This window comes from Kurthia huakuii LAM0618 (genome assembly GCF_000505545.1).
GTDB lineage: Bacteria > Bacillota > Bacilli > Bacillales_A > Planococcaceae > Kurthia > Kurthia huakuii.
Genome location: NZ_AYTB01000012.1, coordinates 1 through 57,194, shown reverse-complemented (window position 1 = coordinate 57,194; position 57,194 = coordinate 1). Strand labels below are relative to the sequence as shown.

At 40.7% G+C, this 57,194-nt stretch carries 64 protein-coding genes and 1 riboswitch (1 of these 65 running past the window's edge); of the genes, 40 read left to right on the top strand and 24 right to left on the bottom strand.

Annotated elements, in window-relative coordinates; translation table 11 throughout:
• Positions 1-2,420 carry the 5' portion of a right-handed parallel beta-helix repeat-containing protein gene (locus tag V514_RS19710; protein ID WP_029499668.1) on the bottom strand. The gene continues 1,162 nt to the left of window position 1, outside the view, so the window shows 2,420 of its 3,582 coding nt (coding positions 1-2,420); its start codon is at positions 2,418-2,420; its stop codon lies beyond the left edge, outside the window.
• Between the two features lie 137 nt (positions 2,421-2,557).
• On the opposite strand from V514_RS19710, the gene aac(6') reads away from it, so the two are divergent.
• A complete protein-coding gene (gene aac(6') / locus V514_RS0109215; protein ID WP_029499667.1) occupies positions 2,558-2,995 on the top strand; it encodes an aminoglycoside 6'-N-acetyltransferase in 438 nt (145 codons plus the stop codon).
• A 149-nt stretch (positions 2,996-3,144) separates the two neighbouring features.
• Here aac(6') and V514_RS0109210 read toward each other — a convergent pair whose 3' ends face one another.
• Together V514_RS0109210 and V514_RS0109205 are read right to left on the bottom strand one after the other, a co-directional pair.
• Positions 3,145-4,317 (bottom strand): aminotransferase, encoded by a 1,173-nt coding sequence (locus tag V514_RS0109210; protein ID WP_035944575.1) that lies wholly within the window; start codon positions 4,315-4,317, stop codon positions 3,145-3,147.
• Complete coding sequence (locus V514_RS0109205) at positions 4,317-4,817, bottom strand: Lrp/AsnC family transcriptional regulator (RefSeq protein ID WP_029499665.1); 501 nt, start codon at positions 4,815-4,817, stop codon at positions 4,317-4,319. The genes V514_RS0109210 and V514_RS0109205 overlap by 1 nt, the downstream gene beginning before the upstream one ends.
• 257 nt (positions 4,818-5,074) lie before the next feature.
• On the opposite strand from V514_RS0109205, the gene V514_RS20375 reads away from it, so the two are divergent.
• The 8 genes from V514_RS20375 (at position 5,075) to V514_RS0109165 (ending at position 12,987) form a co-directional block, all read left to right on the top strand.
• Positions 5,075-5,233: a hypothetical protein gene (locus V514_RS20375; RefSeq protein ID WP_161630183.1), complete on the top strand. Its 159-nt coding sequence runs from the start codon at positions 5,075-5,077 to the stop codon at positions 5,231-5,233.
• Positions 5,234-5,385: 152 nt separating this feature from the next.
• Positions 5,386-6,108, top strand: coding sequence for a hypothetical protein (locus V514_RS0109195; protein ID WP_029499664.1), 723 nt, complete (start codon positions 5,386-5,388; stop codon positions 6,106-6,108).
• Between the two features lie 74 nt (positions 6,109-6,182).
• Positions 6,183-6,962: a TatD family hydrolase gene (locus V514_RS0109190; RefSeq protein WP_029499663.1), complete on the top strand. Its 780-nt coding sequence runs from the start codon at positions 6,183-6,185 to the stop codon at positions 6,960-6,962.
• 156 nt (positions 6,963-7,118) lie between these two features.
• Entirely contained in the window at positions 7,119-7,733 is a 615-nt protein-coding gene (locus V514_RS0109185) for a hypothetical protein (RefSeq protein WP_029499662.1), read from the top strand.
• A 93-nt stretch (positions 7,734-7,826) separates the two neighbouring features.
• Positions 7,827-9,521, top strand: a complete 1,695-nt coding sequence (locus V514_RS0109180; RefSeq protein ID WP_029499661.1) for an FAD-dependent oxidoreductase — start codon at positions 7,827-7,829, stop codon at positions 9,519-9,521.
• Positions 9,522-9,719: 198 nt separating this feature from the next.
• Positions 9,720-10,697 (top strand): proline dehydrogenase family protein, encoded by a 978-nt coding sequence (locus tag V514_RS0109175; RefSeq protein WP_029499660.1) that lies wholly within the window; start codon positions 9,720-9,722, stop codon positions 10,695-10,697.
• A gap of 180 nt (positions 10,698-10,877) precedes the next feature.
• Complete coding sequence (gene pruA / locus V514_RS0109170; RefSeq protein WP_029499659.1) at positions 10,878-12,443, top strand: L-glutamate gamma-semialdehyde dehydrogenase; 1,566 nt, start codon at positions 10,878-10,880, stop codon at positions 12,441-12,443.
• A 232-nt stretch (positions 12,444-12,675) separates the two neighbouring features.
• Positions 12,676-12,987 (top strand): hypothetical protein, encoded by a 312-nt coding sequence (locus tag V514_RS0109165; RefSeq protein ID WP_029499658.1) that lies wholly within the window; start codon positions 12,676-12,678, stop codon positions 12,985-12,987.
• A 68-nt stretch (positions 12,988-13,055) separates the two neighbouring features.
• Here the strand turns inward: V514_RS0109165 and V514_RS0109160 are convergent, their stop codons facing one another.
• The gene (locus tag V514_RS0109160; protein WP_029499657.1) at positions 13,056-13,343 is read right to left on the bottom strand and encodes a hypothetical protein; all 288 of its coding nucleotides are present in this window, start codon (positions 13,341-13,343) and stop codon (positions 13,056-13,058) included.
• Between the two features lie 170 nt (positions 13,344-13,513).
• Between V514_RS0109160 and V514_RS0109155 the strand changes: the two genes are divergently transcribed.
• Positions 13,514-14,680 carry a YbfB/YjiJ family MFS transporter gene (locus V514_RS0109155; protein ID WP_029499656.1) on the top strand — a complete coding sequence of 389 codons (1,167 nt, stop codon included), beginning with the start codon at positions 13,514-13,516 and terminating at the stop codon, positions 14,678-14,680.
• 44 nt (positions 14,681-14,724) lie between these two features.
• On the opposite strand, the gene V514_RS0109150 is transcribed toward V514_RS0109155, so the two are convergent.
• Both V514_RS0109150 and ade read right to left on the bottom strand, forming a co-directional pair.
• Positions 14,725-15,201: a DinB family protein gene (locus V514_RS0109150; protein ID WP_029499655.1), complete on the bottom strand. Its 477-nt coding sequence runs from the start codon at positions 15,199-15,201 to the stop codon at positions 14,725-14,727.
• A 23-nt stretch (positions 15,202-15,224) separates the two neighbouring features.
• The gene (ade, locus tag V514_RS0109145; protein ID WP_235073235.1) at positions 15,225-16,970 is read right to left on the bottom strand and encodes an adenine deaminase; all 1,746 of its coding nucleotides are present in this window, start codon (positions 16,968-16,970) and stop codon (positions 15,225-15,227) included.
• A gap of 176 nt (positions 16,971-17,146) precedes the next feature.
• Between ade and grpE the strand changes: the two genes are divergently transcribed.
• From grpE to V514_RS0109130, 3 genes are all read left to right on the top strand, one after another.
• Positions 17,147-17,902: a nucleotide exchange factor GrpE gene (grpE, locus tag V514_RS0109140; protein WP_029499653.1), complete on the top strand. Its 756-nt coding sequence runs from the start codon at positions 17,147-17,149 to the stop codon at positions 17,900-17,902.
• A 14-nt stretch (positions 17,903-17,916) separates the two neighbouring features.
• On the top strand, positions 17,917-19,665 hold the full coding sequence (locus V514_RS0109135) for an Hsp70 family protein (protein WP_029499652.1): 1,749 nt from the start codon (positions 17,917-17,919) through the stop codon (positions 19,663-19,665).
• A 108-nt stretch (positions 19,666-19,773) separates the two neighbouring features.
• Positions 19,774-20,637, top strand: a complete 864-nt coding sequence (locus V514_RS0109130; RefSeq protein WP_029499651.1) for a carbohydrate kinase family protein — start codon at positions 19,774-19,776, stop codon at positions 20,635-20,637.
• 55 nt (positions 20,638-20,692) lie between these two features.
• Here V514_RS0109130 and V514_RS0109125 read toward each other — a convergent pair whose 3' ends face one another.
• Positions 20,693-21,457, bottom strand: coding sequence for an ABC transporter substrate-binding protein (locus V514_RS0109125; RefSeq protein ID WP_029499650.1), 765 nt, complete (start codon positions 21,455-21,457; stop codon positions 20,693-20,695).
• A gap of 118 nt (positions 21,458-21,575) precedes the next feature.
• Between V514_RS0109125 and V514_RS0109120 the strand changes: the two genes are divergently transcribed.
• The 8 genes from V514_RS0109120 (at position 21,576) to V514_RS0109085 (ending at position 28,298) form a co-directional block, all read left to right on the top strand.
• Positions 21,576-22,697: a thiolase family protein gene (locus V514_RS0109120; RefSeq protein WP_029499649.1), complete on the top strand. Its 1,122-nt coding sequence runs from the start codon at positions 21,576-21,578 to the stop codon at positions 22,695-22,697.
• 20 nt (positions 22,698-22,717) lie between these two features.
• Positions 22,718-24,340, top strand: coding sequence for a long-chain fatty acid--CoA ligase (locus V514_RS0109115; protein ID WP_081715021.1), 1,623 nt, complete (start codon positions 22,718-22,720; stop codon positions 24,338-24,340).
• A gap of 134 nt (positions 24,341-24,474) precedes the next feature.
• Complete coding sequence (locus tag V514_RS0109110) at positions 24,475-24,852, top strand: GntR family transcriptional regulator (RefSeq protein ID WP_029499647.1); 378 nt, start codon at positions 24,475-24,477, stop codon at positions 24,850-24,852.
• Positions 24,849-25,715: an ATP-binding cassette domain-containing protein gene (locus V514_RS18955; protein WP_029499646.1), complete on the top strand. Its 867-nt coding sequence runs from the start codon at positions 24,849-24,851 to the stop codon at positions 25,713-25,715. The genes V514_RS0109110 and V514_RS18955 overlap by 4 nt, the downstream gene beginning before the upstream one ends.
• Entirely contained in the window at positions 25,708-26,358 is a 651-nt protein-coding gene (locus V514_RS0109100; protein WP_161630182.1) for a hypothetical protein, read from the top strand. The genes V514_RS18955 and V514_RS0109100 overlap by 8 nt, the downstream gene beginning before the upstream one ends.
• Entirely contained in the window at positions 26,346-27,023 is a 678-nt protein-coding gene (locus V514_RS0109095) for a hypothetical protein (RefSeq protein ID WP_029499644.1), read from the top strand. The genes V514_RS0109100 and V514_RS0109095 overlap by 13 nt, the downstream gene beginning before the upstream one ends.
• A complete protein-coding gene (locus tag V514_RS0109090; RefSeq protein WP_029499643.1) occupies positions 27,013-27,669 on the top strand; it encodes a hypothetical protein in 657 nt (218 codons plus the stop codon). The genes V514_RS0109095 and V514_RS0109090 overlap by 11 nt, the downstream gene beginning before the upstream one ends.
• Positions 27,666-28,298 carry a hypothetical protein gene (locus V514_RS0109085; protein WP_029499642.1) on the top strand — a complete coding sequence of 211 codons (633 nt, stop codon included), beginning with the start codon at positions 27,666-27,668 and terminating at the stop codon, positions 28,296-28,298. The genes V514_RS0109090 and V514_RS0109085 overlap by 4 nt, the downstream gene beginning before the upstream one ends.
• A gap of 136 nt (positions 28,299-28,434) precedes the next feature.
• Here the strand turns inward: V514_RS0109085 and V514_RS0109080 are convergent, their stop codons facing one another.
• Positions 28,435-28,887 carry a VanZ family protein gene (locus V514_RS0109080; RefSeq protein WP_029499641.1) on the bottom strand — a complete coding sequence of 151 codons (453 nt, stop codon included), beginning with the start codon at positions 28,885-28,887 and terminating at the stop codon, positions 28,435-28,437.
• 166 nt (positions 28,888-29,053) lie between these two features.
• Between V514_RS0109080 and V514_RS0109075 the strand changes: the two genes are divergently transcribed.
• From V514_RS0109075 to V514_RS0109060, 4 genes are all read left to right on the top strand, one after another.
• The gene (locus V514_RS0109075; protein WP_081715020.1) at positions 29,054-29,893 is read left to right on the top strand and encodes a methyl-accepting chemotaxis protein; all 840 of its coding nucleotides are present in this window, start codon (positions 29,054-29,056) and stop codon (positions 29,891-29,893) included.
• 92 nt (positions 29,894-29,985) lie between these two features.
• Positions 29,986-30,636 carry an FAD-binding oxidoreductase gene (locus tag V514_RS0109070; RefSeq protein ID WP_029499639.1) on the top strand — a complete coding sequence of 217 codons (651 nt, stop codon included), beginning with the start codon at positions 29,986-29,988 and terminating at the stop codon, positions 30,634-30,636.
• A 105-nt stretch (positions 30,637-30,741) separates the two neighbouring features.
• Positions 30,742-31,884, top strand: a complete 1,143-nt coding sequence (tnpB, locus tag V514_RS0109065) for an IS200/IS605 family element RNA-guided endonuclease TnpB (RefSeq protein WP_029497740.1) — start codon at positions 30,742-30,744, stop codon at positions 31,882-31,884.
• Positions 31,885-32,026: 142 nt separating this feature from the next.
• Entirely contained in the window at positions 32,027-32,632 is a 606-nt protein-coding gene (locus V514_RS0109060) for an endonuclease/exonuclease/phosphatase family protein (protein WP_029499638.1), read from the top strand.
• A gap of 181 nt (positions 32,633-32,813) precedes the next feature.
• On the opposite strand, the gene V514_RS0109055 is transcribed toward V514_RS0109060, so the two are convergent.
• Positions 32,814-33,215 (bottom strand): PaaI family thioesterase, encoded by a 402-nt coding sequence (locus V514_RS0109055; RefSeq protein ID WP_029499637.1) that lies wholly within the window; start codon positions 33,213-33,215, stop codon positions 32,814-32,816.
• Between the two features lie 173 nt (positions 33,216-33,388).
• Between V514_RS0109055 and V514_RS0109050 the strand changes: the two genes are divergently transcribed.
• Positions 33,389-34,033, top strand: a complete 645-nt coding sequence (locus V514_RS0109050; protein WP_029499636.1) for a VC0807 family protein — start codon at positions 33,389-33,391, stop codon at positions 34,031-34,033.
• Positions 34,034-34,097: 64 nt separating this feature from the next.
• Here V514_RS0109050 and V514_RS0109045 read toward each other — a convergent pair whose 3' ends face one another.
• A complete protein-coding gene (locus tag V514_RS0109045; RefSeq protein ID WP_029499635.1) occupies positions 34,098-34,523 on the bottom strand; it encodes a response regulator in 426 nt (141 codons plus the stop codon).
• 279 nt (positions 34,524-34,802) lie between these two features.
• On the opposite strand from V514_RS0109045, the gene V514_RS0109040 reads away from it, so the two are divergent.
• Positions 34,803-35,138 carry a TM2 domain-containing protein gene (locus tag V514_RS0109040; RefSeq protein ID WP_029499634.1) on the top strand — a complete coding sequence of 112 codons (336 nt, stop codon included), beginning with the start codon at positions 34,803-34,805 and terminating at the stop codon, positions 35,136-35,138.
• 125 nt (positions 35,139-35,263) lie between these two features.
• Here V514_RS0109040 and V514_RS0109035 read toward each other — a convergent pair whose 3' ends face one another.
• The 4 genes from V514_RS0109035 to V514_RS0109020 form a co-directional block, all read right to left on the bottom strand.
• Positions 35,264-35,998 (bottom strand): hypothetical protein, encoded by a 735-nt coding sequence (locus V514_RS0109035; protein WP_029499633.1) that lies wholly within the window; start codon positions 35,996-35,998, stop codon positions 35,264-35,266.
• Positions 35,999-36,065: 67 nt separating this feature from the next.
• Entirely contained in the window at positions 36,066-37,106 is a 1,041-nt protein-coding gene (locus V514_RS0109030; RefSeq protein WP_029499632.1) for a Cj0069 family protein, read from the bottom strand.
• A 226-nt stretch (positions 37,107-37,332) separates the two neighbouring features.
• Positions 37,333-37,983: a VOC family protein gene (locus V514_RS19705; RefSeq protein WP_029499631.1), complete on the bottom strand. Its 651-nt coding sequence runs from the start codon at positions 37,981-37,983 to the stop codon at positions 37,333-37,335.
• Between the two features lie 65 nt (positions 37,984-38,048).
• Positions 38,049-38,576, bottom strand: a complete 528-nt coding sequence (locus V514_RS0109020) for an HdeD family acid-resistance protein (protein WP_029499630.1) — start codon at positions 38,574-38,576, stop codon at positions 38,049-38,051.
• A gap of 130 nt (positions 38,577-38,706) precedes the next feature.
• On the opposite strand from V514_RS0109020, the gene V514_RS0109015 reads away from it, so the two are divergent.
• Positions 38,707-39,075 carry an OsmC family protein gene (locus V514_RS0109015; protein ID WP_029499629.1) on the top strand — a complete coding sequence of 123 codons (369 nt, stop codon included), beginning with the start codon at positions 38,707-38,709 and terminating at the stop codon, positions 39,073-39,075.
• A 46-nt stretch (positions 39,076-39,121) separates the two neighbouring features.
• On the opposite strand, the gene V514_RS0109010 is transcribed toward V514_RS0109015, so the two are convergent.
• Positions 39,122-40,036 (bottom strand): tyrosine-type recombinase/integrase, encoded by a 915-nt coding sequence (locus tag V514_RS0109010; protein ID WP_235073218.1) that lies wholly within the window; start codon positions 40,034-40,036, stop codon positions 39,122-39,124.
• Positions 40,037-40,232: 196 nt separating this feature from the next.
• On the opposite strand from V514_RS0109010, the gene V514_RS0109005 reads away from it, so the two are divergent.
• Positions 40,233-40,943, top strand: a complete 711-nt coding sequence (locus tag V514_RS0109005) for an MIP family channel protein (RefSeq protein ID WP_035944606.1) — start codon at positions 40,233-40,235, stop codon at positions 40,941-40,943.
• 139 nt (positions 40,944-41,082) lie between these two features.
• Entirely contained in the window at positions 41,083-41,472 is a 390-nt protein-coding gene (locus V514_RS0109000) for a hypothetical protein (protein WP_029499626.1), read from the top strand.
• Between the two features lie 45 nt (positions 41,473-41,517).
• Here V514_RS0109000 and V514_RS0108995 read toward each other — a convergent pair whose 3' ends face one another.
• Together V514_RS0108995 and V514_RS0108990 are read right to left on the bottom strand one after the other, a co-directional pair.
• Positions 41,518-41,892, bottom strand: coding sequence for an SET domain-containing protein (locus V514_RS0108995; protein WP_029499625.1), 375 nt, complete (start codon positions 41,890-41,892; stop codon positions 41,518-41,520).
• Positions 41,893-41,950: 58 nt separating this feature from the next.
• The gene (locus tag V514_RS0108990) at positions 41,951-42,265 is read right to left on the bottom strand and encodes a DUF3784 domain-containing protein (protein WP_029499624.1); all 315 of its coding nucleotides are present in this window, start codon (positions 42,263-42,265) and stop codon (positions 41,951-41,953) included.
• Positions 42,266-42,547: 282 nt separating this feature from the next.
• On the opposite strand from V514_RS0108990, the gene V514_RS0108985 reads away from it, so the two are divergent.
• On the top strand, positions 42,548-42,925 hold the full coding sequence (locus V514_RS0108985; protein ID WP_029499623.1) for a nucleotide excision repair endonuclease: 378 nt from the start codon (positions 42,548-42,550) through the stop codon (positions 42,923-42,925).
• Positions 42,926-42,964: 39 nt separating this feature from the next.
• On the opposite strand, the gene V514_RS0108980 is transcribed toward V514_RS0108985, so the two are convergent.
• The 6 genes from V514_RS0108980 to V514_RS0108960 all read right to left on the bottom strand — a co-directional run bounded on the left by V514_RS0108980 (position 42,965) and on the right by V514_RS0108960 (position 48,427).
• Positions 42,965-43,627 (bottom strand): ABC transporter ATP-binding protein, encoded by a 663-nt coding sequence (locus V514_RS0108980; RefSeq protein ID WP_029499622.1) that lies wholly within the window; start codon positions 43,625-43,627, stop codon positions 42,965-42,967.
• A complete protein-coding gene (locus tag V514_RS0108975) occupies positions 43,627-44,664 on the bottom strand; it encodes an ABC transporter permease (protein WP_029499621.1) in 1,038 nt (345 codons plus the stop codon). Before V514_RS0108975 ends, V514_RS0108980 begins: the two co-directional genes overlap by 1 nt.
• A gap of 203 nt (positions 44,665-44,867) precedes the next feature.
• Complete coding sequence (locus V514_RS20625; protein WP_235073247.1) at positions 44,868-45,128, bottom strand: NlpC/P60 family protein; 261 nt, start codon at positions 45,126-45,128, stop codon at positions 44,868-44,870.
• A gap of 107 nt (positions 45,129-45,235) precedes the next feature.
• Positions 45,236-45,865, bottom strand: coding sequence for a LysM peptidoglycan-binding domain-containing protein (locus V514_RS19695; protein WP_051392448.1), 630 nt, complete (start codon positions 45,863-45,865; stop codon positions 45,236-45,238).
• Positions 45,866-46,148: 283 nt separating this feature from the next.
• Positions 46,149-46,847 carry an HD-GYP domain-containing protein gene (locus tag V514_RS18940; protein ID WP_029499620.1) on the bottom strand — a complete coding sequence of 233 codons (699 nt, stop codon included), beginning with the start codon at positions 46,845-46,847 and terminating at the stop codon, positions 46,149-46,151.
• Positions 46,848-47,008: 161 nt separating this feature from the next.
• A complete protein-coding gene (locus V514_RS0108960; RefSeq protein WP_235073240.1) occupies positions 47,009-48,427 on the bottom strand; it encodes a C69 family dipeptidase in 1,419 nt (472 codons plus the stop codon).
• A 191-nt stretch (positions 48,428-48,618) separates the two neighbouring features.
• Here V514_RS0108960 and V514_RS0108955 point away from each other — a divergent pair, with 191 nt between their 5' ends.
• The 5 genes from V514_RS0108955 (at position 48,619) to V514_RS0108935 (ending at position 53,989) form a co-directional block, all read left to right on the top strand.
• The gene (locus V514_RS0108955; RefSeq protein ID WP_029499618.1) at positions 48,619-50,136 is read left to right on the top strand and encodes a flotillin family protein; all 1,518 of its coding nucleotides are present in this window, start codon (positions 48,619-48,621) and stop codon (positions 50,134-50,136) included.
• Between the two features lie 94 nt (positions 50,137-50,230).
• A riboswitch (TPP riboswitch) is annotated at positions 50,231-50,338 on the top strand.
• A gap of 88 nt (positions 50,339-50,426) precedes the next feature.
• Positions 50,427-52,010 (top strand): glycine oxidase ThiO, encoded by a 1,584-nt coding sequence (thiO, locus tag V514_RS18935; protein WP_029499617.1) that lies wholly within the window; start codon positions 50,427-50,429, stop codon positions 52,008-52,010.
• On the top strand, positions 52,007-52,210 hold the full coding sequence (thiS, locus tag V514_RS0108945) for a sulfur carrier protein ThiS (RefSeq protein WP_029499616.1): 204 nt from the start codon (positions 52,007-52,009) through the stop codon (positions 52,208-52,210). The genes thiO and thiS overlap by 4 nt, the downstream gene beginning before the upstream one ends.
• Before the next feature lies 1 nt (position 52,211).
• A complete protein-coding gene (locus V514_RS0108940) occupies positions 52,212-52,973 on the top strand; it encodes a thiazole synthase (RefSeq protein WP_029499615.1) in 762 nt (253 codons plus the stop codon).
• Positions 52,970-53,989: a ThiF family adenylyltransferase gene (locus tag V514_RS0108935; protein WP_235073216.1), complete on the top strand. Its 1,020-nt coding sequence runs from the start codon at positions 52,970-52,972 to the stop codon at positions 53,987-53,989. Before V514_RS0108940 ends, V514_RS0108935 begins: the two co-directional genes overlap by 4 nt.
• A gap of 47 nt (positions 53,990-54,036) precedes the next feature.
• Here V514_RS0108935 and V514_RS0108930 read toward each other — a convergent pair whose 3' ends face one another.
• Positions 54,037-54,468, bottom strand: a complete 432-nt coding sequence (locus V514_RS0108930; protein WP_268744212.1) for an FAD-binding protein — start codon at positions 54,466-54,468, stop codon at positions 54,037-54,039.
• A gap of 208 nt (positions 54,469-54,676) precedes the next feature.
• Between V514_RS0108930 and V514_RS0108925 the strand changes: the two genes are divergently transcribed.
• From V514_RS0108925 to V514_RS0108910, 4 genes are all read left to right on the top strand, one after another.
• On the top strand, positions 54,677-55,003 hold the full coding sequence (locus tag V514_RS0108925; protein ID WP_029499612.1) for a PadR family transcriptional regulator: 327 nt from the start codon (positions 54,677-54,679) through the stop codon (positions 55,001-55,003).
• The gene (locus V514_RS0108920) at positions 54,993-55,856 is read left to right on the top strand and encodes a permease prefix domain 1-containing protein (protein ID WP_029499611.1); all 864 of its coding nucleotides are present in this window, start codon (positions 54,993-54,995) and stop codon (positions 55,854-55,856) included. Before V514_RS0108925 ends, V514_RS0108920 begins: the two co-directional genes overlap by 11 nt.
• A gap of 115 nt (positions 55,857-55,971) precedes the next feature.
• A complete protein-coding gene (locus tag V514_RS0108915) occupies positions 55,972-56,706 on the top strand; it encodes an alpha/beta fold hydrolase (RefSeq protein WP_029499610.1) in 735 nt (244 codons plus the stop codon).
• A complete protein-coding gene (locus V514_RS0108910) occupies positions 56,706-57,149 on the top strand; it encodes a hypothetical protein (RefSeq protein ID WP_029499609.1) in 444 nt (147 codons plus the stop codon). Before V514_RS0108915 ends, V514_RS0108910 begins: the two co-directional genes overlap by 1 nt.
• Positions 57,150-57,194 lie beyond the last annotated feature (45 nt).

Genomic DNA, 57,194 nt, shown 5'->3' with positions numbered 1-57,194 from the left:
GGATTACTTTTTAAAAAATGCTGCATTTCTTGTGGATAGCCAGCTGCGATGCCGATAAATTTTCCGCGATGCCGTTCCATCGCTTCTAAAATTACTTCAATCGCTTCTGGCCCAAAATCTTTTGCAGAATGGCGATTAGTAAGTGCATAGGCTTCATCAATAAATAAGACGCCACCCATTGCTTCGTCAATTTTTTTCTGTGTTTTTGGTGCGGTTTGGCCAATATAAGAACCGACTAACTGTTCGCGATTAACGTGGACAACATGCCCTTTCTCTAATAAACCAAGCTCTTTATATAGTTTTGCTAACATGACCGCAACTGTTGCTTTACCGGTCCCTGGATTGCCATAGAGCACCGTATGGCTCGCGAACGATGGCGTATGTTGTTCAAAGCCAAGTTCGGCGGCTTCAGCATTAAATTGTAAAATGCGCACCATATCATGCAGCGACTTTTTAATTTTTGTTAGGCCGACCATCGCATCAAGCTCTTTTAACGCCACAATGTCACGAGCAGTAGCAATTGGCGTTTTGAAGCGCACAGGGCCCGCTGACTGAATCGTTGCTCCTTCTTTTACATAATCACCGCGACCATTTTCTGCATATGTAGCGGTGCTTAATTGGACGTTTGCGGCATCTTTTTTTTCATAAATACCATATTGTTGATTGTGCTCAAAGCGACTGCTTATGACCGATGCGGTTGCATCTGAATGAATGTAGAGGCCATCGCGCTCAGCATATTCTAAAATACTATTACGCATTTGCAGCGATGCCATGCGCGCGACGTGAATATTATCGTAACCACTCGTGCGAATCGTCGAACAATCAACGATGCTATGGCTATGTTCTTTTACAATCAGGCCATATTCTTTGGCATCGCTTAGACGACTATTAGACAACGTTAAATCGCTGTCATTCAGCGCGATATTACAATAGCCATTTAGCGCAATATCGCATTGATCAATCGTTGCAACACTGCCTTCTGTTAACCAGACCCCGTGCTCGGTATTATGTTCAATCGTTGAGTTTTTAATATGAATTGTTGATTGGCTGCCACCAACGCCCGGATATCGGCATTCTTTCACCGTACAATCGTTGATGTCAACAGTTGCTTGTTCGCGTGCCCAGATGCCGTTTTGGTTGGCTTGTTGTAGCAAGCACCGCGATAACTTGAGGTGACTGTTTTTTTCGACGATAATGTGTGAAGCGCGTTGATGTTTAAATTGACAATCATGAATCGTGACGTTCGCACGCGCTTTTAGCCAGACTGCGCTTTGGAGACCATCAAAAAATTCACAGTTTTCAATATCGAGTGAGCTCGCTTCAATACCGACTGCTGGAAACTTATTGCGAAATAGCTTTGATTGTTTCATCGTCACTTTGCTATTGTCGCTTACCCACAAGCCATTTTTCGATGAGTCATGTAACGTGCAGTCAACGAGGTGGCCGTCACTATTTACATAACAAACATTTGAGCCGGTATTATGATTGAAATTGCAGCCAGTAATGTGCGCAATCGAGCGTTTTGACACGTAAAGGCCGTCTGACGCTGAATGATTGACTTGGCAATTTTCAATATTAATCATCGAATCAGCTAGCTCGACATTTGCATACGTATTATCGCTAACTGTACAGTCAATGACTTGCGCTTTTGCTTGATCCTTCATCCAAATACCACATTGTTTGGAATGCGTTAATTTCGTTTTTTCAACGAATAGTTGACTATGTGCCATGCTAATATTTGGCTTTGCATTATGCGTTAACTCGCTATGCGAAATGCTCATAACACTTTGATTGAGCGCCCATAAGCCCGCGCCATCATGACTATGTTTTGCGGCACTATTTGATAACGTCGTTTGTGTGCCATCTACTTTAATATTCGATTGTTGCGAGCGTAGCACCTTAGCATGATGCATGATAAGCTCGCCATCAACCGTTGATATACCAAGCTTTGTACTATCAATAATCGTACTATGCTCAATATTCATAACGGTTTGCTGGCTATAAATACCACACGTAGCATGATGAATCGTCGTGTTTTGAATGGTCGCAGGCGCTGTTGCATAAACGCCATAATCACCTCCGTGGATTTGGCATTGCAACAAAGTCGTTGGCGTTAATACGGTTAGCGCATTGCCCGTTTTAGGCTCAAAAGTACAATTCGTAAAACGTACCGTACCGTGCTCAGTCGTCACCGTCTCGTAAAAATGAATATTGTCGATGCGCACATCTGCTGTTATATGAATGGGCTGATAAAATGTTGCCGACTGCCCTTTAAGTTGAATGTTTTTTGTAATCGTTAACGCTTCATGAAATTGTCCTGTCACGTCGATTGTATCGCCAGCTGTTGCGACTTTTAGCGCTGCCGCAATGGTTTTATAGGGCGAAAAAGATTCTGTTGATACGATAAGTGTTTGTCCCACAGTTGCTCACCTCATATTCTTCAAATACTTCTAGTCGTTCTATACCCCAAGTTTATTTTAATGAAAACACTGTTTCTGTTTTCATAATATACGAAAAATAAGGTACGATTATTCATGAGACGAAAGGGGACAATCATTTGATACGACAAGCTAAAAAAGAAGAGGCGATGCACGCGGCAGAACTTGCCTTATTGCTATGGCCAGATAATGATTTAGCGGAATTGACAGCGGAATTTGATGCGCTTATTGACGATGATGAGGTGCTCGTTTTACTTGCGTTCGATGATAAGTGTGCTGTTGGTTTTGCGCATTGTCAGTTGCGCGATGATTATGTAGAAGGTACTGAGACGTCGCCGGTTGGCTATATGGAAGGGTTATATGTTCGCGAGGCATACCGGATGAACGGCATTGCGAAGAAATTGATGGCGCGCTGCGAGCAGTGGGCAAAAAATCAACAATGTCAGGAGTTTGCGAGCGATTGTGAGTTAACGAATGATGATAGTATCACGATGCATCGTAAACTAGGCTTTATCGAAGCAAATCGCATCGTTTGTTTTACAAAACGATTGCGTTAAAGGCTAAAAAAGAGGCGGGGACATACGTGTAAAAACACCGTCTTATATGAGCATAAGAAAAACCGGAACCGCGCTGTAGCGTCGTTCCGGTTTTTCGTTGCGAACTCTAAAAAAGGAACATGAACTGTTTTGTCAAAGCCGCATTTTTATTACTTTAAGGAATCGACAAAGCGTTTAATACGCGTTACCGCTTCTTGTAAATTTTCTAATGAGGAAGCGTATGAACAGCGAATATGCCCTTCGCCACTTTCACCGAATACATCACCCGGTACAACCGCTACTTTTTCTTGTTGCAGCAGTTTTTCGGCAAATTCCTGTGAGCTTAAACCAGTTGATTTAATCGATGGGAAGGCATAAAAGGCGCCGCCAGGATTGTGACAGCTTAAGCCCATATCGTTAAAGGATTCAACGATGAAATTACGGCGACGGCGATAGCTTTTGACCATCATATCGACTTCAGGACGACCGTTGCGTAGCGCTTCAATCGCCGCATATTGTGCCATCGTAGAAGCACACATTAATTGATATTGGAATACTTTAAGCATCGCTTCTGCAATATCATGAGGTGCACAGACAAAACCTAAACGCCAGCCGGTCATCGCAAAGCCTTTTGAGAAGCCATTAATTAAAATCGTACGCTCGCGCATACCTTCAATTGCTGCAAAACTCGTATAGTCTTCATCATATGCCAGTTCTGCATAAATTTCATCGGAAATAATTAATAAGTCATGTTTCATCGCATACTGTGCAATGCCTTCTAACTCTGCTTTTGAGAGCATCGTACCGGTCGGATTGTTTGGCGAACAAATCATAATCGCTTTTGTGCGCGCTGTTGTCACCGTTTCTAGTTGCTCAGGTAAAATTTTGAAATCATTTTCTTGCAACGCTTGTACAGTTACCGCTGTTCCGCCCGCAAGCTCGACAGTAGGGACGTAAGATACGAAACATGGTTCAACGACAATGACTTCATCACCAGGGTCCAAAATTGTTCGCATCGCAATATCAATCGCTGAACTTGCGCCAACAGTAACGATAATTTCGTGCTCGGCATCATATGTAACGTCAAATTCATTGTACATATATTGGGCAATTTCTTGACGTAATTCAAGTAAGCCGGCGTTTGGTGTATAGGCCGTAAAACCTTGCTCTAATGAACGAATGGCTTCTTCACGCACATGCCAAGGTGTGACAAAATCAGGTTCGCCAACACCAAGTGAAATGACGCCCTCCATGCCAGCAGCTAAATCGAAAAATTTACGAATGCCAGATGGTTTTAGCTCGCTCACCATTTTGGATACATAGCTTTTTCTAGATGCGATCATTAAGGTGACACCACGATTCTTTTGTCTTGATTACCAACCTCTAAAACTGTGCCATCGTGCTTGTATTTCTTTAAGATGAAATGCGTTGTTGTTGAGATAACTGAATCAAGTGTTGATAATTTTTGTGACACAAAGTTTGCAACTTCATTCATTGAACGACCTTCGACGATAACCGATAAATCATAAGCACCTGACATTAAGTAAACAGACTGTACTTTGTCGAAGCGGTAAATGCGTTCAGCGATATCATCGAAGCCGACACCTTGTTTTGGTGTTACTTTCACATCGATCATCGCACGAACTCCTGGGTGTTCCTCGATTTTTGTCCAATCGACAAGCGATAAATAGCGAACAATAATTTTTTGATCTTCTAATTTTTTTACGGCTGCTGTTGTTTCTTCTAATGTAAGCCCGACCATTTTAGCAACATTCGCTAAATCCATACGAGCATCTTTTTCTAAAATTTCAACAATTTCAATTTCTTGCGCTGTAAGTTTCATAAATTGACCTCCAAATGATGATGAGAAATAGTACGCTCATCGTAAATATCCGAATTTTTACATAAACTATTTGAATTGTCTCATAATTCGAATGTATCTATTTTACAATAGACGACGTGTAAAAGAAACGCCGTATAACAACAAAATGTTGCGAATTCGTGTAAAATGAGCAGAAAGCGGAAAAAGTAGCAAAACAGTTGTTGAAAAACACATGTTTTTCAATAACTGTTTGATAATGAACAGCGAGGTGATGAGTAATGCGCTGTAGGACAAAGCGATTTACGATTGACTATGAAAAACATGGTACGACGCAAACGACTGAAGTGCAGGCGCGTACAGCTGCAGAGGCACGCAAACAAGTACGCATGACGTGTGGGGGGAAAGTTGTCAGTATAAAAAAGGAAAGACCACGATAAGCTGGTCTTTCCTTTTTCTTTGTGCGGCAATAACTATGAAAAAGAAGCGCGTGTTGCCTTTTTTCAAATAGCGCAAAATGGATTCTCGGTTTTAAGTCGCCCAAATACGAGAATAATAAGAGTAAACGTACGAGCGAAAGGAGAGGGTAGCGATGAGAATCAGCGTATCTGAAGCAGCAAAGACATTGAAGCTAACGGCAGAACAAGTAATTGAGCGATGCGAAGACGAACGGCTTTTTGCAATCCAAGAAAATGGCATCTGGATTCTCGATAGCGATTACTTAGCACAGACGTTTCCTGCAGAAGTGTGGGTTTTTCCAGATCCTTCGCTTGGTCCGATAGCGATGTTTGTTTTTGGCGATGATATTCGCCTATTTTATAAAATGAAGCAAACGCGCGATAGCTATTTTGACGAGCATTATGACACGTTAAAACAGCGTTATCAATTAGCGCAAACGCCGTTTACAATGGAAGATGTCGATTGGACAGATATTGAAAAATATCCTGATATGGTCGATGTCGTATTTTATAGTAAAGAATTTTGTGAAGAGCAACAATTAGAGTTTATCGAGCGTTACCCGCGCATGTATCGCGGGTATCCGATTGAAACGCCGGAATTTGTCGACTTGTTTTTAGAAGAAGAAATGCTTGCGACCGAAAGTTTTATGTTAAGCGAAAATTTTATCGGTTTTGAGAAAGGGTTGCGCATTTACCGCATTTTAAAATATGGTGACAATTTGATGCCCGGTTTGTTTATGGAAGTAGCTTTTGAGCAAGAAGGGTTTCGTGAAGTGACACTCCTTGGAACAAGGCAACAAATTGCTGAAATTTATAAGTTATCGATTGAACAAACGCGCGAACTTGAAGATTTGTAGTAAGCACTATTATTGTGTCAGTGTGGTGAAAGTCGTATTATAAAAGATATTGTTTGACGAAAAGGACTGACAACATGATTGATATTGGATTAAATTTAACCGAACAGCAATTTGAAGGAAAAGAACGTGACGTTTTAACGCGTGCGCTTGATGCTGGCGTGCGCCAAATGATTTTAACAGGTGGTAGTGTTGAAGGGAGTGAGCGAGCGTTAGCGATGGCGAAAAAACATGCTGATGTGTTGTATGCAACTGCTGGCGTGCATCCGCATGATGCGAAAACATTTGATGACAATACCGCAAAGCGCTTGCGTGCACTTTATGCCGACCCACAAGTAATCGCTGTAGGGGAATGTGGACTTGATTTTGACCGAAATTATTCAGATCCGCAAGACCAATACCGCGCATTTGAAACACAGCTAGCGTTAGCTGAGGACAATGAGTTGCCAATTTTCTTGCATGAGCGCGCTGCTCATACCGAATTTATCGACGTTATGAAGCGCCATCCAAAGCTTATTGACCGCGCCGTCGTCCACTGTTTCACTGGTGACAAGGAACAGTTAACAGCGTATTTAGATTTAGGATTTCATATCGGCGTTACAGGTTGGGTATGCGACCCAAAACGTGGCAATGAATTGCGTGAAGCGCTTCAGTACATGCCGCTAGAGCGTTTAATGATTGAAACCGATGCCCCGTATTTAATACCAAAAAATTTAAAGCCCAAACCAAAATCGCGCACGAACGAGCCGATGTTTTTACCGCATATTGGTCGAGAAATTGCGGCGATTATGAATGTCGATGAGGCGGTGTTCTTTGAAGCAGTTGAAACAAATACGAAGCGATTTTTCAAATTATAACCAAAAGGCGAATGTGTCTCGTAGCACGTTCGCTTTTTGTCGTTAGTGCATCAAATAATGGAAAACAACATGCCGGTGTGGTATTCTAAGTTGAGTATTTGAATTTTTCTGAAATTATAGTATTGGCGATATGTTATAAAGGGGTAAAGGAAACAAATGGACTATCAAACTGTACAAAAAAATTGTTTGTTCCTTATTGATCAACAACAGTTTCAACTCTTTTTACGCGACCAACAGTCATTAGAAGCATCATTGCCGAAGCTTCCTTTTTGGTCAGATGAAGATTATGAAACGGCAAAACTTTCTATTTGGGCGCAGCTAAATAGTAAGCGCCTTGTTAGCGTGCGAAATTGGGACAAAACATTTGTTTATCCAGCAAATTATTTTTTAATGGAAATTATGTATAACCATGATGCAGTCGAGGAATTTTTAGCGCGATTTGCACATTATGCGCCAGCAAATTATGTCTTAACGTATTTTATTCTTCAAAAAACGACAGAGGGACTCGAAAAAATTATGAATCGTGACAATATAGATTACTATGCGTCATTCAATTCGAGTTCAAGACTGTATTATGATGCCGAACAAAAAGCGGATGAGGATGAGCTGTTTCAAAATCATCAACGACAATTGATTCAGGCGCTGATTAAAGACCGCAACAACGACAATATTTACAATACGAGTGTATGTATAGCAGTACGTAATGCGACCGGATGGCTAATAGCACATAATATCGAACCGGTATACGATATGCAAATTGGAACTTTCTAGTACGACAGCTAGAAAGTTTTTTCAGCGTAATGAGTTGCTTAAATACCCCTTGTGGTATAAAATATTAGTAGATTGAATGATGGAGGGATAACTATGTCAAAAAAAGTTGTTGTTATTGGTGGCGTAGCAGGCGGAGCATCCACTGCTGCACGTGTTCGTCGTTTAGATGAACAAGCTGAAATTATTATGTTTGAGAAAGGGCCTCACGTGTCGTTTTCAAACTGTTCATTACCGTTTCATTTAAGTGGTATTGTGGCAAATAGTGAAAAGTTATTAATGATGGACCCTGTACAATTTAAGAAAAAATACAATATTGAAGCGCGTGTTTTCCAAGAAGTAACGGGCATTGATAAAGCGAATAAAATGGTTACTATACATAACCATGCAACGGGTGAAACAATCAACGAAACATACGATGTGCTTGTACTATCGCCAGGCGCAAAACCAATTGTACCGAAACTTCCAGGAATCGATGCAGCAAACGTTTTTACGGTGCGTAATGTTGTTGATATCGAACGTTTACAACAATATGTAACACAAGATAATGTCGAAAACATCGCTGTTATCGGCGGAGGCTTTATCGGTGTTGAAGTGGCAGAAAACTTACGTTTAGCGAATAAAAACGTGTCGCTTGTTGAATTTGCACCACAAGTAATGGCACCATTTGACGATGATATGGTTCAAATCATTCATAAGGAAATGATCGATAAAGGCATCGATTTAATCGTTGGCGATGGTCTAGCTTCAATCGAAGAAAATACGATTACATTGCAATCAGGCAAAGAACTAAAAGCCGATGCAGTTGTACTTGCAATTGGCGTGCGTCCCGATACAACATTAGCGGAAGAAGCTGGTTTAGAAATCGGCGCTACAGGTGCGATTGCCGTTGATCGAAACTATGTAACGAGCGACCCATCTATTTATGCAGTAGGCGATGCGATTGAAGTATTCCACAAAATCTTACACAAAAAAACACGTCTAGCACTTGCTGGCCCAGCGCAAAAACAAGCGCGTGCGGCAGCAGATCATATGTATGGTATTACAAATCAAAACCGCGGTGTCATCGGTTCATCAAGCATTCAAATTTTTGATTATGCATGTGCTACAACAGGTATTAATGAGCGCACAGCGCGCGAGGCAGGTATTCCGGTTGATAGCGTGTATGTCATTGCTGCTGATAAAGTGGGCTTAATGCCAAACAGTAATCCATTGCATTTCAAATTAATTTTTGAAGTACCAACAGGGAAAATTGTCGGCGCGCAAGCAATTGGGAAAGGCAATGCCGATAAACGAATTGATGTGATTGCGACGTTGATTTCATTTGGTGGGACGATCGATGACTTAAAAGATTTAGAATTATCGTATTCACCAATGTATGGTACAGCGAAAGATGTTGTCAATATGGCAGCGCTTGTGGCCGATAATATTTTAGCGGGCCGCTTCAAGCAAGTGCACGTGTCAGAAGCACGTGCACTCGTTGAATCAGGTGCGTATATCGTTGATGTGCGCGAAGAGGGCGAGTTAAAAAATGGTATGTTAAAAGGTGCTCACAACATTCCACTGAGCCAATTACGCGAGCGTTTAGATGAAATTCCACGCGACATTCCTGTGTATATTCATTGTCGTTCTGCACAACGTAGCTACAACGCAACCGTAGCATTACAAGGTGCGGGCTTTACGAATGTCACGAATATGGCAGGCTCATTCTTAGGCATTTGCTTGTACGAATATTTCCGCGATACTACAGAAGGTCGCGAGCCAATCGTAACAAATTATAATTTCAAATAATACCTATAGAGGTATAAAGGGCATTTTTTCAAAAAGAATGCCCTTTTTATTATGTCTGAAAAATATTTTTTAAAATCATGAAAGCGCTTTATTGCATGTTTTTATGTATAAAACGAGAAAAAATGAATTTTTAATAGTTGCAAAAAATAAAAAAACGCTATATGCTTCAAATCAAATAATGCAAGGGGGTTTGGACCAATGGCTGAACTACTAAAAAATTTCTTTTTAAACTTATCTAATAATCGCACGATGAATGCAGGTGCACAAAAATTTGGCTTAAAATTAGGGGCACAATCTGTTGTAGCAGGTACAAGTATTGACGAAGCAATCAACACGATTAAACAGTTGAATGATGTAGGTATCGAAGCAACAATCGATAACTTAGGCGAATTTGTCCATGACCGTGCAGAAGCAATCGCCGCAAAAGAGCAAATTTTATGCGTTGTAGAAGCTATTCATACGAGTGGCGTGAAATCACATATTTCGATTAAGCCGTCACAACTTGGCTTAGATATTGATTATGATTTTTGCTTAGAAAATGTGTTGGACATTGCAGCAAAAGCGTATGAATACGGCATTTTTATTAATTTAGATCAAGAAAATTATTCGCGCTTACATGCGACGTTTACGATTTTAGAAGCAGTGCATGCGCAGTATCCGGATATCGCCGGAACCGTCATTCAAGCTTATTTCCATGAAGCGATGGACAACTTAAAGCAGCATACAGGGTATCGCTTGCGTCTTGTAAAAGGGGCGTATAAAGAGCCAGGTGATGTGGCGTATACAGACAAAGCAGCAATTGATGCAAACTACGTAAAGCTTTTAGAATATAGTTTATTACATGCAAAATATACGTCTGTTGCTACGCATGACCATCGCATCATTGCGCATGTTAAAAAATTTGTGGCCGAACATCAAATTTCGCATGATCGTTTTGAATTTCAAATGTTGTATGGTTTTCGCTCAGATATGCAAAAAGAGTTAGCGACAGAAGGCTACCATTTCACAACATATGTGCCATTTGGTGAAGATTGGTACGGCTATTTTATGCGCCGCCTTGCTGAACGCCCACAAAACTTAGCACTTGTCACAAAACAAGTATTTAATAAAAAAACAAATACGATACTTGGCATTGCAGCAGGCGCTTTTTTAGTGGGGCGCTTGTTAAAACGTTAAAATAAACAAGTGGTTGAGCTAGTCTCAATCGCTTTTTTAATGCTTTAAACGACATAATTCTCGAAAAATCGCAAAAATAGTAGAAAATAGTTGCTTTGTAAAATAATTATGCACTATAATGAAATTGTAAAATATAAATGTGCAAAATATTTTGGCACTTTCACCAAGGAGGACTTATTGATGATCGATGTAAAGAACTTACCAGACTATGTAACAGAACCACTAACAGACTTTTCAAACGATGAAAATGTAAAGGCTTATAAAGCCGCACTTGAAAAAGTGAATGCAACACTTGGCACAGACTACCCATTAATTATCGGTGGCGAGCGTGTTACAACAGATGGCAAAATTACGTCTTATAATCCAGCAAATAAATCACAAATTGTCGGAACGGTGTCAAAATCAAATATAGAATTAGCGGAACATGCGATGCAAGTCGCCGATGCAAAATTTGATGCATGGAGCAAAACGCCAGCTGAGGAGCGCGCGGCCATTTTATTACGCGCGGCAGCGATTACGAAACAGCGCCGTCATGAAATGTCAGCGATGATGACGTTAGAAGCAGGGAAGCCGTGGATTGAAGCAGATGCCGATACGGCGGAAGCAATTGATTTTATGGAATACTATGCGCGCCAAATGTTAGCGCTAAAAGATGGTAAAGCAGTTAAGTCACGTGAGGGGGAACACAATACGTTTGAGTATCGTTCACTTGGCGTTGGCGTCATTATTTCACCCTGGAATTTCCCATTTGCGATTATGGCGGGTACAACGGTGGCAGCAGTTGTTGCAGGGAACACCGTATTATTAAAGCCAGCGTCAACAACACCGGTCATTGCGTATAAATTTATGGAGATTTTAGAAGAAGCGGGTTTACCAGCCGGTGTGGTAAACTACATTCCGGGTCCTGGCGGTGAAGTGGGCGATTATTTAGTAGACCACCCACGTACGCGCTTCGTGTCATTTACAGGCTCGCGTGATGTCGGCTTGCGTATTAACGAACGCGCATCAAAAGTACATGAAGGGCAAATTTGGATTAAACGTGTTATCGCTGAAATGGGCGGTAAAGATACGATTGTTGTTGATAAAGAGGCAGATTTAGATTTAGCAGCTGAATCAATCGTCAAATCGGCATTTGGCTTCTCTGGTCAAAAATGTTCCGCGTGCTCGCGTGCCGTTGTTGTAGAAGATGTTTATGATGAAGTGCTTGAGAAAGTTGTAAAGTTAACGAATGAGCTAACGATTGGCGATCCACAAGATTTCTTAAACTTTATGGCAACGGTAATTGATGAGGCGGCATTCAAAAAGATTACTGGTTACTTTGATATCGCAAAACAAGAAGGACGCATCGTTGCTGGTGGTACCGCAGATGATTCCACAGGCTACTTTGTAAATCCGACGGTTGTGGCCGATGTTGCGCCAACTGCACGTCTGATGCAAGAAGAAATTTTTGGTCCGGTTGTCGCATTTGCGAAAGCAAAAGATTTTCATGAAGCATTAAACATTGCCAACAATACGGAATATGGCTTAACAGGGGCCGTTATTTCAGACAATGAAGACCATATTGCGCAAGCAAAACAAGATTTCTTTGTCGGCAATCTTTACATTAATCGTGGTTGTACAGGTGCGATTGTTGGCTATCAACCATTTGGCGGCTACAATATGTCCGGTACCTGTTCAAAAGCAGGCGGCCCAGACTTTATTGGCTTACATTTGCAATCAAAATCAATTTCCACAGCATTGCGCTAGTAATAGAAGAAACGCCAACACATACAAAAATGAGAACTCCCATTGTTCAGTGGGTTCTCATTTTTTTCGTTATTAGGTTCCTGTAATTTAGAAAATTTCACATAACTTTCACGCCTGTAAAATTTCTTTAAACTTTAAATTCAATTGCTTGAATTTAAATGAATTTGGGAACAATATAAGTATAACAACTGTCCATTACATAGGAAAAGATTAGGTTAAGGGAGGGATGCACATGCTGTTGAGCATATTAATTACGGCGATCGTATTAATACTTGTCATCCAAATTGTTAGAAAACGTGCAATCATTAAACAGCTAACGCGAAAGGAACGTTATTTAGCCCTAGCCTCATACTGTGGATTATTCACGATCATGATTATCGGTTATCATTTCCTCGATAAATGGGTTATGATTTTAGATGTCACAAAATTTGTTCGTAGTGTTGTCTTTTTCGTGTATTGCTTTATTACAGTATGCGTGATAGCCGTGTTGTTAGAACGTATGTTACCGAAAAAGTTACTATCTGCACTCATTAAACATCATTAACGATACGTTACATAGTGCGTAACGAATAGTAAAGCCGACATTCCGATATAAGGGATGTCGGCTTTTTGTTATTTTTCGTTTTGCATAGCGCGCATAACGAAAAATAAACATAATAAAAAAATACAGCTACTGTATAAAATATGACACCATACAGAATCTTTAAATAGCAATAACACGAATGTTAATAGGCCGGCTATTAGCGACAGAATACCGCCATCACGCGCCATCTGTTGTTCGCTTTTATTTGGTGTTGACTGTGGCACACCGGCGATTAACAGTAATAGTTTTTTTGCCCAGACGACATAGCTTAATAAGAAAAAGGTACATGCAATTGCTACTAATACAATGGAGCTCACTGCCATTCCTCCTTATTCAACGGTGCGTATTACTTGTCTATATTCGGTGAAAAAAGGAAAAACCCTTTTAATTAACTGTGTGTATTATGAAAATAAAAGCTATTTTATGCATTATTTTCCTTATTTTAACGAACGTTAATTGGTATACTAAATGGCAAGGGGGGATGTTTATGACAAGACGACATTTTGGTGTTATTGTTGGGGGGATTTTACTGCTCGTCATTGCGATGGGCATTAGTCGTTTTGCGTTTACGCCAATTTTACCGTATATGCGGGAAGATGTTGGCTTTACGTTTCAAGAAGCAAGCTATTTAGCTTCAAGTAACTATATCGGTTATTTTATCGGTGCACTATGGGCAGGCTTCTTATATAAACGGCGCAAGGGGATTTTGATTTGGAGTGTCATCATCAATGTAGCTTCGGTATTATTTATGGGCATCATTGACGTATTTAGTATATGGTTAGCACTCCGCTTGATCGCAGGAATTACTGGGGGATTAATTTTTGTCTTAACATCAAGCGTTATTATGGATTATTTAGCACATCAGGCATTATCAAAATGGTCAGGCTATTTGTTTAGTGGTATCGGTCTTGGCATTGCCTTGTCAGGTTTATTTGTGCCATTTTTAGCTAATCGTGTCATGTGGCAAGGGGCTTGGATTGGCCTGGGCATTTTGTCGGCTGTGTTCGTTATTTTTATTCATATTTTATGGCGACGGGTTGAGGTGCCGAATCTTGAAAAAGTTGAAAAATCCGCTGAAACACGCGTGACAACAGGTTTTATGCCGTGGCTCATTGTAGCGTATGGCTTTGAAGGCTTAGGTTATATTATTACAGGGACATTCCTTGTTGATATTATTCATCATATTCCAGAACTTACTGCCTATGCAGGCTATAGCTGGGTTATCGTCGGTTTAGCGGCTGTACCATCAGCGCCTGTGTGGACGTTGTTGCTTGAAAAAACGTCGGCGATGACATTGCTTGTAAGTGCGTATGTATTGCAAATTATCGGTATTGTCTTGCCGGTATTTTCACAAACGGTACCGAGTGTGTTAGTGTCATCGTTTTTATATGGCTTAACATTCGTTGGCATTGTGACATTAACGACCGCCTATGCTAGACAACGTTATCCGAAGCAAAGCGGCTTAGTTGTCTCACTATTAACGAGCGTTTATGCGTTCGGTCAAATCATCGGACCATTATTTGCAGGGAAGCTTGTAGCGGTTTATGAAGATCAGCTTGTAGCACTGGCATTTGCCGGTATTATGGTGACCGTTGCGCTTGTCGTATTAATTACCGGGCGGATTGTCACCGTACGGCAAGAAGCATTGACGTGAAAAAAGAGGTCTGAGACAATTGTCTCAGACCTCTTTTTTGTCGTTTAGTGTTGCATTTCTTGTGTAGGACCCATAACAGGTGGTACCGGAAGACCTGCTTGACGTAATAACACCGTAATTTGGCCACGGTGATGTGTTTGATGATCAATAAACATACGCAGTACAGCTCCACGCGGCGCATCGCCTTGGATAAATGGTACTGGCGTTAATAAATCTTCATCTGATAAAGTGTCTACTTTTTGTGCAATTTCATCAGCAATTTGTGCGTAAGCCGTAGCAATTGCTGCCGCTTCTGTAGGCACTTTAGAAGGGTTGCCAACCGGCGTTAGTTCTAAACCAGCAACTTTTTCAACGAAAAACATCGGTGAATTTGCTAAGTGCCAGCCTAACCAACCTAATGTGCTGTGACCTTCTACGATTGTTTGATTTAATGTGTCATTTGTTAGCGCATCGAGCACCATTTTTGTGCCATTTGAGGCGTGTGCCCAATCTTGTTTGAAATCTTCAATTTTACGATACATATTATCGACTCCCTTTCGCCTTATTATGCCATGCTTTCGTCGAAATATTCAATTGAAATGTGCTCAAATGTTGTGACATTAAATAAACCGGTATCGGTAATTTTTAATGTTGGAATTACTGGAAGCGCAATAAATGATAACGTTAATAATAAATGGAAATTGAGCTGTGGATTTAATGTTAACAGCGCCTCATGCAATGCACGAAGTTGAATAGATGCCGTCGCACCGTCTAGTGCCGTCATTAAGCCACCGATAGGAAGCGCCATTTCGGCTAATATGACCCCATCTTTTACGATGACGACACCGCCGTTAATCGCTTCAAGACGCGCTAGTGCAATGAGCATATCGGCATCGTTCGTGCCAAGGGCCAGTGCATTATGGGAATCGTGTGCGACCGTTGTAGCAATCGCCCCTGCTTGAAGCCCAAAACCACGAACAATCGCATGACCTGTCGTATGCAGCTGATGGTGTCGCTCGATGACAACAAGTTTTAATAAATCTTGTTCAATAGACGGTACAAAGAAGCCGTGTTCGCTTTCTACGTCACAAATGAGATGTTTCGTCATAATTTGATTTGGAATAATTTCAATAACATTCGCTTTTGCTGTGTTCATTGGAATCGCGAGATGGTCCGCTGTTACGGCTGGCAAATGGACCGACTGTTGAATATGAGCAGGAATTGGCGCCTCAAACTTCAATGTCGTCATCGCCCCGTTTTGCGCCACGAGTTGCCCTTCTTTAAATACAGTAGCAATCGTCATCGATTCAATATCATCTACAATGACAAAGTCTGCGATAAAGCCTGCCGCAAGCGCACCACGTTCTTTTAAACCATAACATTCTGCCACATTTAATGAGCCAAGTTGAATCGCTTGAAGTGGCTCCATACCAGCTTGAATGGCTAAGCGGATAGCATGGTCAATCGTGCCTTCTGCGATAATTTCGTCGACGTATTTATCATCGGTACAAAAGCCGAAGCGGCGTGCATTGGCAGCTGTGACAGCTGGCAATAAATCGTGTAAGTTTTTCGCGGCTGAGCCTTCACGAATGAGGACATGCATCCCTTGCATCACGCGGTCGCGTGCTTCATCTGCGGTGACACATTCATGGTCGGTCGCAATATGTGCAGCGCGGTAGCCAGTAATTTGGGCGCTCGTAAGACCCGCACAGTGCCCATCGATGACAAGATTGGCGTGATGGGTATGCTCTAGTTTTTTCAGCATCTGTTCATCGCCGCTAAGAACCGCTGGATAGTCCATTACTTCAGCAAGTCCAAGCACCGCAGCATCATCGAAAAACGGTGTTAGGTGTTCCGCTTCTAAGCGTGCTCCAGCATTTTCAAACGACGTACCTGGAACGCTAGATGGGAGCATGACGAAAATGTCCATGTCCGCTGATTTGGCATCGTCAAGCATATATTGGATGCCATCGCTACCGGCAACATTCGCAATTTCATGTGGGTCGGTAATCGCAGCAGTGACACCATGTGGCAGCAGTACGCGACTAAATTCACTTGGTGTCAACAGCGTAGATTCGATATGAATATGGCCATCGATTAATCCGGGAATGACGTGGCGTCCACACGCATCCATCGTTTCGTGTGCGTCAAAAATACCTTGTTCATCAATGGCGATAATACGTCCATTTGCGACGACAATATCCGCTTGACGCCACACGAGCGAAAAGACATCGGCAACTGTCGCGTTGCGTAAAATAAAATCGGCTTTTTCGCGGTGTTCTGCTACCGCAATTTGGTGTTGTATTGTCAAAATGTCCACTTCCTTTAAAATACTTTGATTTAGTATAACGGAGTGCTTCTTAGAACACGAATTAAAGCATAGAAAATTCGTTGCTCGATGAAAAAGTAGTAAAATAAGACGATAATACATGTAATGTTTGTAAATCAAAAGGAACGGCTAAATTAAAGAAGAGAGGGGCGGGTGGCATGGCTGTCAAAGACTTATTACAACAATATAGTGCCTGGATGCTTGAGGACCGTTTGCGTCATGCAACGATGGTGTATTGCGGCTACGCGAAAGATATGCTTGAACCAATCGAGCAGCTGTTAACGTATAGCTTTCGTGAGCAAAAGCGCGACATGTGGCTCCAGGCGTTTCAAACGCTGCGAAAAAATGTCGCCAAACTTGACCGTGTGGCGGATTATGATGATGAAAAATACTTTCAACTTATTAAGCAATTGCGTCAACAAGGGGCCTCGTTACGAATTTTAAATCATATACAACGTGAACATCAGCATTTTGTAAATATCATGGCGAAAGGCCTATTAGCCCCGCTACATGAACCGTTAGAACGTTTAGCTGCGTTAGCAAATTTTGATTTAGAAACATTACATTATCGTGACACGATTCGGCGTTATAGTTATAAACCAATTGAAATCATTGATCAATTTGATTATTTTGCAGAAAGTTTACGTGGCACGACGATTAAAGCGCCCGTTTTTGACCAACTGACGTTATTAATCACACAATTAATCGCGCAACTTGCCCATTTTAAGGTGTATGAGTTACCGGTGTTACATAAAGAATTAGATGGCGAATATATGATTAGCATCGGCGCGCTACCACGTAGTTTAGCGCCTGATGTTCCACAGCATCATGTGTGCAAAGTATTCGAACGAGGATTTTATATAAAAGAGACAAATGACGTGTTACGCGAAGCAAAAGTGATGACCGTCATGTAACGGAGGAGATTGTAATGACGATTTTAGGGATTGATTTAGGAACGACCAATTCAGCGATGGCTTATATTAAAAATGGTCAGCCGGAGATGATTGTCAATTCACGCGGGGAGCGTACGACACCATCTGTATTCCAAAAAAATCTTAGTGGTGAATTAGTCGTTGGCAGCGTCGCAAAAAACCAATATTCATCATTACCGGAACAAACCGTACTTGAAATTAAACGTAAAATGGGCACCGACGACAAGGTAATGATTGGCGATAGCTCGTTTACGCCACAACAAATTTCAGCGCATTTTTTAAAATATTTAAAGCAAGCGGCTGAAGATTTTTTAGGCGAAAAAATTACGGAAGCGGTTATTACGGTGCCAGCTTATTTTTCAGATGCACAGCGTAAGGCAACAAAGATTGCGGGGGATATTGCCGGTTTAAAAGTTGAGCGCATTTTGAATGAACCAACGGCCGCTGCGATTGCATACGGTCTTGATCACCCGGAAAGTGAAAAAAATATTATCGTCTACGATTTAGGTGGCGGGACATTTGATATTTCGGTCGTGCGGCTCGATAGTCAGCGCATCGAAGTAAAGGCGAGCGCCGGGAATAATCATTTAGGTGGCATGGATTTTGACCGTTTACTCGTTGACTGGTTAGCGGAGCAATTTGCTGAACAATATGAGGTTGCGTTGTTTAGTTTTGGTGAAGAGTCGGAAATTACGCAACGTCATGCGCGCGTAAAATTAGAAGCGGAAAATGTCAAAAAGGCGTTGTCAAGCGAGCAGGAAGCCACGTTTAATTTACCGTTTTTAGCTGTTTATGATGGGCAGCCTCTGTCGCTCGATTATACGATTACACGTAGTGAATTTGAGGACATTGTACGCCCATTATTAATGGCAACGCTTGAGCACGTCGATAAAGCGATTCGTGATGCGGGGTTACGACCAATGGACATTGACGATATTATTTTAATAGGTGGTGCGACGCGTATTCCACTTGTACAGCAACTCGTCGAGGAAAAATTTGAGCGCGTAGCGAAAAAAGACATTAATCCTGACGAAGCGGTGGCGCTCGGTGCAGCGATTCAAGGGGCGATGAAGGAACAGAGTTTGCCGGAAGAATCGAGTTTAATGGTTATTGATGTGTGCCCGTATACGCTCGGTACAGACATTTTACGCATTGTTGATGGCAAGCGTGAATCAGGCTATTTTGATATTTTAATTCATCGCAATGCACCATTACCCGTGAGCGCAAAAAAAATCTACAATACCGTAAATGATAATCAAACGACGATTGATATTGGCGTTTATCAAGGGGACGATGAAGATACGCATGTGCGAGATGACTTGCGGATTACTGCAACGCCGATTATTGTTGATGGCATTCCAGAAAATAAGGCCGGCAAAGAAAAAGTCGAAATTGCCTTTCATTACGATGTCAATGGACTCATTCAAATTGAAGCGACGGTGCTGAGTACTGGGCGCACGATTTCACACGTGTTAGATGCGCAGCGCGGCATGATGTCAGCGCGTCAAGTGAAAGAAGCAAAGCTAGAGTTGTTTGATGATTGGGAAAAATCAAAGCTTGCGAGTGACATGAAAGCAGTCATTCGCCGCGCGAAAAAAGTACGTCGCAATGCCGAGCCGCAGCAGGCAGTACAGATTGATGCGGCGATTCAACGATTAGAACACGCGATTCAAGAAGCGGATATCGAGCTTGTAAAAGAGCGAGAAGAGGCACTACTTGATATGTTGATGGACATTATTGATTGATGTGTTTGTATCGATGACACGCAAGATTATAAGCGAAGGAACAATTCTGACAAGTATTCATTTACACGCAAAAAAGCGTAGCGTACGATAACATAGGGTGGTAAATAGATGAAAATTTTAACTTTTGGTGAAGCGTTAATCGACATGTTACCGCTAGATGATACGAATTTAGTGTATGAAAAGTGTCCAGGTGGTGCGCCGGCAAACGTCGCCGTAGGTATTGCAAAGTTAGGTGGCGCTGTTACGTTCATGACAAAAGTTGGCGATGATGCCAATGGGCGCTTTTTAATCGAAACGTGCAAGGCATATGGGGTAGATACTACATTGATGCTCACGACAAGTGACGCGCACACAGGAATGGCGTTTGTGACACTTGAACAAGGCGAGCGTTCGTTTGATTTTATCGTCGAGCCAAGTGCCGACCAACTTATGACAGCCGCGGATGTCGCTACTGCCGAAGTGCATTTTAACGATGTCGCCATTTTCCATTATGGCTCCCTTTCTTGCATCGAAGAGTCAACAAAGCAAGCGACGATTGCAGCAATTAAGCAAGCGAAGGCGCAAGGTGCATTGATTTCATACGATCCGAATTTACGACTCAATTTATGGCCGGATGCCGCTACCGCACGCCGCGTCATTGTGGAAATATGGTATTATGCGGATATTGTGAAAATTTCTGAAGAAGAACAAGCCTTTTTAGGAGAACTGCCGTTGTGCGATATGCTCGTGATTACACAAGGGGCGCAAGGCTGTACGGTGCAAACGAACGAGCAGACATTGCATGTGCCGGGCGTAAAAGCAGCCGTTGTTGATACGACAGGAGCAGGCGATGCATTTGTTGCGGCAATGCTACAAGGTTTTGTAGAGCAGCGCCCACTGCAAGTAATTTTTGAGCGGGCGAATAAAGCAGGTGCGATGGCTGTAGCGCGCAAGGGGGCCATGACAGGGTTACCAATGGCTCATGAACTATAATTGTATAATTTGATAATGTAAAAAGGCAATGCTCGTTATGGGCATTGCCTTTTTATTATAAAAATTGTTTAAAATAATGCGCTGCTTTGAGCATTCTTGCACCGTACCAAAACATTTCACCGTCTACGAAAACAAGTTTTGTATGCGGTAAATACGGTTCAAATTCTGCGCGATGCTTTTCAGCAAACGGAAATGGCTCAGAGGACAACAGCACATAGTCTAGCTGTGCGCGCCGCAAGTCGTCAATTGTCACCGCTGGGTAGCGCCCTTCTAGTGAGGTCATTGGATTCGTAAAACCGAGCGTTTCTAATAAGCTCGTAATGTACGTCGTTTTTCCGACCGCCATATAAGGCTTGCGCCACATCATATAGGCAGCGTTGCCACTGAACGTCGGCAATGCAGAAAATGCTTGGCGAATGTCTGAAATGAGCGTTTGCGCGGCTTGTTCGACATGTGCCAATGTACCAAGCGTGTCAATCAGCCGGTACGCGTCGGCGACATTTTCAACTTCACACACAAAAACCGCATAATGTTGTTCAAGTGTTTCAACAATCTCTTTTGTATTTTCTTCTTTCTCAACGATAATAAGCGTTGGCTTGAGCGCTGCAATTGCCGCTTCATCAATGGTTTTCGTACCGCCGACTGTCGGAATCGATGCGACACACGCTTCAGGGAAAATACAATACTTCGTGCGGCCAACGACGGCGTCAGCTTTCAGTTCGAGCAATGTTTCCGTAATCGCTGGGCAGAGCGAAATAATACGCTGTGGACCAGGATGTAACAAGACGTTGCGTCCTAAATGATCTTGAATCGTTGCCAATATTCTTCACCTCACTTTCTATTATAAGATATTTATTAGAAAATTGTGAAAAAACTCTCTATCATGTAAAATAATACATATAAAAAGACGAAATATGCTAATTTAAGGGGGATTTTAAATGAATGAAGCAGTAATTGTTGCAGCAACGAGAACAGCTGTTGGACGTCGAAAAGGAGCACTTGCCGATGTGCGCCCAGACAATTTATTAGCAGACGTATTGCAAAGTGTTGTCGAGCGTGCAGGGATTGACAAGGCCGATGTTGACGATGTCATTATTGGCTGCGTGACACAATCGCAAGAACAATCGATGAATATTGCCCGTACAGCGACGCTAATGGCGGGCTTTCCAATTGAAGTGCCAGGTGTTACGATTGACCGCCAATGTGGCTCAAGCTTACAGGCGATGAATTTTGCGGCGCAAGCAATTCTAGCGGGGGACATGGATACGGTGATTGCTGGTGGTGTTGAAAGTATGACGCGTGTACCGATGTTTATTCACAATGACGGCGCTCAACAAGGCGACCGTTTGCAGGAGAATTATGACATTATTCATCAAGGATTATCGGCAGAGCGTATCGCTAAACAATGGGCACTAACAGCAGACGATGTGAATGACTTTGCGGCGCTGAGTCATGAGCGTGCACTAGCGGCGATTCATGCCGGCCATTTTGATGATGAAATTACGCCGATTGGTACGATGAAGCGCGATGAAGGGCCACGTGCTGCTACGACGCCGGAATCATTGGCAGCTTTAAAGACGGTTTTTGATGAGCAAGGTGTGATTACAGCAGGCAATGCTTCACAAATGAGTGACGGGGCATCGGCAGTTGTTGTGATGTCGCTTGAAAAAGCGCAACAGCTTGGATTAAAGCCACTCGCAAAAATCGTTGCGCGTACCGTTGTTGGCTCGGACCCGACATTGATGTTAACCGGACCAATTGAAGCGACAAAACGCGTATTACAGCGTGCAAATTTAACGATTGATGATATCGACACATTTGAGGTCAATGAAGCATTTGCACCGGTACCGCTCGTATGGGCGAATGAGCTCGGCGTCGATATGTCAAAAGTAAATCCAGATGGCGGCGCGATTGCGCTCGGTCATCCACTTGGTGCGACAGGTACAAAACTTGTGACGACGATGCTCCACCGTATGCAACGAGACGATTTACGCTACGGGTTAATTGCGATTTGTGAAGGTATGGGGATGGCCAATGCGACGATTTTAGAAAAAATGTAAACGACGAAGGAGCGAGCGCGATGCATATGATGGATACACCTTTATTGTTGACGGGTTTTTTTAAGCGGGCAGAACGGTATTTTGGACATAAAAAGATTTATTCCAGAACAGGGGCGGACGTAGTACAAGAATTTACGTACAAGCAATATGCGGAGCGTACGCGTCGACTAGCTTCTGCACTTACAAAGCTAGGCATGACGCGAGGCACAAAAGTAGCAACGTTTTGCTGGAATGATCATCGCCATTTAGAAATGTATTTTGCCATACCTTGTAGTGAAGCGATTTTGCATACGGTCAATATTCGTTTGTCACCAGAGCATATTGTGTATGTTATCAATCATGCCGAAGATGATATGTTACTTGTCGATCACACGCTATTAAAGCTTATTGAAGCAGTTGCACCACAATTAAAAACCGTTAAAACGTTTATTGTTTGTGGTGATGACGTGGATGTTTCGGCGACCACGCTACCAAATGTGTACTCGTATGAGGAACTTGTCGCATCCGGTGACCCGGCGCATACGTTTGCGGATGATTTTGATGAAAATACGCCAGCTGGTATGTGCTATACGTCGGCGACAACCGGCATGCCAAAAGGAGTTATGTATACGCATCGCAGTATCGTGCTGCACAGTTTTGCGATGATGTTTAAAGATAGCGTCGCGCTGAGTGAGCGAGATATTATGCTCCCAATTGTGCCGATGTTTCATGTCAATGCATGGGGCATGCCATTTGTCTGTGTGAATTTAGGCGCGACACAAGTGTTACCAGGGCCATTATTTACGCCGGAGCTATTGCTTGATTTATGCGAGCAATATGGCGTTACGATTTCAGCAGGTGTCCCGACGATTTGGCTTGGATTTTTACAAGCCCAACAAAAAAAGCCGCGTGATTTATCGAGCTTGCGTTTAATTGTAAGTGGTGGTTCGGCATCGCCCATTAGTATGGCAAAAGCATTTGAAGAGATGGGCATCTCGTTTTATACAGGCTATGGCATGACCGAAACGTCACCGCTTGTCAGTCTATCGGTTTATACGACGCAAACCGAGCAATATGATGATGACGAGCGTATGGACATTCGCACGACACAGGGGCTCACCGTACCACTTGTCGAGGCGCGTATTGTTAATGAACAAGGCGATGTGCCGTGGGATGATGCGACGATGGGCGAATTGATTGTGAAAGGTCCGTGGATTGCCGCTGAATATTATCGCGATGAGCGCACAGATGAAGCATTTAAAGATGGCTGGCTCTATACGGGCGATATTGCGGTGTATACGCGTGATGGCAATATTCGTATTACAGACCGCACGAAAGATTTAATTAAATCGGGCGGGGAATGGATTTCATCAATTGAGCTTGAAAATGCGTTAATGTCGTATGACAAGGTGGCCGAAGCGGCAGTTATTGCCGTACCGCATCCAAAATGGCTCGAACGGCCGGTTGCTTGTGTCGTCATGAAAGAACAATTTAAAGAAGATGTTACAAAAGAGGAGCTACTTGAGCATTTACGGAAAGATTTTGCGAAGCTGTGGATTCCAGATGATATCGTCTTTTTAGAAGAAATTCCAAAAACATCAGTCGGTAAATTTTTAAAGCAACAATTACGCGAAGATTTAAAAAATTATCAATTACCGAAATAGCGAACAAGAGGCATGACGCATTGGCGTAATGTCTCTTTTTTTGTTTCATTTTTTCTTGTTATTGCCAAATTCCAAAAAATGATATATAGTACATTACAACACTAATGCACTTAGTTTTTGAAGGAGAGGGCGCTATGCAGCTACAAGATGGGCAACTACCGATTTACGTGCAGATTGCGCAATGGCTCGAAATTGAAATTATTGAACAGCGTATTGAAGCACATGGGAAAATATTTTCACAATATCAGCTAGCAGAAAAGTTTAATGTCAATCCGGCGACTGCTGGTAAAGGGTTAACGATATTACTTGAAAAAGAATTGCTGTATAAGAAACGGGGTTTAGGGATGTTTGTAATGGAAGGGGCACGTGAGCGCTTAATGGAAGAGCGCTTGCAGCATGGCATTAACGAACAAGTCACAGCGCTTGTAGAAGAGGCACGGCGCTTAAATATTTCAAAGAAGCAGCTACTGCAATTAATTGAGCAGGCGTTTCGGAAAGGCGGTAACGAATGATTCACTGTGAGCACGTATCGAAAAAAATCGGCAGAAAAGTTGTTTTGCAAGAACTTAATTTACATATTGATGAGCCAAAGTTAGTTGGCTTAGTAGGACGTAATGGGGCCGGGAAATCGACGTTGATGTCACTAATTGCAGGGTTAGAACTACCAACAACAGGACGCGTCACCGTATTAGAGCGGCCCGCATTTGATCAGTTATATGTCGCGGTGAATACGGTATATATTCATCCGAATATGACGTTTCCTACGCATTTATCACTACGAGAAATTTGTCAAATGGGCGCGCAGTTTTATATGAACTGGGATTGTACGCTCAGCGATAAATTGCTGGCTTACTTTGAATTGCCAATGCATCAAACGTTTCAACAGTTATCAACAGGGATGAAGTCTATGTTTGCGACTATATTTGCGCTATCAACACGCGCGGCTGTGACGCTACTAGATGAGCCGATAAATGGCATTGATGAAGGGTTACGCAGTGAAATGTACCGCGTTATTTTAAAAGATTATTTAGCGCATCCACGCCTGATGATAATAGCGAGCCATTTACTCGATGAACTCGAACACTTACTTGAAGAGATTGTTATTTTACATGATCGGCAAGTCATCGTACATAAAAATATTGATGATTTTGCGGCGTCACACGTTATATGGGAAGGTGATTTATCGAAAATGCTTGCCGCTTATCCGGATGCACTCATCATTGAACGCTCACCATTTGGCACCGACCGCGTTGTAGTGCCAAGCAGTGTCACAGCATCCTTTACACAGCAGGCGATTAGTGCCAAAGAGCTTTATTTATATCAGACGGCAGAAAAGAAGGGAACGATTGACGATGTCTTTTCAAACGATGAGTAGAAAGCAATTAACCTGTTTATTTATAAAGTGGACGTGGCAAAACAATCGTCCTATTGTGCTGTTTACAGTGTTTGCGCAGTTGTTTGCGCTCGCTTTAGTGCCTTGGACACTTGAAAATATGGGGCATGGGTTTCCGGAATTTCATTTTTCTGCCACATATTATAATCAATTTCCGATGATTCTTATGGGGTGTTTGAGTGCAATAGTGCTTGGTTATACATTGAAAAAACAAAATTTTCAGCCATTTCAATTCCCTGAGATAGTGAAACGACGAGGGAATATCATCGTGGTGTTACTTTATAGTGCATTACTAACGCTTGCTATTGGGTTAACTCAATATGTCATTTGGATTTACCTTCTTATGATATGGCCGCAACCCGCAATTTTACGCGCACCAGAGTCTTTCTGGAGTCACGTTATTATACTATTTTGTTGGCTTATGATTTCCAGTATGCTTGGATTTTTATATGCTATATGTCGGCGCGCCGCGTTACTAGTTAGTGGCATGCTAGTAGCTGTAGCAATCATTAGTTTACTGTTTTTTGACAGCATCCTTTATAGTGGCACAGTTGTTGCAGTTATTATTGTGGTTATTACGCTGATGTGGATGATGCGTCAGGAGGTGTCTGGATGTCATTCTTAATTTTTGTCAGTTTATTTATGTTATTATTTGTCATCTTTAAATGGCGTATGATGCAACGTTTTGTATGGATAGTGGTGGCATTATATGGCTGCGTATTATTAGTAAGTCCTTTTATTTATAAGGCTTTAATGCAAAATAGCCCGATATCCTATACGACAGCGGAGCAAGAGAGCTATAAGAAAGCACAACAGCAGTTTTTTGAAGATTTAAGTACAGGAAACCGCATACCTTATGAGGAAGAGCTTATTTTCAGTAAAAGACTTCCTTATAAAGAGGATATATTTTATATGAATGATAAACGTGAACAACATCAGGTTCTTTTTATTGTAGAAGAAACAACCGATTTACAACATGAAATTGAAGTGACTATGTATAAGCGCCCATTTTTAGTAGAAAATATAGATGTCAGTGTGCTTTACCCAACGCCTTCTATGACATTTAAAAAAGATACGTTAGCTGTGAATATAAATCAACAACCACTTTATATGAAAGGATACGGTGTCACATTATTTCCAGTATCTTGGGGAAGTACCTATAAAGATGACAACCGCAACAATCCGTACATTGCCTATTTACGCGTACCGATGCATACGCGCGTACTTGACCGTTACGATAAGCGGATTGATCAACAACTTCTTGAAGGAGGGATGCTAGATGGCCACTAATTATTATCGTATCCAGTGGCAGCAAACGACCGAAAAAATACGTGGTTTGTTTGTAATGATAATGATTGTGCAATTATTTTTCGGTTTTGTCTCGGTGCAGTCAGTGTTTCGTGAGTATGTGAGCTACAGCATTTATAATGGCGTTGCAACCATAATGGTAACGCTAGTAACGCTTAGTTTTGGCGCCATCCATTTAGCAAAATTAGAGCGCGTCGACGTTTTTCGTTTACCGGTATCGACAAAATGGCGCGTCGATAGTGTCATGCTTATGGTGCTATCGCTCTATGGGAGTGTGACCGCCTTGCTTGTACCTTATTTAACGTATGCAGTAACGCGTCACGACTATGCGACATTTTATGATACGACGCTTTTAACATCAACTATGTTTTATAAAAATGTCGTGATTTGCTTTATGATGTTTTTAACTGCAAGTATGTTGTCGTACACGATTCAATTATTTTTAGCGTATAAACAACGGTCTTGGCTCATAATGTATGTTGTCGTCATCGGTTTATGTGCCATCATTTATGTGAATGTCATGCAGCAATTATTTACAGCGTGGCAGTGGCTCTGTTTTTGTAGCATGCTGCTCGTGATTGAATTTGGCTTTTTGCAATGGCGTTTTAAAGGGGGTTCGATGAAATGATAGTAGCAGCGTTGAGTGGACTTTTGTTTTTTGTTATTGTTGTGCTCTGTGCACGCTTATTTAGACAATTGCTCGTTAAAATTCGCTGGACGGGTTCCATTAAATGGCTTGCATCTGGTTATGTCGCCGTCCTGGTCCTTGTTGCTGTCATCGTGTCATTAGCTGAACCAGCGCTTCCTAAAATATCTGCAGAACACTATCAAAAATTACAACGAGAAAATGAAACGTTAGCACAGCAATTTGAGGAGCAGCGTATAACGACACCGGCAAATAAAGCATGGGAGCAACCGGTTGATGTAACACAGCCATTTATTTTGTATAGCAATCCAGATGTTCATTATCAAATTAAGCATGTTCCTTCACTGAAAAACACCGTGCGTGGTAAAATTTATTATGCCAATATTGCGACTATGCAAGCGGATATGTCAAAAATTATGCCAGAGTCTGTCATAGAAATAGACGATAATTTTTTAGATATTTTATTTGAAAAACATGGGCAAGTGAAGATGTTAACGGATCGCCTAAATTTTATTAACGAGCAGCGGCTAATAGTTGCACAAACGTCTTACGCGTCTCGAATATATGTCGTGTTAGAAGTACCAACAAAACTTCATATGAAAAAAAGATAACAAGAGGCTGGGACATAAGCGTAAAAACACCATCTTAGATGAGCATAAAAAAAACCGGAATCGCGCTGTGGCGCGGTTCCGGTTTTTTGTTGCGAACGCTAAAAAAGGAACATGAAATGTTTTGTCAAAGCCTCCATTAGCGATTATAAACAACTAATAACACAGCAAGCGCAATAACCGGTAAACCGATAATCATCGACAACATCGCCACAGCCTTTTGTACATCGCGGAAGCATTTACTAAGCAACCATGCAATCGTAATGCCAATGATGCCGCCAAGTGTATTTAAGATGAAATCATCAATGTCTGTTGCACCGCGCGCAAAAATGTATTGTGTCACTTCAATAACCAAACTACAGAGCATAATCTTTAAAATAGCGCCGTGTTTACTATGGATCATCATATACATGCCTAGTGGAATGAACATGAGCACATTGCCCCAAACATTCATATCACCAAAACCTTGTGCTTGAATCATATCAAATGGAATTAGGTTCAGATTACGATAGCTATCGCGCGATAACAAGACCGTTTCGAGTAGTAAACCACCGTAGCAAATTAGAATCGCATAATAAAAAAATCGATACATTTTCGTCCCTCATTTCTCTATTTTTAAATAGTAGCAAAAAAAAATGAAGAAATTCTTAAGGAATTAAGTAGAAATGATGAAGAACTAGAATGAAGGAAAAATAACCTACAAAACAAATGGAATAAATGATAAAATATAACTATATAAAGAACGGAGATGGGGAATAATGGAGACAATAGTAGTGAATCGTTTAGAAGAATTAGAAAGGTCGTTGCCGTTAATTGTTGATTTATTTGATGAAGGTTCTTTTTTTGCATTAACGGATTTAACGCATATGATTTGGGAACATAATGGCAGTCATTTTGATAATGACAAAGTACGATTTAATAGCCACCGTCAATTAAAGTCTGGCGATATTGTACATGATATTTTACGCAACCGTAAAAAAATCATATTTGACGTGCCTGTAGAAAAATACGGTCAGGCTTTTCGTTTTATCGGGATACCGATTTTTGATGAGCGTAATCAAGTAATCGGTAGCTTAAGTGTTTCTAAACCAATCGAAGTACAAGTGAAGCTAAGTGAAGCAGCCGATGCGGTCGTTAATTCAACAACGAGCATTGCGGCAGCAGCAGAAGAAATGCAAGCTTCTGCGACGGAGTTTGAACAGCATATGACAGGGCTTGAACGAGCGCAAAAAGAAATGTTAGAATATACTGAAAATACGAAAAAAATGCTTCAAATGATTAATAATGTTGCGAAAAGCACACGTATTTTAGGATTAAATGCCGGCATTGAAGCCGCACGTTCAGGTGAAGCAGGAAAAGGTTTTGCGGTTGTGGCAAGTGAAATTACTAAGCTAGCGAATCAATCAGCGGAATCTGTTACGGAAATTAATGATGTCATGGAAAACTTACGACAACAAGTCATTAGTATTTCAAACACATTAAAAGATACAGTAGAAATTTCAACGCAACAAGGGCTTGCAATTTCAGGCATCACTGATTCATTAGAACGCTTGACGAATGTGTCGGAAGAAGTAAATACATTAGCGAAAAAAATATAACGTGAAATGTAAAAAAGGTACGGCTCTTACACGAGGCGTACCTTTTTTACGTTAAAATCCTTTTTTTGTTATGATAGAGAAGAGGTGATTCCATGAAACGTGCTACAAAGACAGGTCTTTTAGTAGGACTTGTCGGCGTCATGACGGGTATTGTGTGGTGGCAAATTCCAATCGAAAAAAGAACATATGGTTTATCACAATCTGCCATGACAACCGATTATACTGGGCTAATGCCAGAAAAAATCGCTCAAATTAATGAAGTGAAAAAGCGTGAGGAGCTTGTAGCTATCGTGAAAGAGGCGCAAAAAACGAAGCGTACCATTAGCATCGCAGGGCTTCAACATTCACAAGGTGGCCATACGTATTATAAAGATGGCATCGTCATTGATATGCGCGCTTTTAATCGTGTACTATCGGTGGATGAACAGCAAAAAACAGTGAAGGTCGAAGCGGGCGCTAGTTGGATGGATGTGCAAGAGGCGCTAGCGAAAAAAGGCTTGGCGCTACGTGTGACACAATCGCAATCGATTTTTACGATAGGTGGTTCACTCAGTGTCAATGCACATGGCCGAGATATTCGCTACGGTTCGATGGCAAGTACTGTGCGTGAGCTGACAATCGTGAATGCACAGGGCGAGTTTGAGACGTTAAAACGAGGTCAAGATGATGAACGCCTGCAGTATATTTTAGGAGGCTATGGTTTATCATTTTTTCGCAGAATACCCCTCCCTCAAGGAACGTAGTGAGTAGGGAGGGGATGAATGCGAACCCAATTATTCTGCCAGTGCTAATTTGTTGAAAAGAACATCTGTTCCCGTTATACTATTCGAAAAAAGGAGGCGTCTGTCATGCCACATAAAGCGTATAAATTCCGTATCTACCCAAATAAAAACCAGCAAGCGTTCATACATCAAACACATGGGCATTGTCGTTTTGTCTATAACCATTTTCTTGAGTTGTGGAATACTTCTTATGAAGAAGAAGGAAAAGGGTTGAATCGTTCCATTATGTCCAAAATGCTCACAAAGCTGAAAAAACAAGATGAAACGGCATGGCTACGCAACGTAGATAGTGTGGCATTACAAGCCTCTTATGAAAATTTAATAGACGCTTTTAAACGTTTTTTTAAAAAGCAAAATAAATATCCACGCTTCAAAAGTAAAAAGAATCCAGTTCAAAGTTATACAACGAAGAATACGAATAACAATATTGCGATTGTCGGTAATCAAATGAAGCTACCAAAATTAGGACTTGTAAAGTTTGTAAAATCGCGTGAAATTGAAGGGCGTATTTTAAAGGCGACAATCAAATATAATGCGAGTGGTAAGTTTTACGTGTCTGTCCTATGTGAAGTACCAGACTTTAAGCCATTGCCTAAAACAAATGAAACTGTAGGAATTGATTTAGGTATCACCGATTTTGCGGTTCTGTCCGATGGACGTAAAGTGGATAACCAACGCTTTACAGCCAAAATGGAACAGAAGTTAAAACGTGAGCAGCGCAAGTTATCACGTCGCTACGAACAAGCGAAAAAAGAATGTCGTGACTTGCGTGAATGTATGAACTATCAAAAACAACGTCGTAAAGTAGCTTGTTTGCGTGAGCGTGTTGCTTTTCAACGTGAAGATTTTTTAAACAAGCTATCAACGGAATTGATTCGTCAATATGACGTCATTTGCTTAGAGGACTTAAATACCAAAGGTATGATGAAAAATCATAAGTTGGCAAAAGCGATAGCGGATGTGTCATGGTCTGAATTTGTGACCAAGCTAAAATATAAGGCGAAATGGCTCGATAGAAAAATTGTCGAAATCGACAGATTCTATCCATCGAGCCAAATTTGTCATACTTGCAGTCATCGAGATGGCAAGAAACCATTAGATATTCGTGTATGGACTTGTTCATCTTGTGGTACGACACTAGACCGAGATATTAATGCAAGTAAGAATATCTTAATCGAAGGGTTAAGACTTTTAAAGCAACAACCGTAGGAACTACGGGGATAGCCTACTAAAAAAGTGAAGCCGCTGTTTCGAGTAAATAGAAACAAGCAAGCACTGTTCGTAGGAATCGCCCACTTCAAGCACGTTCGAAGAACGGCTAAGTGGGGGTAGTTCAAACAATCCGGAGCGCGTGTCGTTAAAAAAGGGCGCTCTAGCTGGAGATGCGACAACAGCGGTTGGCTATGATAAAAAAACCGGCTTGACGGTAAACCCTGGCCGCATCGACCCAATGAATGAAGCGTTTAACGATAGCCGCAAGCCATTAGCTGCTGAGTTTACAGTCGATGGAAAAGCGTTAATTGTTATTGTGAATCATTGGAATTCAAAAGGTGGCGATACCCCACTATTCGGTCAAGTACAGCCTGTCAAGTTAGCAAGTGAAGTCCAACGCCAACAAATTGCTGAAGTTGTAAGTAACTTCGTTGGCGATGTATTAGCAAAAAATCCACAAGCAAACATCATTTCAGTCGGCGATTATAATGATTTCCAATTTAGCGAACCGCTACAAATGTTTGAAAGAGCAGGGATGACCAATTTAATTCATAAAGTGCCAAAAAATGAGCGTTATACGTATGTTTACCAAGGAAACTCACAAGTGCTCGATCATATTTTTGTATCAGATAACTTAAAAAATGGCGCAAAAATTGATATTGTTCATGTCAATGCAGACTTTACAGAACAAGCAGGTCGCGCATCTGATCATGATCCATTAGTGACACAAGTGAAATTGAAATAAGCAAGTAAAAAAGGCGCTAGGACAGAACAAAAATAGGGTTTCTAAAAAACGAAGAATTTTCTAACAATTACACTATAAATAACGACAAAAAGCGAATGATGCTGAATCTTTGGAGTGAAGTTTCATCATACTAGTTCGCTTTTTTCATTGGCTGAAACCCTTTTGTCCCAGCTTCTTTTTGCTATTTTGGATTAACACCTTTAAATGTAGAGGTACATAAGGCAATTAAATCGTTATTCGCGTTGTAAATACGACCTTCTAAAATCGCGGTTGTACGCGTACGGTCAATTGTCGTCGCCGTTGCACGTAAGCGCCCTTCTTGTACAGGACGAATAAAGCGCGTTTCCATTTGAATCGTCATGACGACATCAAAGCCGAGTGTATAGGCAGCAATGCCCATTGTATTATCCAGCATCGTCATCATCATGCCACCGTGTAATGTACCGGCAATATTTGTTAAATCAGGGCGGAAATCGAGTGCAATTTCAGCTTCACCGTTTTCACCTTTAATAAATTCAAATCCAATGGTATTCCAAAGTTCTGTATGTTCAAACGCTTGTTGAACAGTCATCTGAGTTGTCAAAAATAAGACCCCTTTTATTTATAATTACTATTATGAGCATAATAAAACTCACAGGAAAATGCTATTGTTTTCGAGAAAGTGCATAAATTTGCGTAAAACTCATGTAGAACAAGCGGAGATTTTCTCGATATGCTATTATATTACTTAAAATAGAATAGAAGGGCGATATACAGATGAAAAAGAACTCGACACTGTGGGATTTAGTGTTTTATGTAGCGATCCCATTAGTGATTTGGCATATGCGCGATAAAATCGGCTTGTCCGATTATATGGCAATGGTCATTTCGGCAGGAATCGGCATTGTTTATGGTTTGTATATGTTCAACAAACAAAAGAAGTTGAATGTTTTCGGAACATTTATTTTGACCGATTTAATTATCACGATGCTCATTACCGTATTTTCCGGGTCAGCGATGAATTTATTATGGAATAATGTATATTATACATATGTACTCGCAGGTGTGTATTTTGTATCCGTAGTCATCAAAAAACCACTCATGCTTTATATGGCACTTGATTTATTTGCGATTGATCCAGAACGTCGCGTGCGTATGCTACCCATTTTCCATACAAAGAAAGTAAAATTATTGTTCGTCGTATTTACGTTAGCAATTGTCATAAAAGAAATTTTATCGGCGATGTTCCAAGGCTATTTAATTACACAATATGGTGTGAATGCGTACGATAAAGGGATTTTAGTGAAGCAAGGCATGAATATTGGCTTTATGGTCATTACGTTTATTTTAGTGATGCTCATTATGAAAGAAGCGGGTAATCATATGACTGAAGAAGAACGCGAAAAATTTTTCGGAGGCTAGGGGACAACCTAGTCTTTTTTTGTGCCATTAAAAAAACTAGGAAACGAAGCACCTAGTTGATTATTTATGAAATCGATTTTTTAAGAAGCATAAAATCGTTATGGTATTGGTGATAATGCAAGCTAAATGTTTCTTCGACATGACGTTCTAACGTTGCTTTTGTTCTTTTTTCAATAAGTTGTGTCACATGAAGTTGCTGTGCTAATGTTTGAACTTCAGGCGTTTGTTTATCGGTAATTAAGACAATTTGCGCTGAATAATCAAGATTGCGAATTTGACGCGCTAACGCAAATGTTTCTGGTTGATCGTGTCGAATAGAAATAAAGAAACTATCTGCTTGATAAGCATCTAAATAATTTAAGATCGATTGTGGTTTGCGTGTTGTTAAAACTTGATAAATTGTATATTCTTTTAATTTTGCTAATTGGTAGATTGAATTGTGAACCGTATTAATATCGCTATAGTCTTGCTCGAAAATAATAATTCGCATGAAATCGACCTCCTTAAAATGAATCACGCGAATCATATTATGACATCATTCGACAAAATACGCAACAAAAAAATACTGTAAAACAAAAAAATGTTACTCGCCAGTCTATAAAAAAATAAAATATCGAAATTATGGATATTTTATGTGCTCCACGCGATGTTTTTTTGTCTAGTACATAAAAATGTAAAAGAAACTTTTATTTTTAACGATTCTTAAAGCTTTTTTCTTTTATAATAGACAAAGAGTATAAAATGAACGAAGTTAGTAGGAGGGTTTTACATGAGCACAGTGGAAGAAAAACGTGCAGCATACGTTGAAGAGAAATTAAAAGAAGACGGCTATCGTAATTTAAAGACAGCACGTAAACGTTGGATTTTCGGTCTTTTTGGCGTGCATAAATTTTATTTAAATCATATGGGAAGCGGCTTAGCTATTTTAACGCTAACATTAGCATTCCTATTTGCCTTTTTAACCGATATCGGTTTTGTTGCACTAGCTATTGCAATTATTTGGTGGATTGTGGACCTTTTCCGTTTGCCAAAACTAGTGGAACAAGCAAATATTGTACAACGTGAATATTACGAAGAAGAAGCGGAACGCCGCATTCACAAATAAACAGCAAGAGGCTAGGACATCAGATGAGCATAAGGAAAACCGGAATCGCGCGGTGGCGCGGTTCCGGTTTTTTTGTGGCGAACGCTAAAAAAGGAACAGGACATGTTTTGTCAAAGCCTCTTTTTTTAAGGCAATACAATTTTGCCATCCATATAGGTCATACCTTCATAAATAAATTCACCTTTGACAACAAAACCTTTATAATATAGCGTTTCAGCCTCGAAATTTTCTGGATCACCCGTTGGATTATAAAGTACATAACCAGGAGCTAATTTACCATCTAAAAATAATTTGTCGTCATAAACGATATAATCTTCAGCTAAATCTCCTTCAATGAACAGTTGACTATTAAAAACAACGGTATCGCCATAAAGGAGCCCATCAAAATACAGTCGATTTTTATAAATCGCAAATCCTTTTTTTAATACACCATCTTCATATAATTGCTTGTTTGGTGCTAATACGATGCCATCCTTAATTTTCCCGTTTACATAAAGTTTATCTTTGTAAATGATTTTGCCAACTGCGCGCATCGAACTGTTATACAAAACACCTTTGTATAACACAAGAGAGTACACAACACGGCCATTTCGATACAATGTATTGCCGGTCACATAATAATTTTTTGTATCGAGTTTGCCATTTTTATAAAGTTTATCATTGTGAATACCGCTATACAGCTTGCCATTTTTATAAAGCTTTTTGTTGTAAGTGACATACCCTTTTACCGTTTTGCTCGTTTTTGTATGAACGAGTTTGCCATTTTTTGTTTTATAGCTTGCGGCATCCGCTGGCAACGTCGCTAATGTTAGAGAACTTGCCAATGCGAGTGCTGTTAAAATATGGAGTTGTCGTTTCATTATTTCACGTCCTTCTAAGTACTATAACGACCAATTTTGTCGAAAGTTAAGGACGTGTTTGCAGAAGTTACGCAATAATCTCCACATCTTTTGTCAACATATGAATAATAGTTTCGGCAACATCACTCGCTAGCTCTAATTGAGATGTAAAACCAACACATGAACAGTTAATTTCCCCAAGCATATAAGTATCATTACCGAAGTCATCGGTATCTAAAATAAAGTCGGCCGTCCAAATGAGCGGTAGATCGTAATTGCCTAAACGCGCCATAATCCCCGGCAGTGCATCGAGGAAAGTATCGATTAAATCACGCCAATCATCGGGTGAATCATAACGATAGTGTGCACCAGAGAATAGCGTTGCGCTAAAGGCATCTGCATGAGTTGCTGGTTTTTTATGCACGACATTAATCGGGCGATCGCCAAGCATTAATAAACGAACTTCCCCTTCAGCGATACGTGATAAAAAGGGCATATCGACAAGCATACCGTTGTCGCCAACGATGTATTGCTCACAAAATGTCATGAAATCGCCAATATCAAAATATTCGACATGATTGTCTTTTGCTTCAGTACATTTAATGCGTGTCGTAAGTGGAAGCGGCGTAGTGGTAGTTGGTTGTTCAATGGCAACGCGCCAAATACCTTCACCTGTAGAACCACGATTTTGCTTTAATACACGCTCACCGGTTGCTAATGACTGCGGGAACTGCTCTTTAAATTGTGCAATCGTATAATACGCATACGTGTCATTCGCGACGAATGGTGTGTCTGTTAAGTGTACGAGCGCATCTTTCGCACCGTATTTGATCATCGCATCTGGATGTGGCATTCCCATCACACCAGTTGCGCAAAGTTCACGCAACATATCAAAATACAGTGCTTCATCTTTTAAATTTCCTGGGTTAATACGCGATACGTACGCTAGAGCATGTTCGCTCACATAATTAAAAATTTGTTCTTTACGCGCACTATCAAAGAAAATTACCTCCGCATCATAACCACGAATTTTTAATGCTTCTACCATTGGCAATGTATCCGGTCGATACCCATCTGCACCCTTATCACTACCACCTTGTACTTCGAAAAAAATGACCTTTTCTCTCATTTGTAACGCCTCCTTTAAATGTATTGAAATTTCCTATTTTTAATATAAAGGATTTTTTTGTAAAATTCATTCGTTTTTTTGTAAATTAATAGTAATAAAGTTGTGAATATAAAGAGCTATGAATGCAAAAAGAGAAATCACGTAACAAGGTGATTTCTCTGGCTACATTATTTTTCTGGAATTTGGAACTTTTCCCGCAAGATAGCAGTTAACGGAATGCTTCTCGCTAGTTTTTAATAACATTTGTCGGATAGCTAATCGTACCATAAGACGTATGAATCGTAATCGGTGCAGGTGTGGCTACAAGCGATGAAAACAACCATTTACGCCCAGCAGGAGAGGTAATAATATAACAAGCTTCAGCACCAAAAAACGTAATCGATGTCGTTGAAGGCAAGGACCCTAGACGAGTCGGTATTTCATAAGCATTCATGACTGCAAGTGCTTGTTCAATATGCGGCATGACAAAGCCGATTTCGCCGATATTTAAGATGGTTTGAGCGGAAAACACTTCATATGCGGCATCAGACACTTCATTACGCCGCGCAATCAATTCCATAATATTTCCAGCAGGGTCGTAAAAATAAACAGAATGTGCATCAATCGCTTCAAAATGAATTTCATCTTGTCCATTTTCGACAACGAGTTCCGTATGTTGCTCTAGCCACTTTTTAGCATCATAAAAAGCATTACGTGGAACATTAAACGCCATGTGATAGGTGTAAGAATCCGCTCCTTTGATAAATGTGAGTTTGCTCGTACCAACGATCACTGTCGCGCTTGCTGCTTGCTGTGTAACAGAAAAGCCCATCGCGCCGTAAAACGAAGCTGTCTCTTCTACATTGGCGATTTGACAAATGACTTCATGAATCTCCATCGAACCCCTCCTAGTTGTATGAAAAGAGGACGCCCACATAGATGGATGTCCTCGTTCTTCATTCGTTAACGTGATAATTTTTTTAAGCCGAAGTACCCGACAAATAACGCGATACTTTGGAATAAGAAATAAAATGCGAGCATTAATGTTAAGCTAATCGCCGCATAGCTCGGACGAACTAGTAGCAATAAGGCAACAACTAAACATAATAAATTGAAAATCATTGCTACCCAATACCATGATTTATTGGCGCGCATCGCTTGAATTTCAATTAAGTTACCACATACTTCAATTAAGAACCAAATGGCAAAAATAATCCCAATAACGGTCACGCCGCCTGTTGGATACACACATAAATATAAACCGAGTGCTGCAATGGTAATGCCAGTAATTAAACGAAATGTTGGTCCGTTACCTGTTTTCTTTTTAACGCGGAAATAAATCCAGATGTCTGATAACCCTTTTACGAGCGCAATAATTGCACACGTAATGACAATTACTTTTAGCGTGCCAACGGGGTTGATAAATAAAAATAGGGCTAGTACTAGACTCAAAACGGCTAGCACGAGTGTAAATTGACTCACTTTTTTCATAGCATCCAACTCCTTTGTTCAAGCGTACCATATCTGATGTTGAAAATTTACTATATTTAACAAAAAACATCAAGAATTAAACGTTTATTTTTTAATTTGCAGGGAAGATTCATAACAGGAGGCGATATAATTGGTAACAAAAATTCAAAAAGTGAACGATGTTATAACGATTAATTCAGGAGATAAAACGTATGAACTTCCCGGAGCGGATCCTAAGATTTTAGTGGAAGCTACGTTAGCATCTTGCGCCGTAAAAACAATGCGCGAAGTATTAGAACGTGATGGCATTGCTTACAATGAAAGTGATTTAGCGGCAGAGGTAGAAGGCACGTTATCAGAGTCAGGTGTAAAACGTTTTACACATTTTGATTTAAAACTAACGTACCCATCATTCCCATCCGAATATGATGAAGACAAATTCTTAATTACAGTTGAACGCGGCTGTATTATCGGAAATACGCTGAAAAATGAGGCAACGGTGGCATTCACAAAAGCATAAAATATCATAAAAAGGAGAAGTCGCAATAAATCGACTTCTCCTTTTTTTAAGGTAAAAATTTATCAATCGTTTTATCGGATACGGATAAATAATGCTTTGAAATCGTATCAAGTGAACGGTGACCTGTTTGCTCGGCAATCGTTGCGAGATCGGCTCCTTTTTCATGCATATCTGTGACAAGCGTCTTTCGGAAGTTGTAGCCGGATAAGCCGGTCCATTTATTTAAATCATTTAAATAACTACGCTCTGTTACGTGCTTGCTACGATATTTTTTGCCATATTGGTTCGCAATCATTTGCCCAACAAAATAATCATCGCTTTTTAAGTCGTATTCTTGTATATATAAGCGCACAGCTTGCAGTACTTCATCGGTTAAACGTTTTGTTTTAAAGAGCTTTTGTTTTTTTAAATAGACATCGACCGTATGACTCGCTAAATCAAAATCCCGAATTTGTAAGGCAACCATCTCGTTTGGACGATTGCCTGTAATTAGGTTGACGAGACAAATAGCGCGCCCACGTACATCAAGGAGCGAAAGTGCTTCTTTTAGTTGCATCGAATCTACCGGTTTTTTCCCTTTGATTTGTTTTTGACGTGCAAATTGTTCGTCGTTAAATAAGTTTCGTAAATATGCAGTTTCTTTTAAATACGTTTCATCATTTAAAAAAGTATAGCCATAATCTACTTTCAATAGTTTTTTGATGGCTGCTAAACGTTTTTCGAACGTTGTTTTTTTCACTTTTTCATCAGTAATTGAATAATATAAATAATCGTACATGCTCGCTGGCGATAATGCTTGATGGGTATGTTCGACATATGCGCGATAATTTTTAATGTCATGCTTATAAGAATCAGGGATATGACTTTCAAAGGCGGTGCGCTCTGCGTCGCGTCGTGCATGCCGACGACGAGTTTCAAATTCTTCGATGCCGACGATTTTTTGTTCGCTCACGTTGCTCATCCTTTCGTACGTTAATCTCGTAAATTGTAGCATATTTCATAGTGGAAGTCGCATAGCAATAAGGAATTCCGTCGGTTGAATAAATAAAATTTAACGCCTTTAACAGCATTTGACTGAATAAGCCTCGATGAATTTTCCTCAAAATAGTTTTTTTGAGGAAAATATTGGGTATTGTATTACATTATTTAAATTTAATATGGATGTGTTTGTTGTGCACAAATTAGTTGCAGAAGCAATTGGTACGTTCGTTCTTGTACTATTCGGTACAGGGACAGCTGTTTTAGGCGGTGGCGTTGAAGGTATTGGCACTTTAGGGATTGCTATGGCTTTTGGTTTGTCAATCGTTGCGATGGCGTATTGTATAGGGACCATTTCTGGCTGTCACGTCAACCCAGCAGTATCAATTGCGATGTTCGTCAATAAGCGTATTACAGCAACAGAACTTGTTTATTATGTTGTTGGTCAACTCATTGGTGGTATTTTAGGTTCCTTGATCTTATTCACATTCTTAAAAATGTCTGATTTACCTACCATCAATATGGGACAAAATAGTTTTGGTGATTTAGGTGCTGGTGGGGCATTATTGGCTGAATTTATTTTAACGTTCGTCTTTGTCCTTGTCATCATCGTTGTAACAGGGCGCAATGGCAATGCGAACTTAGCCGGTTTGGTCATCGGTTTTACGTTAGTGCTCATTCATTTACTAGGTATTCCGTTGACAGGTACATCTGTCAACCCAGCGCGTAGTTTAGGGCCAGCTATTTTTGTTGGGGGAGAGGCGTTAGCTCAAATATGGGTGTTTATTATCGCGCCAATTGCAGGTGGGGTTGTAGCAGCTCTTCTTGGCAAAATGTTGTTCCATTCAGAACATGGGCACGAATCGCTCACAAATAAAGACATTGATTAAAAATAAGGATTTCTTAGAATCATTCTGAGAAATCCTTATATTTTACATAAATTTACAATAAAAGTTGTGAAAAACATAAAAATTTAAAAGATTTATATACAGTTCACTTTGTATAATAAACATAAAGTGAGGTGGGTAAATGAATTTTGAAGTATTTGATTTAGCATTTGAACAATTATTTCACGCAACACAGCAAGCTGGAGAACATTTTAAACGGTTAATGGAATATGAAAGTTTTTGCATCTTAGAGCAATATAAACAGATGATTTGGCGATGTCGTGAAGTGTTTTCATTCAATTATGACCTATACTTAATGCACTGTACATTGCATGATGAGCCTACTAAAAAAATGTTGGCAGTGGCAATTGATATGCGCATAACACAATTTATACATTTAGTGAATGAAACCCATGAAGCAGTAGCAAAGTGGGGCGAATATGTACGATTCAATGATATTACATTATTGATGAATGAAATACTTGATACACTCGATCATTCGCTTGTTTTTTTAAGTGAACGTTATCAATAAATTAAAAAAAGAGAAATCGCGTACTCGTCGCAATTTCTCTTTTTTTTATTTTTCTTCTTCTTCGTTAAACCATAATGGGTCCATATCATCGATATCGCCATTGTAGTTGATGAATACTTCTTCGCCAGCTTTAATATCTTTATAAGCAGAGAAGTCGAATGTTTCGTTGTCGAAGTTAATATCGTACGTTGCGTTTGGTTCATATGAATGGTTGAATAGCATACCGTAGCCTAATAAAATAGCTGAACGACCAATACCATATTCAAATGCATAGTCTGCAAATACTGTTTTTTCGATATATTGGTGCTCTTCATTTGGATAAGCTAAAACCGGTGCTTGATGGAAAAGTGTGCCAGCAGGGATGTCAACAGTTGCGAAGACGCCGCGACCACTCACTTCTGAATTTTTAATTTCAATCATAGTTGTGTTGTTTCTCCTAATTGCGTAATAATGTTCCATTACTAACTGTAACATGAATTTAAGCGGAACGGTTGATTTTTTTACTGCTGTTCATGTAAATTAGGCTAATGACAATGCAAGCAATCATCATGACTGTACCAGCGATAAACCAGCCACCTTGATTTGTGACTATGCCAGGGATATACAATGCCATACTGATTGCGAGGCCTAACATCATCATACCGGTTGCACGACATAGCGCGCGCTCATTATAGTGCGACTTTTCGTCGGCAGACATCGTATTATACCCAGCGATTAGAAAAGCTCCTTTACCGTTAAAAAGGAAGCCGCTCGTAATTATAAATAAAATAATGATTACTAACAATAAAATCATTTCGTCACCCCTCTCTAAAGAGTTTACAGTATTTAGGCAGTTGTTGCACGGTGAAAATGTGGACAGTCGGCACACCAAAAAACCCTTATCTAAAATACTGCACACGATGCGCTTTAGAAAAAGGTGTTTTTGGTTTTGTTACTAAATTATCTACACAGTTCTAGAACTTCTTCGCCAAAGTGGGAACCAAAGTGGGAACGTTATAAAAATGTCTCGCTATATCTTTTTAAGAAAGCGTGCTATAATAGGCTTTCAAGACATTTAAAAAGGACTGAACTTAACTTGATTAATATTGAAATGCCGAAGCCAACCGTTGTCATTCAGCAACGCGAACAACAACTGAAAGAAGGAGACACACCGATTACGCCTTTCCACGGTTTTATTGATTTACACAAAATCACGCGTGAAAAAGGCGGCATCTTCTTATTTTATAATGAAGCAAACGAAGTATTATTCGTTGGTAAAGCACGTAAAATTCGTCAACGTGTGAAAAAACACTTTGAAGATAACGTATCACCAATGAAAAATCACCGCGATGAAGTATTCAAAATCGAAGTATACGAAATTGAAGACCCAATGGAACGTGAAATTTACGAAACATACGCTATCAATGCATTTGAAGCCAAATACAATGTAGAGAAAGTATTTTTCGGAGAATAAATAAAAAGAGCAACCGCCTAATCGCGCTTGCTCTTTTTTTTAATGTCTTACTAATTTTCCGTCATTCATTTCATAAATGATATCACAGTAGTGAAGAATGCTTTCATCATGTGTGACGATAACCGCTGCTTTATTGCGCTCATGAACTTCATGCGCAATCAACGCAACAATTTCATCACTGCGATTAGAGTCTAATGCTGCAGTTGGTTCATCGGCTAAAATAAGGTCTGGGTCGTTCATAAACGCCCTAGCAATCGCCACACGTTGCTTTTCACCACCAGATAAATGTTGAATATGTTGTTTTTTACGGTCGTTCATACCGACAGATTCTAATAATTCATCAGCACGCGCTTCATCCCACGTGCCATTTAAATCCGCTACTACTTTTAATTGATCTTTCACCGTTAAAAAAGGGACTAAATTAGATGCTTGGAAAATGTAGCCGATATTTTTTAAGCGCACATCCGCTAAGTCATTTTTTCCGTAATGCGTAATATTTTCACCATTGATTAATACATCGCCACTCGTTGGTGTTTGAAGAGCGCCAGCAATTGATAGCACCGTACTTTTACCACAGCCTGATGGCCCGATAATGGCTACTAATTCCCCTTTATTTACTTCGAAATTTAAATCTTGAACGACCGTTAATGTATCGTCGCCATCTTTGAATTGTTGTGTAATATTTTGAAGTTGTAATGTCATTATTCTACTCTCCCCATTGCTTGAATTGGATCAGCTTTCACAATGCTAATTGTTGATACGAGTGCGCCAAATAATGATACAGCTAACAGGGCCGCACTATATGTTAAGACGACTGCTGGATCAAAGACGAATGGCATTCCGGCAGGCATTAATGCAGGTAATAAATAAGCAAATAATGCAGCAAGCGCGATACTTGTCACCGATAAGACAAATACTTGTAACATCGTTGAACTAATTAATGAACGACTTTTTGCGCCAATCGCTTTTAAAATCCCAAATTGTTGTACTTTTTGAATCGTCATAATGTAGAAGAAAGCACCTAATACAAATACGGCGATAACGATTAAGAAGCTAAGCATCATATTCAGTGAGCTTTGTTCAGCGCTGTAACCAGGAATTTGTGCAACGACATCATCTTTTGTTGACCAATCCCCTTTAATTGTTTGTTTTGGTGTGCCATCTGTTGACACAAGTGCATTGTAACCGAAGCCCATTTTTTCCCACATTGCTGTTTTCATCACAACAACTGGTGTGTGGCTATATGTGAAGTGTTCTGTAAAACCGACAACTTTCACGTTTTTATCAACAGTTGGTAAATATAAAGTGGAGCCTAATTTAACGCCATCTTCTTGCATCGTTTTATCAACGATAACCTCATTTGTTTTTGATGGAGCCTTACCTTCGACAACCTCAGGTACAAGTTTTTGATTTTCGAATGTCATAAACGTACTATCGATTTTTTTACCATCTTTTCCTTTTTCAGCAGTTTGCATTTGAACGCCAAATGCGGTAGCATCTTTTGCTTTGTCTGCTTGTTCAATCGTAAACTGTGAACGATCTAGGCGACTTTCACTGTCTTTTGCGAGGTAGAAACTATTTACCTCCATTTGCTTCATTGACGAAGCATTATCATTTGCTAAACCATTTGCTAAGCCACTAATAATGAACACAAGTGCAGCGACAAAGAATAAAATAAACCCGATTAGTAGGTAACGTAATTTGAAAAATGTCATTTCTTTAATTGATAATGAAAACATATTCGTTCATCCTTTCGTTAAGTTGTTAACACAAGTATAAAACGCGTTTATGAATGGATTATGAACGACTATTAAAAAAAGAAGCTGGGACAAACCATTCCATACAAAAAACCGGAACCATGCCACAGCACGATTCCGGTTTTTCTTATGCTCATCTGAGAGGGTGTTGTTACACGTATGTCCCAACCTCCCTCATTTCTTATTTATAATGAACCGTAGCCCGTAAAATATTTACTCCAGTATCCGCTATGAATCGTATCGATTTTCACACCAGAGCTGGCAGCTGAAATCATTTGGCCATTGCCAATATAAAAACCAACATGCGAAATACCGCGTTTATATGTTCCGCTAAAAAATACTAAGTCACCAATGCGTGGTGTCGAAATTTTTGTAGCCATACTATAGTAGCCAGCTGCATTTGTGCGGCCGATATTTTTTCCTGATTGATTGTAAACGTAGTGAATAAAACCCGAACAATCAAAACCGCTTGGATTAGCACCACCAAATACATAAGGAACACCTAACTGCTTTTTCGCAATGGTTACAATGTCCCGTGAATTAGAAACAGGTATTATGGATGGTTTGCTGTTTGTAGAAGAGCCTTTCCTGAAACGATTAATTTTTGCCCAACAAAGATTGTAGTAGAAGATAAGTCATTTAAGCCCATCAATTTTTGGTAAGTTAGACCATACGTTGCGGCAATGCTACTTAAAGAGTCACCACTTCGAACAGTATACGTTGATGTTGTTGAATGAGAAGGCTTGTTGTCAGTAGAAGCTTGATGATTGGATGGCTTACTAGAAATCGTTAATTTTTGCCCAACAAAAATTGTAGTAGAAGATAAGTTGTTGACGCGCATTAATTTTTGATGTGTCGTACCATAGCGACTTGCTATAGCACTTAAGGAATCACCACGTTTCACCGTATATGTACTTTTAAGTGATGTGTTCGTTGAGGAATTGCTTGCCTGTGATGAAGTAGACTTCTTAATTTTTAATACTTGCCCAATATGAACGGTTGTCGAGGAAAGGCCATTTTGCTGCATAATTTTCTTATAGGATACACCGTATTTTGCGCCAATTTTACTTAAGGAGTCACCTGCTTTAACCGTATATGTTGCTGCAGAAGCATCGGTTGTTGCGGTAAAAGCCATTGCCGTACCGAAAAATACAGTGGCTGCTGTTTTTGTAGAATTATTCATATAGATGATTCCCAATCTTAATAGTGTAACCTTTATTGTAAAAAATAAATATGACAGTTTAATAACGAACAAAAGATAAATTTTCATAGAATAATACAATACTATTATTTTTATGACGTAAACATATAATTTATACGTTATTTGAAACATTTGAAACTATATTACTGTAACATATTCATGTATATTTACGGTTTTTGATATAATTTCAATGTGATTGTAATAGTTTGTTAACAAAAAAAGAGCCAGCGCTTTAAGCGTGTCCCTTCTTTCTGGATTTTAATAATTAATTATGTATGGGGTCAATACATGCCGCGAGGAGTGTAACATAATGTGCATCTAATTTGCTAGCCGCTTCTTGTTTTAAAACAAACAATGCTTCTTGATGCGACATGGCTTTTTTATAGCAACGTTCAGCCGTCAGCGCATCAAAAACATCACTTACCGCAACAATTTTAGCCCACGGATGAATCATCTCGGCTGTTAAATGATAAGGATACCCGCTACCGTCTAAGCGTTCATGGTGTTGTACGACAACATCTTGAATGCAACGAGAGAATGCTGTATAGGCTTGCAAATAACGCAGTCCCCATACAGCATGCGCTTTAATTTCCTCAAATTCATCTTCTGTTAATTTTCCAGGTTTATTTAATACTTCAGCGCGTACAGATGTTTTCCCGACGTCATGTAACAATGCTGCTAGAGCAAGTTGCTGCAATTCACATGCAGACATCGTTGTTTTTGAAGCAATTGCAAGCGCATAGACGGTGACGTGAAATGAATGATGCAACAATGCTTCTTCATGCTCTAAGAGTTCTGATAATACTGCCACACAAGCGGAATTTTGTTGAATGGTTACAAATGCTTGCTGTAAAATCGGCTGAATATACTGTGTTGTTGCACTATCAGGTAAATCTATTTTTTGTGTTAATGATGTTAATAACGTAAGCACATCAACTTGTTCGACGCATTTTACGGTCCCCATTAAAATTCCCCTTTGCAAATGAATATTCTTAAAAAAGTATATTTATACTCATTTCGACTATTTTCGACGCATTTTTAAATAATTATACACTATTTCCACATATATTTCGCGAAAAAATAAAAAGCAAAAATCCTATTACTAAGATTTTTGCTTCTAGAAATTTAATCATTTAATGAAAAGTTTAACGCCATATGTTTTGTGCCAGTAGCCATCATGTCACCAAGCAATTGATTTGTATTTGTAAAGCAAAGCGCCGCCATTTCTTCATTAACTTGACCTAAATACGCTTGAATATCACTTTGTTGTAAGGCTTCTTTATCAGCATGTAGCTGCATATTTCGGCAACTTGCAACGGTTTTTTGTTCATAGGCACGATGGAAATCGCTGTATAAATCAAAATTGTGATCGCCTAGCAATGCAATCGTATGACTTAACCAATGTATTTTTGTAATATCAAATGTTGCGGTTGTGTCGCGATAGCAAGCGGGGGTATCGGTGACATTGGCATAAAAAGGTACGGCTGCATTGAATGTATTTGGACCAAATGCTAGCCAATGAATCCCAGCGATTTCAGCGGCGACATTTGGACGGATTTGTAAAATATGGCATTCTTGATTGCGATTGATGCCAATTGTACGGAACATAAATTTGGTATCCTCGCCACCTTCGCCATACGGATCAAATTCTGTATTCTCAAAATGAGAGCTCAGCGCCCATTTGACATCCTCAACAGAAATTTTACGGTTAGCGCGGCAAATGAATGGCAAGTTGTGCTCCATTGGTTGCTGCTCGATTTCCGGGTTGAAAAATTGTTGTACATACCATGCACGGGGGTTGTTATAGCGCGTATCTTTAATCGATGCGCTGCCAAAAATATGACGTAAATTATAGCCTTCAAAATCGGGGTTTAAATGATGCGCCGCAATAAAATCACGTAAACCTGCTGAATGTAATGTATCGGGTGACTCGAAATCGAAATCATCGATATTAAAGCGGTTTGGTGCTACGACATACGCATCATCTGGAATGCGCACGGCTGCCCAGTGATGTCCGCCAATCGTTTCCATATACCATACATTGTCAGCATCTGAGAAGGCGATGCCATTGGATTCATACGTCCCATATTTTTCTAAAATATGCCCTAAACGCTCAACACCTTCTTGCGCGGTGGAGATATATGGCAATACAAGCGTTAGCATATCCTCTTCACCAATACCACTTTCAACAAATGGGTCTGCACCGAGTACGCGTGCGTTTGTTGTAATCGTTTCTGTTGCCGTCATGGCTACGTTGGCGCTATTGATACCCGACTCTCCCCAAATACCAAACCCTTCTGCTGCATCGGGTGTTGACGTGTAACGCATTGGATTTTCCGGTAAATCGATTTCAAATGTACTTTGCATCGATTTGTAATGTCGTGGTTGTTGCTGTGGATTGATGACAACAAAACGTTGTGGATTGGATGATGCGCTCCCGCTATCTTCGTTACGAGCAATCATGGTTGAACCATCAATTGATGCATTTTTGCCGACTAAAATCGTTGTACATGAGCCTTCTTTTCGTTGTTGCATCGTATTCATCACCTAACTTTTCTATTTTTCATCCCAAATTATAGCATATATTTAAGAAACATAAGAAAAATCAACTACATTTGCACACCTCAACTTAGTGATTCTGAATCTTCCTGTCAATTGTCCATTGAAACGACGTGGTAATTCCCATAAACTTATAGTAAGTGGGAATTATACCCATCAAAAAAGGAGGAACATACATGTTTAAATTCGGTTACAAAAAAGTAGCTCCGAACGAAGCATTGATTATTTCCGGTAAAAATGTCGGAAAGGAGGGCGAGGCGGGCGTTTATATTAAAGATGGTCGCCGACTGCGCGTCGTACGTGGCGGAACAGTACTCGTGACACCATTCCAATCTGCTGATTCGATTTCATTGAACTCATTCCAAATTCCATTAAAAGCAGAAGGGATTTTAACGAAAGACGAAGTACCGATTACAGTCCATGCCACATCGACGATTAAAGTGGCCGATGAGCTTGAATCCGTTATTAAATTTGCCGAGCAATTTATGGGCAAAGCGGAAGAAGAAATTTCAAAAGAATTACGCGTTATTTTAGAAGGCAAGCTGCGGACAACCGTTGCAGAACAAGAAGCATTAGAAGTGAATAATGCGCGCGAAAACTTTATTCAAGTCGTCCAAGAAAAATCAGAATCGGATTTAAAAGCGATGGGTTTTAACGTCGTCAATTTCTCGTTAGACCGCGTATTAGATGCCGATGAATATGATTCTGAACTCGGTTATTTGAAAAATTTAGGGATTACGAAATTGGCTGAGTCGTCGAAACAAGCGCAAAATGCACGTTCAGATGCCGAACGTCAAATTGAAGAAAATAAGGCGACGAATGCGCAATTAACAGAAAAAGCAAAAAGTGAATCCGATATTGAAATTACACGCCAACGTACGGATTTACAGCTTGAACAAACGAAAGCAGCGAATGATTTAGAATTAGAAAAAACACGCCGCGAGCGCGAACTAAATGAACAACGTGCGATTGCGAAACAGGCGTATGAGAAAAAGCAAGCTGAGCTAGAGCTAGACTTAATTGAAAAGGAAACACAGGCGAAGCGCGAACGTGAAAAATCACAGTTAGAGCTAAAGGAATTAGCCAAACAGCAAGCGGTTATTGACGCGCAAATTACGGCCGAACAAGAAGTCATTTCAAACGATGCGAAAGCGCGGATTGCTGAGCGTACAGCTGAAGCGGATGCGCGTTCAAAAGAAATGCAACTTCAAGTAGAGAACGATGCCATTGCACGTAAAAACCAAATTGAAATTGATGCGATTCGCGATAGAGGGATTGCTGAAGCGGAAGCCATTAAAATGAAAGCGGAAGCGATGAAAGAGTATGGTGAAGCCGCGATTGCCGAAATGTTAATTAAAGCTTTACCAGAATTTGCGCGTGCGGTCGCAGAACCTCTTGCCTCGATTGATAACGTGCAAGTAATGGATTTTGGCGCTGAAGGTGGTGGTGTTCAAAGCGTTGCTGGGAATACTGTTGGCGTCATGGCGATGGTGCAAAAATCATTGAAAGAAACGACCGGTATTGATGTTAAAGATTTACTAGAAACGAATGCCTCTTATGGTCGAAATTATTTAGCGACAAAGCCTGAACCGGAACAAGCGCTAGAGAATGATTATCCAATCAATGTTGAAACGATGTCAGCAGAACAATTGGAAAATTTTGAAGTTAATATTGACGATGATACGAATCGTTAAACGAAAAAAAATCGCGTAACCTACGCGGTTTTTTTCATCAAATAAAAATTTGACTTTTCAAAAAAGTTGTTTTATATTAAGTGCGAGTCAAATAAAAATCCACTGGAAGTGCCTTTGCGAAGGGCTGAGACCAACGTTGACGTTGGAATTCCTTGAACCTGATCCAGTTTGTACTGGCGTAGGAAAGTGGTACGGTAATCATACATAAGATTTTTTGTGCATGCACTTTTTCGTATCCCACTTTCTTTTAGAAGTGGGATTTTTGTTTTTCTCGGAAAGGGGAGAACATCATGAATTTTGCGGTAACGCCGTATCATGCAACAATCGCGCACATTTTAGAAGGGCTTGCAGAAGCTATATACGATTACATTTATGTTCGGCATAAAGAACCCCAACACATTATCGAAGCATTGCTTGCAGCAGGCATCCCAAAAGAACAGCTTATCGCTCATCGCGATATTTCACTTGTTACTACATACGATGTTGCGGGTGTACACTTTCGCGAAACAGATTGTCTTCAAGTATTTAAACAGCAGTTTCCAAATAAACTCGCCGGACAGTCTGTACATAGTCAGGAGGCTGCTATTATCGCCGCTTCACAACAGGCCGATTATCTCTTTTTCGGGCATGTATTTCCAAGCGCCTCGAAGCAACAACAAACGCCGAAAGGACTCACAACATTACAGCGCGTTTGTCAGGCGGTATCGATTCCAGTCATTGCAATTGGTGGTATGCATATAGGCGTTGAACAACAAATACGTGCTGTAGGGGCGCATGGCATGGCGATGATTTCATCCATTTTCTCACGCTTTGATGTTCTTGTTGTCGGCGGCGGTGTGATGGGCTGTGCTACGGCATGGCGCTTAGCAGAAGCTGGTCAACGTGTTGCCGTTATCGAGCAACAAACAATCGGTAGCGGCGCGTCGAATGCAGCGGGCGGCATGTTAGGCGCACAAAACGAATGGGCCGAGGAAAATCCGCTTCAACCGTTTGCACTTGAAGCGCGCGAAGCCTACCCCGCATTGCAGCGTGAACTGCTTGCGTTGACAGGAATCGATATTGAATGGCAAAATGCCGGGCTTATTAAAGTAGCTGATACAGCGCTCGAGCAACAAGCACTTACGACACAATATGCTTACTGGCAACAGCACGAAGTAGCGTGGTTTGACGATGTCTCGCAATGCGATGCGTATGTTCATGCTGCATGTGGCTTGTATTTTCAACGTGACGGACAAGTCAACGCACGACAACTTACCGAAGCGTATAAACAAGCGATGCTCCGTTATGATGTGCAAGTGTTTGAGCACGAGCAAGTTGTCGATGTTTTTGATGGCGGAGTTCGCACAATACACCAAACATTATTTGCCGATAAAGTCGTCGTGACAACAGGGGCGTGGGGTGATGCTGATTGTGTATCACCGGTCAAGGGAGAATGTGTCATGCTTCATGCACCAGATGTTCAGTTGGAGAAAACGATTTTTCATGCAAATGGCTGCTATATCGTGCCGAAAGCCAATCACCGCTTTTTAATTGGCGCAACGTCGATTGCAAATGATTTTTCGCGCCATGTAACAGCAAAAGGCGTGCAATGGCTACTCGACCAAGCTCTGCGCATCGTCCCAGCACTCGCAACAGCCGCGATAGTCGAGACGTGGACGGGCTTACGCCCACAAACGCGAGATGGCTTGCCGCTTATGGGGCTTCATCCGACGATTCCAAATGTTTATGTACATCAAGGGCATTACCGCAATGGCATTTTATTAAGTCATTGTCTTAGCGAGAAAATGGCACGGCTTATACTAGGAGATCGCGCTATATTGACGCAAGTTGAGGCGTTTTCACCAAGTCGTTTGATGAAGGAGGTGAGCACATGACCATTACCGTAAACGGGCATAACATGGACATTCCTTTAAGCTGTAACACGATAGCTCAATTATTAGCGCATTTAAAATTAAAAGAAACATTAGCAATTGTAGAGCAAAATGGCCATATTTTATCAAAAAAGACTTATGCAACACAACAACTTCATCAGCAAGATACGATTGAAATCGTACAATTTGTAGGGGGCGGCTAATATGCTAAAAATCGGACAACATACATTTGAATCCCATTTATTTTTAGGGACGGGAAAATTTGAAAACTTTACAGTGCAAAAAGAAGCGGTTGAGGCATCGGGGACAAATGTGTTAACGTTTGCGGTACAACGCATGAATATATTTGAGCCACAGCAACCTAATTTTTTAGAACAAATTAATGTGCAGGATTATACGTTATTACCAAATACCGCCGGGGCGAAAAATGCGGAAGAAGCGGTGCGCATTGCGAAACTTGCACAAGCATCAGGACTTTGCGATATGGTAAAAGTTGAAATTATCGGCTGCGCGAAAACGCTACTGCCTGACCCGGTAGAAACGTTACGAGCGACAGAAATGTTACTCGCAGAAGGATTTACAGTATTACCATACACTTCTGATGATGTGGTATTAGCGCGCAAGCTGCAAGAACTAGGATGCCATGCGGTGATGCCAGGTGCTTCGCCAATTGGATCGGGGCAAGGAATTATTAATCCGTACAATTTACGCCATATTATCGAGCAAGCGACAGTACCAGTCATTGTGGATGCAGGGCTTGGCTCCGCAAAAGATGCAGCAGAGGCAATGGAGCTTGGTGCAAATGGTGTGTTATTAAATACAGCTGTATCGGGGGCGCGTAATCCCGTACTGATGGCTACAGCGATGAAACTTGCCGTAGAAGCAGGGCGCGCAAGCTATGAAGCGGGTCGTATTGACAAGCGTCATTACGCGATGCCTTCAAGTCCTGTAGCGGAGCTTTTATGATGAGCGAGCGCTATTCTCGTCAGCAACTCTTTTGGGGGGAAGCGGCACAAAAGGAGCTGGCCGCAAAACATGTAGCGGTGATTGGTGTTGGGGCCATTGGTGCAACGGCGGCAGATTTACTCGTGCGCGCGGGCATTGGACGACTCACGCTCGTTGACCGCGATTATGTTGAGCTGTCGAATTTGCATCGCCAATCTTTGTATACAGTTGCAGATGCAGAGGAAGCGTATCCGAAGGCATTAGCCGCAAAAAAACATTTAGCAAGCGTAAATCCAGAAGTAATAATCGACGCGCATGTCCAAGATGCAGATCAAGGATTTTTTCAATCGCTTGCAGCGGAGCATGTGGATTTAATCATTGATGCAACGGACAATTTTGAAACGCGGTTACTGTTAAATGACTGTGCGCATTATTACAAAATACCGTGGATTTACGGTGCTTGTGTAGGCGCCCAAAGCATTTGTTATTTTATAGAACCTGAAAAAACACCTTGTTTACATTGCCTTGTTGATCAAATTCCGCTAGACGGTCCAACGTGTGATACGGTAGGAATTTTAGCTCCTGCTGCACAGATTACAGCGAATCTACAAGTAGCCGAAGCATTGAAATTTTTGACGGGCCATACCGACAAATTGCATCGCAATGTCATTGCTGTTAATATATGGGATTTTCACATTGCAGAGCTGTCACTTCAAGACTGTCGCAACTTGTCGTGCTCAACGTGTGGAGACGCTAGAACCTATCCTTTTATGCAGCGCACACAACAAACAGATTTTGCAGTCCTGTGCGGTAGACAAACTGTGCAAATTCGGCCAAAGCAACGGACACTCGACTTTGACGCTTGGATCACGCATTTACAGCAGCGCCTTGTATTATTAAAACGAAATCCATATTTAGCATCATTTGATGTAGAAGGTCATAAAGTCGTTGTTTTTAAAGAAGGACGCTTATTGATACATGGTATGACCGACCCAACACAAGCGAAAAAACTATATTATCGTTATTTTACGATGTAACGACAAAAAGGATTCTTTGCCTATTGGCGTTAGAATCCTTTTTCGTATTATTGCGCGCAATGTTTTGCGGCAATGTAGCCAAATGTCATACCAGGACCTAATGTAGCGCCAGGACCAGGATACGATTCGCCCATTACAGAGGCAGAGCAATTCCCGGCAGCATAGACACCGGCAATTGGCGCGCCACCTGTTCTTAAAATACGTGCCTTTGTATCAATGACGACACCACCCTTTGTGCCAATATCACCTGGGTAGACACGCATCGCATAAAATGGCGCTTCTGCAATGACATCTAAGTTTGGATTTTTAAGCGTAGGGTCGCCGTAATAACGGTCATGTGCCGATTCTCCGCGATGGAAATCCTCATCGATGCCGTTGCGTGCAAAACCGTTAAAGCGGTCAATGGTTTGCTGTAACTGCTCCGGTGGAAGTTCCATTTTCTGAGCTAATTCGGTAATCGTCGGCGCCGCAAGTACAATATCGTTATCATAATAATCTTTTGGGAAATCTTGACCAGGGAATAGTCCGGCAAAAATATAACGTTTTTTCGCTTTTTTATCTAAAATAAGCCATGCTTAGCGCTTGCAAAATGAGTGAACAGTTGCTACTCATCCGTGTTGCTATTAATTTACAAAAATTGTATGATGATAAAAATTACCTCGTTGTATTAGGCAGGGGGAGCGACTAGTGGATAAAGAACAATTGCGTGGCAGTTTGGATTTGTTAGTGCTTTCACGTATTCTTCAGCAACAGAATTATGGTGGCGGTATTATTCAGGATATTTTACGCGATAGTAATGAACAATTAGAAATTAGCGAAGGGTCACTCTATTCATTATTAAAACGACTAGAGAAAAAGCAGCTCATTGTATCTCATTGGGAGTCTACACAACGCCGTAAATATTATCAATTAACAAAAAAAGGTATGTTTTATGTTGAACAAAAACTGGCAGATTGGCGTTTGTTAAATCAGCTGATTGAGTCAGCGATAGGGGAGGATAAACATGACGATTGAGTCGTATGTACAGCAAATTTTACAGCGTGTAGAAATTTCAAAGCGCCAGCACTATGATTTAACAACTGAAATGACAACGTATTTAGAAGAAAAAAAGCAACACTACAAGCAGCAAGGATTAAGTGAAGAAGCGGCACTTGAGCGGACATTTAGAGATTTTGGTGAAATCGAAGCGGTAGGGAAGTCATTATCAACAGCATTATTTCCACAACGACGATGGGCATTATGGTATTTAGCGTTCGCTGCAGTAGTATATGCAGTACTTGTAGGAACGGTCGTTGCGGTTAAACCGCCACTTATTTGGAGCATCCTACTATGCGTTAGTGCACTTATTAGCATCGCATTCATACGCAAACAATTTTACATCGCGCACTATCGCGGGCTCTTTTTACTATTTTGTAGTATGCACATAGTACTGTGGGCAATAGGGATACTGTATCTAGATCAGGCACAGGGCATTGTATTATTCATGTTACGTGGATGTAGTATCCTTTACTTAGGAGCCATTATTTATAATATTTGCTTAGGTGCCTTATATCAACCAATTATTCAACAATATGAAGCATTATCATTTAAAAAACGGACATTTACCATTATGATAAATGCGATAAGTGGCATCGTAATAATTAGTTACTTTTTATTGTTCGTTGCAGGCGTATGGTTTTTTGGCATCGATTCGACTAATTTAACCTATACATTAGAGTCTCTCCAAATGTTAGTCATTCCAACAACTATGTTGTGCTGCTGGTTTGCTGTTATTATGGCTTCTAAGCTACACCGCTATATGATTCCAGTTAGTTGGGTTATTCAATTAGCACTACTATGCGCTGTCGTTATTCGGTTTTATAGCTAAAAAATAATAAAAAGGAGAAACCCCTCTTTATGTAGAGTGGTATGCAAGAGAGGGTGTCAAGGATGCTGATTTTCATGCTATGATAATTAACAAACAATGGAAGAAGGTAGGGGCAATGAATTATATTTGTCTACATGGCTTAGGGAGTACGCGCCATTATTTTCAAGAGCTGCAATCATTACTAGAGGCAGTTCATTTTTCTGCAATCGATTTACCTGGTCATGGGGACGAACCACCATTAGAAAATACTACATTAGCAACTCTCATTGAATGGCTACATGCAAAAATAACAAAACCAGTCACCCTTATTGGGCATTCGTTTGGCGGTACACTAGTACTTGCTTACGCACAAGCCTTTCCAGATAATGTAGTGCAGGTCATGTTGTTAGATGGTGGCTATTTACAATCACGTGACTTAGGCGTCACATTGGCTGAGGAAATGGCAGGGGCACGCCAATTTGTAGCACAAATGACGTTTCCATCATTTGAAGCGATGTTAGAAGCGGAAAAAAAGCAAGCTACACGTTGGAATCCATTCATTGAAGAAGCGACCATGCAGCGCTTTTCGCCAACGAATAGTGGGGAAATCGCGCTGAAAATTAAGACAGAAACCGCTGTTGCATTGACGCAAATACAGTACCATTTTTCAATACCTACTGTTTCAGTTCCGGTAACATTATTGACTGCTACAGAGCCGCTTGAAATCGAAGACATACGTGAAAAGGCACGTCAACGGTTTATAAGTCGGCTTCCGCAAACAACAGTGATTCGAATCGAAGCGGGACACGATTTACTTGTAGATAATCCGCAAGACGTAGCGAACATTCTTAATGAAGAAAGGCGCGTATAATGAAAAAATTAGCGATTTTAATTGTTGTCGTAGCTATGATTGCCGGCATCGCTTATATGAAATATTCTTTCGAGAAACCTTCAGTGACGATCAAAGCAGCGCAAACACCTGTAGAAGTAACAGAAGGCACGTATTGCTGGAGCAGTTTAACATCTAGTGCATGTGTCGATAAGATTTCGCCGCCAGAAATAATACGCGCCGAGAAAATCGCGCCAACTATTGTCAAACCAGGCGCTACATTGCAATACAGCTTTAATCGTACGCCGCTAAAAGATTCTACAGCATTGTCATTGTGGATGAATGAGGATAACGAAGAAAAAAATGTTGCATTAAACAACAACACTTTTCAGGCGCCTAAAGAGTCTGGAATATATGTGTATAATTTATCTGCTAACTGGGATAGAGGCGACGTAAATTACGTATTTGCGATACAAGTTGAATGAAAAAGAGGCTGGGACAAAAGAAAAAATGTGAGGCGATTTTGAAAA

Bases quoted from the DNA above. Each gene is read 5' to 3' on its own strand.
- V514_RS0109165 (WP_029499658.1), top strand. From the start codon at position 12,676: ATGCTGTTGAGCATATTAATTACGGCGATCGTATTAATACTTGTCATC.
- V514_RS0109005 (WP_035944606.1), top strand. From the start codon at position 40,233: ATGGATGTGTTTGTTGTGCACAAATTAGTTGCAGAAGCAATTGGTACG.
- V514_RS0109050 (WP_029499636.1), top strand. From the start codon at position 33,389: ATGAAAAAGAACTCGACACTGTGGGATTTAGTGTTTTATGTAGCGATC.
- V514_RS20375 (WP_161630183.1), top strand. From the start codon at position 5,075: ATGCGCTGTAGGACAAAGCGATTTACGATTGACTATGAAAAACATGGT.
- V514_RS0109070 (WP_029499639.1), top strand. From the start codon at position 29,986: ATGAAACGTGCTACAAAGACAGGTCTTTTAGTAGGACTTGTCGGCGTC.
- V514_RS0109085 (WP_029499642.1), top strand. From the start codon at position 27,666: ATGATAGTAGCAGCGTTGAGTGGACTTTTGTTTTTTGTTATTGTTGTG.
- V514_RS0109175 (WP_029499660.1), top strand. From the start codon at position 9,720: ATGGCTGAACTACTAAAAAATTTCTTTTTAAACTTATCTAATAATCGC.
- V514_RS0109150 (WP_029499655.1), bottom strand. From the start codon at position 15,201: ATGTATCGTAAAATTGAAGATTTCAAACAAGATTGGGCACACGCCTCA.
- V514_RS0109210 (WP_035944575.1), bottom strand. From the start codon at position 4,317: ATGATCGCATCTAGAAAAAGCTATGTATCCAAAATGGTGAGCGAGCTA.
- V514_RS19695 (WP_051392448.1), bottom strand. From the start codon at position 45,865: ATGAATAATTCTACAAAAACAGCAGCCACTGTATTTTTCGGTACGGCA.
- V514_RS18955 (WP_029499646.1), top strand. From the start codon at position 24,849: ATGATTCACTGTGAGCACGTATCGAAAAAAATCGGCAGAAAAGTTGTT.
- V514_RS0109010 (WP_235073218.1), bottom strand. From the start codon at position 40,036: ATGAGCAACGTGAGCGAACAAAAAATCGTCGGCATCGAAGAATTTGAA.
- V514_RS0109020 (WP_029499630.1), bottom strand. From the start codon at position 38,576: ATGAAAAAAGTGAGTCAATTTACACTCGTGCTAGCCGTTTTGAGTCTA.
- V514_RS0109190 (WP_029499663.1), top strand. From the start codon at position 6,183: ATGATTGATATTGGATTAAATTTAACCGAACAGCAATTTGAAGGAAAA.
- V514_RS19705 (WP_029499631.1), bottom strand. From the start codon at position 37,983: ATGGAGATTCATGAAGTCATTTGTCAAATCGCCAATGTAGAAGAGACA.
- V514_RS0108990 (WP_029499624.1), bottom strand. From the start codon at position 42,265: ATGATTTTATTGTTAGTAATCATTATTTTATTTATAATTACGAGCGGC.
- V514_RS0109180 (WP_029499661.1), top strand. From the start codon at position 7,827: ATGTCAAAAAAAGTTGTTGTTATTGGTGGCGTAGCAGGCGGAGCATCC.
- V514_RS0108915 (WP_029499610.1), top strand. From the start codon at position 55,972: ATGAATTATATTTGTCTACATGGCTTAGGGAGTACGCGCCATTATTTT.
- V514_RS0109205 (WP_029499665.1), bottom strand. From the start codon at position 4,817: ATGAAACTTACAGCGCAAGAAATTGAAATTGTTGAAATTTTAGAAAAA.
- V514_RS0108975 (WP_029499621.1), bottom strand. From the start codon at position 44,664: ATGTTTTCATTATCAATTAAAGAAATGACATTTTTCAAATTACGTTAC.
- V514_RS0108935 (WP_235073216.1), top strand. From the start codon at position 52,970: ATGATGAGCGAGCGCTATTCTCGTCAGCAACTCTTTTGGGGGGAAGCG.
- V514_RS0108955 (WP_029499618.1), top strand. From the start codon at position 48,619: ATGTTTAAATTCGGTTACAAAAAAGTAGCTCCGAACGAAGCATTGATT.
- thiS (WP_029499616.1), top strand. From the start codon at position 52,007: ATGACCATTACCGTAAACGGGCATAACATGGACATTCCTTTAAGCTGT.
- V514_RS0109195 (WP_029499664.1), top strand. From the start codon at position 5,386: ATGAGAATCAGCGTATCTGAAGCAGCAAAGACATTGAAGCTAACGGCA.
- V514_RS0109090 (WP_029499643.1), top strand. From the start codon at position 27,013: ATGGCCACTAATTATTATCGTATCCAGTGGCAGCAAACGACCGAAAAA.
- V514_RS0109185 (WP_029499662.1), top strand. From the start codon at position 7,119: ATGGACTATCAAACTGTACAAAAAAATTGTTTGTTCCTTATTGATCAA.
- V514_RS0109100 (WP_161630182.1), top strand. From the start codon at position 25,708: ATGAGTAGAAAGCAATTAACCTGTTTATTTATAAAGTGGACGTGGCAA.
- V514_RS0108960 (WP_235073240.1), bottom strand. From the start codon at position 48,427: ATGAATACGATGCAACAACGAAAAGAAGGCTCATGTACAACGATTTTA.
- V514_RS0109040 (WP_029499634.1), top strand. From the start codon at position 34,803: ATGAGCACAGTGGAAGAAAAACGTGCAGCATACGTTGAAGAGAAATTA.
- V514_RS0109000 (WP_029499626.1), top strand. From the start codon at position 41,083: ATGAATTTTGAAGTATTTGATTTAGCATTTGAACAATTATTTCACGCA.
- V514_RS0109110 (WP_029499647.1), top strand. From the start codon at position 24,475: ATGCAGCTACAAGATGGGCAACTACCGATTTACGTGCAGATTGCGCAA.
- V514_RS0108920 (WP_029499611.1), top strand. From the start codon at position 54,993: ATGACGATTGAGTCGTATGTACAGCAAATTTTACAGCGTGTAGAAATT.
- V514_RS0109130 (WP_029499651.1), top strand. From the start codon at position 19,774: ATGAAAATTTTAACTTTTGGTGAAGCGTTAATCGACATGTTACCGCTA.
- V514_RS0109135 (WP_029499652.1), top strand. From the start codon at position 17,917: ATGACGATTTTAGGGATTGATTTAGGAACGACCAATTCAGCGATGGCT.
- V514_RS18940 (WP_029499620.1), bottom strand. From the start codon at position 46,847: ATGGGGACCGTAAAATGCGTCGAACAAGTTGATGTGCTTACGTTATTA.
- tnpB (WP_029497740.1), top strand. From the start codon at position 30,742: ATGCCACATAAAGCGTATAAATTCCGTATCTACCCAAATAAAAACCAG.
- V514_RS0109115 (WP_081715021.1), top strand. From the start codon at position 22,718: ATGCATATGATGGATACACCTTTATTGTTGACGGGTTTTTTTAAGCGG.
- V514_RS0109035 (WP_029499633.1), bottom strand. From the start codon at position 35,998: ATGAAACGACAACTCCATATTTTAACAGCACTCGCATTGGCAAGTTCT.
- V514_RS0108995 (WP_029499625.1), bottom strand. From the start codon at position 41,892: ATGATTGAAATTAAAAATTCAGAAGTGAGTGGTCGCGGCGTCTTCGCA.
- V514_RS0109155 (WP_029499656.1), top strand. From the start codon at position 13,514: ATGACAAGACGACATTTTGGTGTTATTGTTGGGGGGATTTTACTGCTC.
- V514_RS0108980 (WP_029499622.1), bottom strand. From the start codon at position 43,627: ATGACATTACAACTTCAAAATATTACACAACAATTCAAAGATGGCGAC.
- V514_RS0109120 (WP_029499649.1), top strand. From the start codon at position 21,576: ATGAATGAAGCAGTAATTGTTGCAGCAACGAGAACAGCTGTTGGACGT.
- V514_RS0109080 (WP_029499641.1), bottom strand. From the start codon at position 28,887: ATGTATCGATTTTTTTATTATGCGATTCTAATTTGCTACGGTGGTTTA.
- V514_RS0109045 (WP_029499635.1), bottom strand. From the start codon at position 34,523: ATGCGAATTATTATTTTCGAGCAAGACTATAGCGATATTAATACGGTT.
- pruA (WP_029499659.1), top strand. From the start codon at position 10,878: ATGATCGATGTAAAGAACTTACCAGACTATGTAACAGAACCACTAACA.
- V514_RS0109095 (WP_029499644.1), top strand. From the start codon at position 26,346: ATGTCATTCTTAATTTTTGTCAGTTTATTTATGTTATTATTTGTCATC.
- thiO (WP_029499617.1), top strand. From the start codon at position 50,427: ATGAATTTTGCGGTAACGCCGTATCATGCAACAATCGCGCACATTTTA.
- V514_RS0109030 (WP_029499632.1), bottom strand. From the start codon at position 37,106: ATGAGAGAAAAGGTCATTTTTTTCGAAGTACAAGGTGGTAGTGATAAG.
- grpE (WP_029499653.1), top strand. From the start codon at position 17,147: ATGGCTGTCAAAGACTTATTACAACAATATAGTGCCTGGATGCTTGAG.
- V514_RS0109075 (WP_081715020.1), top strand. From the start codon at position 29,054: ATGGAGACAATAGTAGTGAATCGTTTAGAAGAATTAGAAAGGTCGTTG.
- V514_RS0108940 (WP_029499615.1), top strand. From the start codon at position 52,212: ATGCTAAAAATCGGACAACATACATTTGAATCCCATTTATTTTTAGGG.
- V514_RS0108910 (WP_029499609.1), top strand. From the start codon at position 56,706: ATGAAAAAATTAGCGATTTTAATTGTTGTCGTAGCTATGATTGCCGGC.